Annotated in this window: 48 protein-coding genes (1 of these 48 running past the window's edge); 26 read left to right on the top strand and 22 right to left on the bottom strand. The window is 71.3% G+C overall.

The features are described 5' to 3' along the window. From ACFYXC_RS08415 to glgB, 3 genes are all read left to right on the top strand, one after another. Nucleotides 1-303 (top strand): alpha-glucosidase C-terminal domain-containing protein (locus tag ACFYXC_RS08415; protein ID WP_389548500.1); only part of this gene is annotated, 303 nt, incomplete at its 5' end. Between the two features lie 94 nt (nt 304-397). Further along, nucleotides 398-1,849 (top strand): maltokinase, encoded by a 1,452-nt coding sequence (locus ACFYXC_RS08420; protein WP_388912846.1) that lies wholly within the window; start codon nt 398-400, stop codon nt 1,847-1,849. 75 nt (nt 1,850-1,924) lie between these two features. Next, a complete protein-coding gene (gene glgB / locus ACFYXC_RS08425) occupies nt 1,925-4,405 on the top strand; it encodes a 1,4-alpha-glucan branching enzyme (protein WP_389548503.1) in 2,481 nt (826 codons plus the stop codon). A 195-nt stretch (nt 4,406-4,600) separates the two neighbouring features. Here glgB and ACFYXC_RS08430 read toward each other — a convergent pair whose 3' ends face one another. The 5 genes from ACFYXC_RS08430 to ACFYXC_RS08450 all read right to left on the bottom strand — a co-directional run bounded on the left by ACFYXC_RS08430 (nt 4,601) and on the right by ACFYXC_RS08450 (nt 10,694). Beyond that, nucleotides 4,601-6,919 (bottom strand): HelD family protein, encoded by a 2,319-nt coding sequence (locus tag ACFYXC_RS08430; RefSeq protein ID WP_389548506.1) that lies wholly within the window; start codon nt 6,917-6,919, stop codon nt 4,601-4,603. 130 nt (nt 6,920-7,049) lie between these two features. Further along, nucleotides 7,050-7,382: a thioredoxin gene (trxA, locus tag ACFYXC_RS08435; protein ID WP_388912838.1), complete on the bottom strand. Its 333-nt coding sequence runs from the start codon at nt 7,380-7,382 to the stop codon at nt 7,050-7,052. Beyond that, entirely contained in the window at nt 7,379-7,879 is a 501-nt protein-coding gene (locus ACFYXC_RS08440) for a MerR family transcriptional regulator (RefSeq protein ID WP_389548510.1), read from the bottom strand. Before ACFYXC_RS08440 ends, trxA begins: the two co-directional genes overlap by 4 nt. Nucleotides 7,880-7,921: 42 nt before the next feature. Beyond that, nucleotides 7,922-8,830, bottom strand: a complete 909-nt coding sequence (locus ACFYXC_RS08445; RefSeq protein ID WP_389548513.1) for an NAD(P)-dependent oxidoreductase — start codon at nt 8,828-8,830, stop codon at nt 7,922-7,924. Nucleotides 8,831-9,278: 448 nt separating this feature from the next. After that, nucleotides 9,279-10,694 (bottom strand): cation:dicarboxylate symporter family transporter, encoded by a 1,416-nt coding sequence (locus ACFYXC_RS08450; RefSeq protein ID WP_389548516.1) that lies wholly within the window; start codon nt 10,692-10,694, stop codon nt 9,279-9,281. Nucleotides 10,695-10,838: 144 nt separating this feature from the next. On the opposite strand from ACFYXC_RS08450, the gene ACFYXC_RS08455 reads away from it, so the two are divergent. The 6 genes from ACFYXC_RS08455 to ACFYXC_RS08480 all read left to right on the top strand — a co-directional run bounded on the left by ACFYXC_RS08455 (nt 10,839) and on the right by ACFYXC_RS08480 (nt 17,762). Further along, a complete protein-coding gene (locus ACFYXC_RS08455) occupies nt 10,839-12,635 on the top strand; it encodes an ATP-binding protein (protein WP_389548518.1) in 1,797 nt (598 codons plus the stop codon). Beyond that, nucleotides 12,632-13,324 carry a response regulator gene (locus ACFYXC_RS08460; RefSeq protein WP_388912828.1) on the top strand — a complete coding sequence of 231 codons (693 nt, stop codon included), beginning with the start codon at nt 12,632-12,634 and terminating at the stop codon, nt 13,322-13,324. Before ACFYXC_RS08455 ends, ACFYXC_RS08460 begins: the two co-directional genes overlap by 4 nt. A gap of 195 nt (nt 13,325-13,519) precedes the next feature. After that, nucleotides 13,520-14,887 carry an extracellular solute-binding protein gene (locus ACFYXC_RS08465; protein ID WP_388912825.1) on the top strand — a complete coding sequence of 456 codons (1,368 nt, stop codon included), beginning with the start codon at nt 13,520-13,522 and terminating at the stop codon, nt 14,885-14,887. Beyond that, entirely contained in the window at nt 14,884-15,744 is an 861-nt protein-coding gene (locus tag ACFYXC_RS08470) for a carbohydrate ABC transporter permease (protein ID WP_389548523.1), read from the top strand. Before ACFYXC_RS08465 ends, ACFYXC_RS08470 begins: the two co-directional genes overlap by 4 nt. A gap of 1 nt (nt 15,745) precedes the next feature. Next, nucleotides 15,746-16,591, top strand: coding sequence for a carbohydrate ABC transporter permease (locus tag ACFYXC_RS08475; protein ID WP_389548526.1), 846 nt, complete (start codon nt 15,746-15,748; stop codon nt 16,589-16,591). 445 nt (nt 16,592-17,036) lie between these two features. Then, complete coding sequence (locus ACFYXC_RS08480; protein WP_389548529.1) at nt 17,037-17,762, top strand: helix-turn-helix domain-containing protein; 726 nt, start codon at nt 17,037-17,039, stop codon at nt 17,760-17,762. Between the two features lie 10 nt (nt 17,763-17,772). Here ACFYXC_RS08480 and ACFYXC_RS08485 read toward each other — a convergent pair whose 3' ends face one another. Then, a complete protein-coding gene (locus ACFYXC_RS08485) occupies nt 17,773-18,798 on the bottom strand; it encodes an ATP-dependent 6-phosphofructokinase (protein ID WP_388912814.1) in 1,026 nt (341 codons plus the stop codon). A 178-nt stretch (nt 18,799-18,976) separates the two neighbouring features. Between ACFYXC_RS08485 and pta the strand changes: the two genes are divergently transcribed. The 3 genes from pta (at nt 18,977) to pyk (ending at nt 23,935) form a co-directional block, all read left to right on the top strand. After that, entirely contained in the window at nt 18,977-21,118 is a 2,142-nt protein-coding gene (pta, locus tag ACFYXC_RS08490; RefSeq protein ID WP_389548532.1) for a phosphate acetyltransferase, read from the top strand. After that, nucleotides 21,115-22,338 carry an acetate kinase gene (locus tag ACFYXC_RS08495; protein WP_389548535.1) on the top strand — a complete coding sequence of 408 codons (1,224 nt, stop codon included), beginning with the start codon at nt 21,115-21,117 and terminating at the stop codon, nt 22,336-22,338. Before pta ends, ACFYXC_RS08495 begins: the two co-directional genes overlap by 4 nt. A 178-nt stretch (nt 22,339-22,516) precedes the next feature. Beyond that, a complete protein-coding gene (gene pyk / locus ACFYXC_RS08500; RefSeq protein WP_388912807.1) occupies nt 22,517-23,935 on the top strand; it encodes a pyruvate kinase in 1,419 nt (472 codons plus the stop codon). A gap of 87 nt (nt 23,936-24,022) precedes the next feature. Here the strand turns inward: pyk and ACFYXC_RS08505 are convergent, their stop codons facing one another. The 4 genes from ACFYXC_RS08505 to ACFYXC_RS08520 all read right to left on the bottom strand — a co-directional run bounded on the left by ACFYXC_RS08505 (nt 24,023) and on the right by ACFYXC_RS08520 (nt 28,275). Then, nucleotides 24,023-25,384 (bottom strand): hypothetical protein, encoded by a 1,362-nt coding sequence (locus ACFYXC_RS08505; RefSeq protein ID WP_389548538.1) that lies wholly within the window; start codon nt 25,382-25,384, stop codon nt 24,023-24,025. Continuing rightward, entirely contained in the window at nt 25,374-25,928 is a 555-nt protein-coding gene (locus ACFYXC_RS08510) for a DUF6114 domain-containing protein (protein ID WP_388912801.1), read from the bottom strand. Before ACFYXC_RS08510 ends, ACFYXC_RS08505 begins: the two co-directional genes overlap by 11 nt. A 106-nt stretch (nt 25,929-26,034) precedes the next feature. Then, entirely contained in the window at nt 26,035-26,667 is a 633-nt protein-coding gene (locus ACFYXC_RS08515; RefSeq protein ID WP_189773398.1) for a DUF6230 family protein, read from the bottom strand. Nucleotides 26,668-27,288: 621 nt separating this feature from the next. Further along, nucleotides 27,289-28,275, bottom strand: a complete 987-nt coding sequence (locus ACFYXC_RS08520; protein ID WP_389548543.1) for a tetratricopeptide repeat protein — start codon at nt 28,273-28,275, stop codon at nt 27,289-27,291. 164 nt (nt 28,276-28,439) lie between these two features. Between ACFYXC_RS08520 and ACFYXC_RS08525 the strand changes: the two genes are divergently transcribed. Next, nucleotides 28,440-29,066, top strand: coding sequence for a TetR/AcrR family transcriptional regulator (locus tag ACFYXC_RS08525; protein WP_388912794.1), 627 nt, complete (start codon nt 28,440-28,442; stop codon nt 29,064-29,066). 253 nt (nt 29,067-29,319) lie between these two features. On the opposite strand, the gene ACFYXC_RS08530 is transcribed toward ACFYXC_RS08525, so the two are convergent. The 4 genes from ACFYXC_RS08530 to ACFYXC_RS08545 form a co-directional block, all read right to left on the bottom strand. Further along, the gene (locus tag ACFYXC_RS08530) at nt 29,320-31,020 is read right to left on the bottom strand and encodes a methylmalonyl-CoA mutase (protein ID WP_388912791.1); all 1,701 of its coding nucleotides are present in this window, start codon (nt 31,018-31,020) and stop codon (nt 29,320-29,322) included. 106 nt (nt 31,021-31,126) lie between these two features. Beyond that, the gene (locus tag ACFYXC_RS08535) at nt 31,127-31,465 is read right to left on the bottom strand and encodes a DUF3817 domain-containing protein (RefSeq protein ID WP_389548547.1); all 339 of its coding nucleotides are present in this window, start codon (nt 31,463-31,465) and stop codon (nt 31,127-31,129) included. A 67-nt stretch (nt 31,466-31,532) separates the two neighbouring features. Beyond that, nucleotides 31,533-32,042, bottom strand: a complete 510-nt coding sequence (locus ACFYXC_RS08540; RefSeq protein ID WP_388912785.1) for a MarR family winged helix-turn-helix transcriptional regulator — start codon at nt 32,040-32,042, stop codon at nt 31,533-31,535. 83 nt (nt 32,043-32,125) lie between these two features. Next, complete coding sequence (locus ACFYXC_RS08545; RefSeq protein WP_388912782.1) at nt 32,126-33,412, bottom strand: MFS transporter; 1,287 nt, start codon at nt 33,410-33,412, stop codon at nt 32,126-32,128. A 75-nt stretch (nt 33,413-33,487) separates the two neighbouring features. Between ACFYXC_RS08545 and ACFYXC_RS08550 the strand changes: the two genes are divergently transcribed. Together ACFYXC_RS08550 and ACFYXC_RS08555 are read left to right on the top strand one after the other, a co-directional pair. After that, entirely contained in the window at nt 33,488-34,471 is a 984-nt protein-coding gene (locus ACFYXC_RS08550) for a DUF5937 family protein (RefSeq protein ID WP_388912780.1), read from the top strand. Between the two features lie 159 nt (nt 34,472-34,630). Further along, a complete protein-coding gene (locus tag ACFYXC_RS08555) occupies nt 34,631-35,647 on the top strand; it encodes a glycoside hydrolase family 6 protein (protein WP_389548552.1) in 1,017 nt (338 codons plus the stop codon). 40 nt (nt 35,648-35,687) lie between these two features. Here the strand turns inward: ACFYXC_RS08555 and ACFYXC_RS08560 are convergent, their stop codons facing one another. The 4 genes from ACFYXC_RS08560 to ACFYXC_RS08575 all read right to left on the bottom strand — a co-directional run bounded on the left by ACFYXC_RS08560 (nt 35,688) and on the right by ACFYXC_RS08575 (nt 40,352). Next, entirely contained in the window at nt 35,688-37,643 is a 1,956-nt protein-coding gene (locus ACFYXC_RS08560; protein ID WP_389548555.1) for a galactose oxidase-like domain-containing protein, read from the bottom strand. A 3-nt stretch (nt 37,644-37,646) separates the two neighbouring features. Continuing rightward, nucleotides 37,647-39,473 carry a glycosyltransferase family 2 protein gene (locus ACFYXC_RS08565; RefSeq protein WP_388912771.1) on the bottom strand — a complete coding sequence of 609 codons (1,827 nt, stop codon included), beginning with the start codon at nt 39,471-39,473 and terminating at the stop codon, nt 37,647-37,649. Between the two features lie 244 nt (nt 39,474-39,717). Beyond that, a complete protein-coding gene (locus tag ACFYXC_RS08570) occupies nt 39,718-40,011 on the bottom strand; it encodes an MTH1187 family thiamine-binding protein (RefSeq protein ID WP_388912768.1) in 294 nt (97 codons plus the stop codon). Continuing rightward, entirely contained in the window at nt 40,008-40,352 is a 345-nt protein-coding gene (locus ACFYXC_RS08575; RefSeq protein WP_388912765.1) for a DUF3817 domain-containing protein, read from the bottom strand. Before ACFYXC_RS08575 ends, ACFYXC_RS08570 begins: the two co-directional genes overlap by 4 nt. Nucleotides 40,353-40,573: 221 nt before the next feature. On the opposite strand from ACFYXC_RS08575, the gene ACFYXC_RS08580 reads away from it, so the two are divergent. The 4 genes from ACFYXC_RS08580 to ACFYXC_RS08595 all read left to right on the top strand — a co-directional run bounded on the left by ACFYXC_RS08580 (nt 40,574) and on the right by ACFYXC_RS08595 (nt 43,221). Continuing rightward, nucleotides 40,574-41,206: an AIM24 family protein gene (locus ACFYXC_RS08580; protein ID WP_389549959.1), complete on the top strand. Its 633-nt coding sequence runs from the start codon at nt 40,574-40,576 to the stop codon at nt 41,204-41,206. Nucleotide 41,207: 1 nt separating this feature from the next. Continuing rightward, a complete protein-coding gene (locus ACFYXC_RS08585; RefSeq protein WP_388912762.1) occupies nt 41,208-41,858 on the top strand; it encodes an AIM24 family protein in 651 nt (216 codons plus the stop codon). Next, nucleotides 41,855-42,652, top strand: coding sequence for an AIM24 family protein (locus tag ACFYXC_RS08590; protein ID WP_388912759.1), 798 nt, complete (start codon nt 41,855-41,857; stop codon nt 42,650-42,652). The genes ACFYXC_RS08585 and ACFYXC_RS08590 overlap by 4 nt, the downstream gene beginning before the upstream one ends. 92 nt (nt 42,653-42,744) lie before the next feature. Then, entirely contained in the window at nt 42,745-43,221 is a 477-nt protein-coding gene (locus ACFYXC_RS08595; RefSeq protein WP_389548562.1) for a MarR family winged helix-turn-helix transcriptional regulator, read from the top strand. 86 nt (nt 43,222-43,307) lie between these two features. Here the strand turns inward: ACFYXC_RS08595 and ACFYXC_RS08600 are convergent, their stop codons facing one another. Both ACFYXC_RS08600 and ACFYXC_RS08605 read right to left on the bottom strand, forming a co-directional pair. After that, nucleotides 43,308-44,747, bottom strand: a complete 1,440-nt coding sequence (locus tag ACFYXC_RS08600) for an ATP-binding protein (RefSeq protein ID WP_388912750.1) — start codon at nt 44,745-44,747, stop codon at nt 43,308-43,310. Further along, on the bottom strand, nt 44,744-45,412 hold the full coding sequence (locus tag ACFYXC_RS08605; RefSeq protein WP_388912747.1) for a response regulator transcription factor: 669 nt from the start codon (nt 45,410-45,412) through the stop codon (nt 44,744-44,746). Before ACFYXC_RS08605 ends, ACFYXC_RS08600 begins: the two co-directional genes overlap by 4 nt. A 124-nt stretch (nt 45,413-45,536) precedes the next feature. Between ACFYXC_RS08605 and ACFYXC_RS08610 the strand changes: the two genes are divergently transcribed. Further along, on the top strand, nt 45,537-46,205 hold the full coding sequence (locus ACFYXC_RS08610) for a PepSY domain-containing protein (protein ID WP_389548566.1): 669 nt from the start codon (nt 45,537-45,539) through the stop codon (nt 46,203-46,205). Between the two features lie 186 nt (nt 46,206-46,391). Here ACFYXC_RS08610 and meaB read toward each other — a convergent pair whose 3' ends face one another. Both meaB and ACFYXC_RS08620 read right to left on the bottom strand, forming a co-directional pair. After that, nucleotides 46,392-47,348 (bottom strand): methylmalonyl Co-A mutase-associated GTPase MeaB, encoded by a 957-nt coding sequence (meaB, locus tag ACFYXC_RS08615; protein ID WP_389548569.1) that lies wholly within the window; start codon nt 47,346-47,348, stop codon nt 46,392-46,394. 42 nt (nt 47,349-47,390) lie between these two features. Next, nucleotides 47,391-48,593, bottom strand: coding sequence for an acetyl-CoA C-acetyltransferase (locus ACFYXC_RS08620; protein ID WP_389548572.1), 1,203 nt, complete (start codon nt 48,591-48,593; stop codon nt 47,391-47,393). Between the two features lie 148 nt (nt 48,594-48,741). On the opposite strand from ACFYXC_RS08620, the gene mce reads away from it, so the two are divergent. The 6 genes from mce to ACFYXC_RS08650 all read left to right on the top strand — a co-directional run. After that, nucleotides 48,742-49,182 (top strand): methylmalonyl-CoA epimerase, encoded by a 441-nt coding sequence (gene mce, locus ACFYXC_RS08625; RefSeq protein ID WP_388912735.1) that lies wholly within the window; start codon nt 48,742-48,744, stop codon nt 49,180-49,182. Nucleotides 49,183-49,412: 230 nt separating this feature from the next. Then, nucleotides 49,413-53,261: a polarized growth protein Scy gene (gene scy / locus ACFYXC_RS08630; protein ID WP_389548576.1), complete on the top strand. Its 3,849-nt coding sequence runs from the start codon at nt 49,413-49,415 to the stop codon at nt 53,259-53,261. A 233-nt stretch (nt 53,262-53,494) separates the two neighbouring features. Next, nucleotides 53,495-54,430, top strand: coding sequence for a cellulose-binding protein (locus ACFYXC_RS08635; protein ID WP_388912728.1), 936 nt, complete (start codon nt 53,495-53,497; stop codon nt 54,428-54,430). A gap of 169 nt (nt 54,431-54,599) precedes the next feature. After that, nucleotides 54,600-55,610 (top strand): ABC transporter ATP-binding protein, encoded by a 1,011-nt coding sequence (locus ACFYXC_RS08640; RefSeq protein ID WP_389548580.1) that lies wholly within the window; start codon nt 54,600-54,602, stop codon nt 55,608-55,610. Between the two features lie 4 nt (nt 55,611-55,614). Beyond that, the gene (locus tag ACFYXC_RS08645; RefSeq protein ID WP_389548583.1) at nt 55,615-56,385 is read left to right on the top strand and encodes an ABC transporter permease; all 771 of its coding nucleotides are present in this window, start codon (nt 55,615-55,617) and stop codon (nt 56,383-56,385) included. A 111-nt stretch (nt 56,386-56,496) separates the two neighbouring features. Then, nucleotides 56,497-57,671, top strand: partial view of an ABC transporter ATP-binding protein gene (locus tag ACFYXC_RS08650; RefSeq protein WP_389548585.1) — the 5' portion only. It continues 28 nt past the right edge of the window; the window shows 1,175 of its 1,203 coding nt (coding positions 1-1,175); it begins with the start codon at nt 56,497-56,499; its stop codon lies off the right edge, out of view.

A 57,671-nucleotide genomic window follows, 5' to 3' on the forward strand; every position in this document is an offset into this window, starting at 1 on the left:
CGCATGATCGAGATCCGCAAACAGAACCCCGCCTTCGGCCTCGGCTCCTACACCGAGCTGCCGTCCTCCAACCCCGCCGTCCTCGCCTTCCTGCGCGAATACAAGGACGACCTGGTGCTGTGCGTGCACAACTTCTCCCGCTTCGCCCAGCCCACCGAACTGGACCTGCAGACCTTCGAGGGACGCCACCCCGTCGAGCTCATCGGCGGCGTCCGCTTCCCCGCCATCGGCGAACTGCCCTACCTCCTCACCCTCGCCGGCCACGGCTTCTACTGGTTCCGACTCCGAAAGGACGCGGTGTAGAAACCCCTGACCAACGGGCGGCGGGGCGGTTTCCTCCGCCCCGCCCTGGGCACGCAGTAGTAACACCCCGACTCCGGGTAAAGGACGCGACGCCATGTCCGAAGCCGTCACCCATTCAGTGCCCTCCGCCTCGACGAGCCCCGGCCTCCTTGCGTCCCTCGACCCACTGCTCCGAGAGTGGCTTCCACGGCAGCGGTGGTTCGCGGGCAAGGGCCGCCCCGTCACCGGGTTCTCCCTGGTCTCGGCGACGGAAGTACTGCCGCTCGACTCCCAGCTGGGGCTGCTCCACCTGCTCGTCCGCGCGCACCAGCCGGTCGTCCCCACCCAGGGTGCCCCCACGCATCCGGGCGACTGCTACCAGCTGTTGCTGGGCGTGCGCGAAGCGCTGCCACCACGGCTGGCGCCCGCGCTGATCGGCCATCCCGCACGGGGACCGCTGGCCGGACGGACCGTGTACGAGGCCCTGCACGACCCGCGGCCCGCCGACGTGCTCCTGGAGGCCCTACGGGAACAGGCGCACATCGGTGAGCTGCGCTTCGAGCGGGACACCCGGCAGGAGATCCGGGGCGACCTGGTGCCCCGCCTGGTGACGGCCGAGCAGTCAAACTCTTCTCTCGTCTATGGAGATACGTTCATCCTGAAGCTCCTGCGCAGGATCGTGCCGGGAGTGAACCCTGATCTGGAACTGCCGCTGGCGCTGTCCCGCGAGGGCTGCCCGCGGGTTCCGGCGCCCGCCGGCTGGATGCTCTCGGACCAGGCCGACGGTGCCGGCGACCCGTACGTCCTGGGTGTCCTGCAGCCGTTCCTCCAGGGCGCCTCGGACGGCTGGGAGCTCGCCCTGCGCGAACTCGCCAAGGGCGAGGACTTCAGCGGGGACGCGCGGGCGCTCGGCCGGGCCACGGCCGAGGTGCACATGGCACTGGCCAGGGCGCTGCCCGTCGTGACCATGGGACGCGGGCAGATGGAACTGCTCACGGACGGGATGACCGAGCGGCTGACGGCCGCCGTCCAGGCGGTGCCCGCGCTGCGGCCGTACGCGACCGGTCTGCGGTCCGCGTTCGACGCGCTCGCCGACCTGGCGAGCGAGGGCCGGACGTGGACGGCCCAGCGGATACACGGGGACCTGCACCTCGGTCAGTGTCTGCGGTCGCCGACCGGCTCCTGGTCGATGATCGACTTCGAGGGTGAGCCCTCCAAGTCGCTCGCCGAGCGCCGTCTGCCCCAGCCGGTCGCGCGGGACGTGGCCGGCATGCTCCGCTCCTTCGACTACGCGGCGCACTCGCTCCCCCGGGACCCCGGCTCCGCCCCGGCCGAGGCGGCGGGCCCGTCCGCCGTGCCCGGCTGGGCCGACGCGTGCCGGGCCGCGTTCTGCTCCGGATACGCCGAGGCGGGCGGGGGCGATCCCCGCATGGATCCGGTGCTGCTGCGCGCGTACGAGACCGACAAGGCCATCTACGAAGTCGTGTACGAGGCGCGGCACCGGCCCGACTGGCTGCCCGTGCCGATGGCGGCCGTCCGCCGTCTGGCCCTCCCCGATCCGTCCTGACACCCGCCCCACCCACCTCGCCCCGTCTGCGCTCTTCCCATCCATCCCTCTCGTTCCGTCCAGGAGGCTCCGCCCGTGACGCCCCGCCCGAACCCGCCCGGCAAGAAGCCGAAGAGCTCGAAGGCCAAGGCAAAGGCCAAGGCCGCCGACAAGGCCGCCGACAAGGCGACGGCCGAGCCGGCGGCGGAGGACGTAAGGACCGGGAAGACGGACCCCGCGTCCGCTCCCGTGCCCGTACCGCCCACGGAACCCGCGCAGGACACGGCCCCGGCCGCCCCGGTGGCGGCGGAGCCTGCCGCCCTCACGGCACCGGAGCCGGCCGCCCCCGTAACGCCGGACCCGGTCGCGGAGCCCGTGCCGGAGGTCAGGTCGGTGGCCGTGCTGGACCGGGCCGACCGGGAGCGGCTGCTCGGGGGCGCCCACCACGATCCGCACTCCGTCCTCGGGGCCCACCCCGTGCCCGGTGGCGTGGTCTTCCGGGCGCTGCGGCCCTACGCGCTCTCCGTGAGCGTCGTCACGGAGGGACTGCGGGCCGAGCTGGACGACGAGGGGGACGGGTTCTTCTCCGCCGTGCTGCCGCTGCGGGAGGTGCCGGAGTACCGGCTGTCCGTGGAGTACGAAGGAGCCGTGCAGGAGATCGACGACGCGTACCGCTTCCTGCCCACGCTCGGCGACCTCGATCTGCACCTGTTCGGCGAGGGACGGCACGAGCAGCTGTGGACGGTCCTCGGCGCGGAGCCGATGGAGCACCAGGGCGTGCCCGGCACGCGCTTCTCGGTCTGGGCGCCGAACGCCCGCGGGGTCCGGGTCGCCGGCACCTTCAACTTCTGGGACGCGACCGCGTTCCCGATGCGCTCGCTGGGCTCCTCCGGGGTGTGGGAGCTGTTCGCGCCCGGCGTCGCCGAGGGCGAGCTCTACAAGTTCGAGATCACGAAGCCCGACGGGACGAAGACGCTGCGCGCCGACCCGATGGCACGGCGTACGGAGCTGCCGCCCGCCACGTCCTCCGTGATCCACTCCTCGCGTCACGAGTGGCAGGACCAGGAGTGGATGGCGCGCCGGGCCGAGCGGCCGGCGCACGAGGCCCCGTTCTCCGTGTACGAGCTCCATCTGGCGTCCTGGCGCCCGGGGCTGACGTACCGTCAGCTCGCTGAGCAGCTGCCCGTCTACATCTCCGACCTCGGCTTCACGCACGTCGAGCTGATGCCGGTCGCCGAGCACCCCTTCGGCGGTTCCTGGGGCTACCAGGTCACCGGCTTCTACGCGCCCACCGCCCGCCTGGGCACCCCCGACGACTTCAAGTACCTGGTCGACGCGCTGCACCGGGCCGGCATCGGCGTGATCATGGACTGGGTGCCCGCGCACTTCCCCCGGGACGAGTGGGCACTGGCCGAGTTCGACGGGCGTCCGCTGTACGAGCACGAGGACCCGCTGCGGGCGGCCCACCCCGACTGGGGCACCCTGGAGTTCGACTACGGGCGGCGCGAGGTGCGCAACTTCCTCGTCGCCAACGCCGTGTACTGGTGCGAGGAGTTCCACATCGACGGGCTGCGGGTCGACGCGGTCGCCTCGATGCTGTACCTCGACTACTCGCGCGAGGCCGGGCAGTGGACTCCCAACGTCCACGGCGGACGGGAGAACCTCGACGCGGTCGCCTTCCTCCAGGAGATGAACGCCACCGTCTACCGGCGTGAGCCGGGTGTCGTCACGATCGCCGAGGAGTCGACCGCGTGGGACGGGGTCACCCGGGCGACCCACCACATCGGTCCCGGCGGCTTCGGCGGTCTCGGCTTCGGCCTGAAGTGGAACATGGGCTGGATGCACGACACGCTGGACTACGTCTCGCACGAGCCCGTCCACCGCCGGTACCACCACCACGAGATGACGTTCTCGATGGTGTACGCGTACAGCGAGAACTACGTGCTGCCGATCTCGCACGACGAGGTCGTGCACGGCAAGCGGTCGCTGGTGTCGAAGATGCCGGGCGACTGGTGGCAGCAGCGGGCCACCCACCGCGCGTACCTGGGCTTCATGTGGGCCCATCCCGGCAAGCAGCTCATCTTCATGGGTCAGGAGTTCGCGCAGGGCGCCGAGTGGTCGGAGGCGCACGGGCCCGACTGGTGGCTCCTCGACCCGTCGTACGGGGCGGAGGCCGACCACCGGGGCGTACGCGATCTCGTGCGCGACCTCAACACCGTGTACCGGCAGGTGCCGGCGCTCTGGGAGCTCGACACCGATCCCGCCGGGTTCGGGTGGGTCGCCGGGGACGCCGCCGAGGACAACGTCCTCGCCTTCCTCCGGCATGCCGCCGACGGGTCGCCGCTGCTCGCCGTGTGCAACTTCGCGCCGGTGGTGCGGCACGAGTACCGGCTCGGGGTGCCGGACGACGTGAGCGCGTGGCACGAGGTGCTGAACACGGATGCCGGGCGGTACGGCGGGGGTGACGTGGCGAACGTCGATCCCGTCAAGCCGGACGATCTGGCCTGGCACGGGCGCCCGGCCAGCATCCGCCTGACGCTGCCACCCCTGTCCACGGTGTGGCTCCGCCCGGCGTAGGGTTCTTCGCCCCCGCCGCCCCTTCCCGTCCCTGGGGGCTGCGCCCCCAGACCCCCGCAATCGCGCTGCGCGCTCGTCCTCAAACGCCGGACGGGCTGACTCAGTCAGCCCGTCCGGCGTTTGAGGACCGGGGGTTCGGGGGCTGGCCCCCGAGCAGTGACGGGAATGGGTAGGGGCGGCGGGGGCGAGAAACGTCTAGGCGGTCGCCGGCAGGGCCGCTTCCAGGGGCGCCGGGAGCGGGTCGGCGTGGACGATGCCCAGCGCCTGCGTGGCCCGCGTCAGGGCCACATACAGATCGGCCGTGCCGAACCGCCCCGGCTCCACCACCAGCACCGCATCGAACTCCAACCCCTTCGCCTGACGCGCGTCGAGCAGCACGACCGCCCGCGTCAGATCCGGCTCCTCCCCCGCCACCACACCGTCCAGCCGCGCGGCCAGCGCACCGTGCAGCGCCCGCGGCGCGATCACCGCGAGCCTCCCCTCGACGGGGGCGAGTTCGGCGACGGCCTTCTCCACGGCACCGGGCAGATCGGAGCTCCGGCGCACCCAGGGACGTACCCCCGTGGACCGCACCGAACTCGGCGGCTCGAAGGACGCGTGCTCGGCCCGCGGAACGGCCGCCGCCACGTCCATGATCTCGGACGGCGTGCGGTAGTTGACCGCGAGGCGGGTGTGCTCCCACCGGTCCTGCACATAGGGGTGGAGGATGTCGGACCAGGAACCGACACCCCCCGCCTCGGACGTCTGGGCGGGGTCGCCCACGAGCGTCATCGACCGCGTGGGACTGCGCCGCATCAGCAGCCGCCACGCCATCGGCGACAACTCCTGCGCCTCGTCGACGATGATGTGCCCGAACGCCCAGGTGCGGTCCGCGGCGGCCCGCTCGGCGGCGCTGCGGTGGTCGTCCTCCTCGTGGCGCTCGGCCATCCGCTCGGCGTCGATGATGTCGTGCGCCGACAGCACCTCCGCGTCCTCCACGTCCATGTCCTCGAACTCGTACGTCCTGGACGCGTAGGAGACGTCGAGGACGCCCTGCGCGTAGGCGACCTGCCGGTCCCGCTCCTGCTCGGCGGCGGCCCTCGTCGTCCGGTCGTCCTCGCCGAGGAGTTCCGCGGCCTCGTCGAGGAGCGGGACGTCGGCGGTCGTCCAGGCCCGGGTCACCGGCCGGCGGACCGCGTCCGCGTCCTCCCGCGAGAGGTAGGCGTCGGGCTCGGCGAGGAAGTCCGCGACGAGGCGCCGGGGGGTGACGCGCGGCCACAGCCGGTCGATTGCGGCCCAGACCTCGGGGTTCTCGGCGAGGTCGTCGCGGATCTGCGTGATGTCGCTCGGGTCGAGCAGGTTCGTGCCGTCGAAGGGGTCCGTGCCGATCCGCTCGGCGAGCATGTCGGTGAGAGTGTTGAAGATGTGGCCCTCGAAGTGCTCGCGGGCCACGTTGTGCGGCAGCTTCACCTCGCGGGCGCGGTCGCGGGCCACGCGCACGAGACCGGTGTCGAGCATCAGGACGTCCCGGTCGTGCTCGATCGCGATCACCGGGTCGGGCAGGGCCTGGCGGTCGCGTACCACGGCGGCGAGGACGTCTGCCATGTCGGCGCGGCCCTTCACGGCGGCGGCCTCGGGAGTGTCGGAGGCGGTGGCCCGTACGCCCGGGTACAGCTCGCCGACGGTCGCGAGCAGGACGCCCGTCTCGCCGAGCGCGGGCAGGACCTCGCCGATGTAGCCGAGGAAGGCGGGATTCGGGCCGACGATCAGGACGGCGCGCTTGGCGAGCAACTCGCGGTGCTCGTAGAGGAGGTAGGCCGCCCGGTGCAGCGCCACCGCCGTCTTGCCGGTGCCGGGGCCGCCCTCCACCACCAGGACCCCGCGGTGCGGGGCGCGGATGATCCGGTCCTGTTCGGCCTGGATGGTCTGCACGATGTCGCTCATGCGGCCGGTGCGCGCGGAGTTGAGGGCGGAGAGCAGCACGGCGTCCCCGGTGGGGTCCTCGTGTCCCGTGCGCCGCTGATCCCCCAGGTCGAGGATCTCGTCGTGCAGGGCGGTCACCGTACGGCCCTCGGTGGTGATGTGCCGCCGGCGGCGCAGGCCCATGGGTGTGTGGCCGGTGGCGAGGTAGAAGGGCCGGGCGACCGGGGCCCGCCAGTCGATGAGGATCGGGGTGTGTTCGGTGTCGTCGGCACGGATGCCGATGCGGCCGATGTGGTGGGTACGGCCCGAGGGGTCCTCCCCCGGTCCGGCGGCGAGGTCGATCCGGCCGAAGCAGAGCGAACCGTCCACCGCGTTCAGCGCGGCGAGCAGGCCGGAGCGTTCGGCGACGAGGACGTCCCGTTCGAGGCGGGCCTGCATGGGCGTGTTGCCCTGCGCGAGGGCGTCCGCGACAGCGCTCTCGGTGCCGCCGCGGAGCGCGTCGACGCGGGCGTACAGGCCGTCGATGAATTCCTGCTCACGGCACAGTTCATTGTCCGGAAATTCATTGGTCGAGTTTGTGTCTGTGTCGGTGTTCGAGGCCCTGTTTGACAATTCCGCTCCCAGCCGGATATACTGTGCGCAGTGAACTTTTCCGCGACTCTCTTATGCAAGTCGCGAACCATTCAATATACGCAAGAAAATCCCCCGCAGGCAATTCGCCTGCGGGGGATTTTCTCGTATGTCAGAGGACGTCCGCCAGCTCCTCCAGCAGTCGCCGTTTGGGGCGGGCGCCCACCATCGACTTCACCGGCTGCCCGTCGCGGAACACCATGAGCGTGGGCATCGACAGCACCCCGTACGCGTTCGTGGTCTCCGGGTTCGTGTCCACGTCCAGCTGCACCACCTTGAGCCGGTCGCCCTCCTCGGACGCGATGGCACTCAGCACCGGCGCGATCTGCCGGCACGGCGGGCACCAGTCCGCCGTGAACTCCACCAGCACGGGAAGCTCCGCGCCGATCACCTCCGACGCGAAATCCGCGTCCGTCACCTCGGCCACACCTGCCGCCCTGATCACCGCGTCCGCCTTTCTGTCTTCTCCGTCTGCGCCCGTGCCTGTGTTTGTGCCTGTGCCTGGAATTCGGGGATCGTCCCCGAAGGAGTGAGCTCGCACACCGGGTCCGGGCCGCCCGGGATCGACGCCTCGGCCGCCAGTTCGCCCATCGCCCGCTCGGCCCGCGCCAGCTGCCCGCCGACCTGCTCGCGTACGGACCGCAACTCCGCGATCAGCGCGTCCAGTTCGCCGAGCTTGCGGCGGTACACGGCGAGCGAGGCCGGACAGGCGTCGCCCTCCGGGTGCCCGGCCCGCAGACACTCCACGAAGGGCCGCGTCTCCTCCAGGTCGAACCCGAAGTCCTGCAGCGTCCTGATCTGCCGCAGCAGCCTCAGGTCGCCCTCGTCGTACGTCCGGTACCCGTTGCTTCCGCGCCGCGCGGGCAGCAGGCCCCGCGACTCGTAGTACCTGAGCGTCCGCGTGGTGGTCCCGGCCCGCGTCGCCAGCTCGCCGATTCGCATGCCGTGACGGTAATCCTTGACGCCGGCGTCAGGGCAAGGGCGTCACCGCCGGGGCGGGCGTACGGACTCGATGGTGCGCGTCCAGCTCTCCTTGGCGTGGCCGCGGGCGACGGCCTCGTCGTACCCCTCCTTGACCGGGCGGAGGGTACGTACGTCGAGGCCGCGGTGCTCGGCCCACTCCAGGACGTGGCCGACACCGGCCGCCATCATGCCGAGGTTGGCCTCGTCGCCCGGGTGGCTGCCCGCGTCGACGTCCCGGGCGGCCCCGGCGGCGAGGGGCGGCAGGATGGCCGTGATGGTGTCAAGGTACGGGACGAGGTCGGTCGCCCGCACTCCGTCGGCGCCGGCCAGCGCGAACGCGTGCAGCAGGCCGTGGATCGAGGAGTAGAAGTAGTCGAGCAGGGCCAGGTCGTGGACGGCGGCCAGCCCGTGGTCCTCGCCGAGGTGGGCCACCTTGCCGCCCAGCGCCTTCAGGGTCGTCTCGTACGCGTCGTACGCGGTGCGGGGGCCGCTGAGCAGGAGCAGCGCTTCGGGCTGCCCGACCATCGGGACCGGCACCATGACCGAGCCGCCGAGGTAGTCGACGGCGTGCTCGGCCGCCCAGGCGGCGGTGGCGCGGGAGCGGTCGGGGGTGTCCGAGGTGAGGTTGACCAGGAGCCGGCCGGGGAGTTCGGCGGCCACGGCGTCCAGGACCGAGCGGGCCGCGGCGTGGTCGAGCACGCAGACGACGACCAGCTCGGCCGGGCGGACGGCTTCGGCGGCGGTGTCCGTCCGGACGGCGCCGCGTGCCTCCAGGTCGTCGCCCTTGCCCTTGGTGCGGTTCCAGACGGTGGTGGGGTGGCCTGCCGCCAGGAACGCGGCGGCGAGGGCGTGGCCCATGGCTCCCAGGCCCAGGACCGCGACGGGGGTTTTCGTTGCCGGGGTGCTGTTCTGATCATGGTCGGGTGTCATGGCGACCATGCTCTTGTGGGGCCGCAACCCCTACAAGTACGCACTTTTTTCTCAGACACTGACCAATAGGTAAGCGACGGCCTGGGCCGCGTGTGCGCTGCGGGCCGCGGGGGTTCCCCGCGCCCCTGGAGGGCGGGGGGGTACGGGGACATGTCCTGTGCCGGCCGGCCTGGGCTGAGCGCGCCGTTCCCCGCGCCCCTAGGAAGTGGGGGGTGCGGGGAGATGTCCCGTGCCGGCCGACTGTGGCTGAGCGCGCAGTTCCCCGCGCCCCTAAGGGCGCGGGGGCGCGGGGATGCGGGGCGTAGCCCCGTTTTTTAGGGGCGCGGGGAACTGCGCGAGCGGCCGCCGCGGAGCCGCAGCCGGGTGGGTGCTCCGGGGCCCCGGGGACCGGGCGGCTGAGCGACGGGGGAAGTGCTCAGCCGCCCGGGGTCGGGAGGACGCGGCTCGGTTATGCCTTCGCCAGCGTCTTGTCGCCGGGCTGGCCGGGCACCCCCGCCGAGCCCGGACCCGCGTCGTCGTCGGGGTCGGCGTCGACCCGACCCCCGTGCCCGTCGTCCAGCAGCGTCGCCTCGTCGAACGGCACGTTCCCCGCGAGCACCTCGTCGACCCGGGCCCGGTCGATCTCCTTGGTCCACGTACCGATCAGCACCGTCGCCACGGCGTTGCCCGCGAAGTTCGTGAGGGCGCGCGCCTCGCTCATGAAGCGGTCGATGCCGACGATCAGGCCGATGCCGTCCACCAGCGCCGGCTTGTGGGACTGCAGACCACCCGCGAGGGTGGCCAGACCGGCGCCGGTGACCCCCGCCGCGCCCTTGGAGGCGACCAGCAGGAAGAGGAGCAGCGGGATCTGCTCGCCGACCGACATCGGCGTACCCATGGCGTCGGCGATGAACAGCGAGGCCATGGTCATGTAGATCATGGTGCCGTCGAGGTTGAAGGAGTAGCCGGTCGGGACGGTGATGCCGACCACCGGCTTGCTGACGCCCAGGTGCTCCATCTTCGCGATGAGCCGCGGCAGCGCGGACTCGGAGGAGGACGTGGACAGGATCAGCAGGAACTCCCGGCCCAGGTACTTGAACAGCGCGAGGATGTTCAGGCCGGCGATGAGCCGCAGCATCGCGCCGAGCACGATGAAGACGAAGAGGAAGCAGGTGACGTAGAAGCCGAGCATCAGGACGGCGAGGCTCTTGAGGGCGTCCACGCCCGCGGAACCGGTCACCGCCGCGATGGCGCCGAACGCACCGATGGGCGCCGCCCACATCACCATGGCGAGGATGCGGAAGACGAGCCGCTGGATGTGCTCGATGCCGCGCAGGATCGGCGCACCGGACGACCCCATGGCCTGCAGCGCGAACCCGGCGAGCAGCGCGATGAGGAGGGTCTGCAGGACCTCACCGCCGGTGAAGGCGGAGACGATCGTCGTGGGGATGATCCCGAGCAGGAACTCCTCGGTGTTCTTCGCCTCGGTGACCTGCCCCTGGCCCGCTTCCTTGACCGCGTCGGTCACCGCGAGACCCGTACCGGGCTCCAGGATGTTGCCGACGACCAGGCCGATGGCCAGCGCGACGAACGACATGACCACGAAGTAGCCGAGCGCGATGCCGCCCACCGCGCCGACCTTGGCGGCCTTGCGCACCGAGCCGATGCCCAGGACGATCGTGCAGAAGATGATCGGCGAGATCATCATCTTGATCAGGTTCACGAAGCCGGTACCGATCGGCTTCAGCTCGACGGCGAAGTCGGGGGCGATCAGACCCACGGCGATACCGGCGGCCACGGCGATGATCACCGCGATGTAGAGATAGTGCGTGCGGTCCCGCTTGGCGGCGGGAGCGGCAGGTGCCGTATCGGGTGTGCTGGTCACGGCTGCCCTCCTTGACGACGTCGTCGGCATCATCCGGCGTGCGGCTCACGTCCGGGGGTTGTCGGTGACTATCTCCCAGCGTGTGAGGGCGGTCACCCTTCCGTTCATTACGTTCACGCATTTCCGGCCAGGCAGACTGTTTCCATGCGCCTCCCCCGTGCCCCACGACCTCGCAGCCTGGCCGGCCAGCTCTTCGCCATGCAGGCCGTGCTCGTCGCGGTCGTGGTGGCGGGCTGCGCGCTCTTCACGTACGTCAGCGACCGCAGCCAGGCCGAGGACGCGGCGGGCCGGCAGGCCATGGGGGTGGCCCGCTCGGTCGCGAACTCGCCCTCCGTACGGGAGGCCATCCGCACCGCGGACCCGACCCGGACGCTCCAGCCGTACGCGGTGGCGGTGCAGCGTGACGCGCAGGTCGACTTCGTCACGATCATGAACCCGGGGGGCATCCGCTGGACGCACCCGAACGAGGAGCTGATCGGCAAGCATTTCCTGGGGCACACCGAGCGGGCGCTGCTGGGCGAGTCCTTCACCGAGACGTACACCGGGACGCTGGGCGAGTCCGTGCGTGCGGTGACGCCGATCCGCGACGGCGGCCGGATCGTCGGCCTGGTCAGCGCGGGCATCAAGGTCGACGAGATAAGCGCGCGGGTCGAGGAGCAGGTCAGGGCCCTGTTCGGGGTGGCCGCCGCGGCGCTGGCGCTGGGCGCCGTCGGTACGTACGTCATCAACGCCCGGCTGCGCCGCTCCACCCACGGGATGAACGCGGCCGAGCTCAGCCGGATGCACGACTACCACGAGGCCACGCTGCACGCGGTGCGCGAGGGGCTGCTGATGCTGGACGGGCAGTACCGGGTGGCGCTGATCAACGACGGCGGGCGCGAGCTGCTCGGGGTGGTCGGCGCCGTGGTGGGCCGCTCGGTCGCGGAGCTCGACCTGCCGGCTCCGCTGACGGGGGCGCTGCTGTCGGGGGAGCCGCGGGTGGACGAGGTGTACCTCACCGAGTCGCGGGTGCTCGTCGTGAACACCTCGCCGGTGTCGGGCGGCGAGCGCCGGGGCACGGTGGTGACCCTGCGCGATGTCACCGAACTGCAGTCCCTGATGGGCGAGCTGGACTCGGAGCGCGGTTTCACCACGGCGCTGCGCTCGCAGGCCCACGAGGCGGCGAACCGGCTGCACACGGTCGTCTCGCTGATCGAGCTGGGCCGGGCGCAGGAGGCCGTCGACTTCGCCACGGCCGAGCTGGAGCTGGCGCAGGCGCTGACCGACCAGGTCGTCGCGGCGGTCAGTGAGCCCGTCCTGGCGGCCCTGCTGCTGGGCAAGACCGCCCAGGCGAACGAGCGCGGTGTGGAGCTGGTGGTCTCCGAGGACAGCAGCATCGACGACGGCGTGCTGCCCGAGTCCCTCACCGCCCGCGATCTGGTGACGGTCCTGGGCAACCTGATCGACAACGCGGTCGACGCGGCGCAGGGCTCGGTGGGGGCCCGGGTCACCGTCACCGCGCTCGCGGACGCGGAGGGCCTCGTCCTTCGGGTCACCGACACGGGGGCGGGGGTGGACCCGGCCCACGCGGAGGAGGTCTTCCAGCGCGGCTGGTCCACGAAGCCGGCCGGGCCGGGCGGGCGCGGTCTGGGTCTGGCCCTCGTACGGCAGGCGGTGGCACGTCACGCCGGCACCCTCACGGTGACGACGCCCCCCGACGCCGGCGCGTCCTTCGAGGCCCGCCTCCCCCTCCCGCCCACCGCGACCGAACCGCCCACGGCGACCGGACGGGCGGGGACGACCTCACAGGCCGGGGCAACCGGACAGGCGGGGACGGCCGCACCGACCGGGGCCCGCTCCGAGCCCCTCCTGGCCGTCCCCACCCCCACCCCCACCCCCGATCCCGGGACCGGGCCCACGCGGGAGTCCGGCCGTCCCACCCCGCACGGAGGCACCGTATGAGCACGTCCTCTCCGCGTCAGGACATCCGGGTGCTGGTCGTCGAGGACGATCCCGTCGCGGCGGACGCGCACGTCCTGTACGTGGGACGCGTGCCCGGGTTCACCGCGGTCGGCAAGGCGCACACCGGCGCGGAGGCCAGACGGGCGCTGGACCGCGCGCCCGTGGACCTGCTGCTCCTCGACCTCCACCTGCCGGACGTCCACGGCCTGCAGCTCGCCCGCTCGCTGCGGGCCGCCGGCTACCAGGCGGACGTCATCGCGGTGACGTCCGCACGCGACCTGACCGTCGTCCGGGAGGGCGTGTCGCTCGGGGTCGTGCAGTACGTGCTCAAGCCGTTCACCTTCGCCACCCTCCGGGACCGGCTCGTGCGCTACGCCGAGTTCCACGCGGCGGCCGGCGAGGCCAGCGGCCAGGACGAGGTCGACCGCGCCCTGGCCACGCTCCGGGCGCCCGGCCCGGCCGCCCTGCCGAAGGGGCTGAGCGCGCCGACCCTGGCAAAGGTCACCCGGGCCCTGCGCGACTGCGAGGAGGGGCTGACCGCGACGGGCGTGGCCGCGGCCGTCGGCATCTCGCGGATCACGGCCCGGCGGTACCTGGAGCATCTGGTGGACGCGGGACGGGCGGGCCGCAGCCCGCAGTACGGACAGGTGGGAAGGCCGGAGCTGCAGTACCGGTGGGTGAAGGGGTGACATACCGGCAGACGTGGTGTGCCGGGGTGTCCGGAAAATCCGGCGTGCCGGGGCACACGGGTCACCACGGGTGACGACTCGGCACGGATCCGTGAGGCAGCCCGTGCAAGGTCATTGACCTGGCCGGACCACTGCTCTTACGTTCGGGCAACCGAACACGGCCACAACGACGTCGGCCAGCAGGAGGTCGTACCCGTGCGTCCCACCGCCGCCCCCCTTCTTCTCGCGACCCTGCTCACCGCCACCGCGCTCAGCGCCTGCGGCAGTGACTCCGGCAGTGATCCGGACACCGTGGAGATCTCCTACAAGCAGTCGACGGACAACTCCATCCGTGTCATGGACACCTATCTCGCCGACATCAAGAAGCAGTTCGAGAAGGCCCACCCGGACAAGAAGGTCGAACTCGTTCCGATCAAGGCCCCGGACTCGGAGTACTACACGAAGCTCCAGCAGATGCTCCGCTCCCCCAAGACGGCGCCCGACCTGGTCTACGAGGACACGTTCCTCATCAACTCCGACATCACGAGCGGCTACCTCAAGCCCCTGGACCCGTACCTCGACAAGTGGGAGGACTGGGGCCAGTTCATCGACACGGCGAAGTCGGCGGCCAGGGCGCAGGACGGGAAGACGTACGGCGTCCCGGACGGCACGGACACCCGTGGCCTCTGGTTCGACAGGGGCATCTTCAAGAGGGCCGGGCTGCCGGCGAACTGGCAGCCGAAGACCTGGGACGACATCCTCGACGCGGCCCGCACCATCAAGGAGAAGGTCCCCGGCGTCACCCCCATGAACGTGTACACGGGCAAGCCCGCGGGCGAGGCCGCCACCATGCAGGGCTTCGAGATGCTCCTGTACGGGACGGCCACCGGGGCGACGGAGAGCCCGCTGTACGACACCGCCTCCGAGAAGTGGATCACGGGGAGCCAGGGCTTCGAGGACTCGCTGCGGTTCGTCGAGACGGTCTTCAAGGAGAAGCTCGGCCCGGACGTCTCGGACGCCCTCGACCCCAACTTCGCGACCAGGGTCCGCGGCGAACTCCTCCCCGAGGGCAAGCTCGGCATCAACCTCGACGGCTCCTGGCTCCCGCAGGACTGGCAGAAGGGCAGCGGCCACGAGTGGCCCGAGTGGTCCGAGAAGCTGGGCCTCGCCTACATGCCGACGCAGAACGGCCAGTCACCCGGGAAGGTGAGCATGTCGGGCGGCTGGACCTGGGCGATCCCGAGCAAGGCGGGCAACCCCGACCTGGCCTTCGAGTTCGTGAAGACGATGCAGACGAAAGCCAACGCGCAGAAGTGGTACATCGCCAACTCCGGCATCGCGGTGCGCACGGACGTGGCCGAGGACCCCGCGTACGTGGAGGCGCAGCCCGGCATCAAGTTCTTCACGGACCTGGTGGCGACCACGCACTACCGTCCCGCGTACCCGGCGTACCCGAAGGTGTCCACCGCCATCCAGGAGGCCATGGAGGGCGTGACGACGGGTGACAGCTCGGTCGAGGAGGCGGCGAGGAACTACGACGAGGAGCTGAAGACGGCCACGGACAACCAGGTCATCAAGAAGTGAGGCTCCGCACCCTCACCCGGACCCTGCCCGTCTCCCCCGCGCTCGTCCTCCTCGTCCTGTTCCTGGCCGGTCCGATCGCGTACTGCGCCTACATCGCCTTCACCGATCTGCAGCTCACCGGCCAGGCCGAGTCGTCCTTCACCGGCTTCGACAACTTCCGCACCGCGTTCCAGGACGAGGCGTTCCTCAACGCCGTGTGGCTGACGCTCGTCTTCACGGTCCTCAGCTCGCTCATCGGGCAGAACACGCTGGGCCTGGCCCTGGCCGCGCTGATGCAGCGGGCGTCGAAGCCGGTCCGTACGCTCACCGGCGGGATCGTCGTCACGGCGTGGGTGCTCCCGGAGGTGGTGGCCGGCTTCCTCCTCTACGCCTTCTTCCGCCGCGAGGGCACCCTGAACGCGGTCCTCGACTGGCTGCATCTGCCGTCCCAGAACTGGCTGTTCACGCTGCCGATCCTGGCCGTGTCGTTCGCGAACGTGTGGCGCGGGACCGCCTTCTCGATGCTGGTCTACTCGGCCGCGCTGAACGAGATCCCGAAGGAGATCACCGAGGCCGCGGAGGTCGACGGCGCGGGCGGCTGGCGCCGCATGTGGCACATCACGCTCCCGATGATCCGCCGTTCCATCGGGACGAACCTGATGCTCAACACCCTGCAGACCCTCTCGGTCTTCGGGCTGATCTGGGTCATGACGAGGGGCGGCCCGGGAAACCGCAGCCAGACCCTCCCCCTCTTCATGTACGAACAGGCGTTCCAGAAAAGCATGATCGGCTACGGGACCGCCGTCGCCCTCCTGCTGCTGGTGGTCGGCTCCCTCTTCTCGCTGGTCTACATGCGCCTGCTGCGGACGGAGGTCTGAGATGGCCGCGCGTACGACGCTCACCACCCGCCGCGCCCACCGCCGGCACGCCGCCGACGCGGGCCTGCTGTTCGTCGCGGCCGCGTTCGTGCTGCCGCTGGCCTGGGTGATCCTGTCCTCCCTGGACCCGCACGCCGGTCTGAAGGTGAAGGTGCCCGACGGTGTCACGCTCGACAACTTCGACGCGGTCCTGAAGCCGGACATCACCTTCACGCCCCTGCTCAACAGCCTGATCCTGTGCGGCGGCGCGACCCTGCTGACGGTGGTCTGCGCGGCCCTGGCCGCGTATCCGCTCTCCCGTTTCCGGTCCCGGCTGAACCGCCCCTTCCTCCTCACGATCCTCTTCGCGACGAGCCTGCCGATCACGGCGATCATGGTTCCCGTGTACGCGCTGTTCGTGCAGGTGGACCTGATCGACACGATGCACGGCACGATCCTCTTCTTCGCGGCCTCCCAACTGCCGTTCGCCATCTGGCTGATGAAGAACTTCATGGACGGTGTGCCGAAGGAGCTGGAGGAGGCGGCCTGGACGGACGGCGCCTCGTCGTTCCAGTCGCTGCTGCGCATCGTGCTGCCGTTGATGGGGCCCGGCGTCGCGGTGGTGACCGTCTTCTCGTTCGTGATGATGTGGGGGAACTTCTTCGTCCCGTTCATGCTGCTGCTCTCCCCGGACCAGATGCCGGCGTCGGTGAGCATCAACGACTTCTTCGGAAACCGCGGGACGGTGGTCTACGGACAGCTGGCCGCGTTCTCGATCATCTACTCGACGCCGGTGATCCTGCTGTACGTCCTGGTGTCCCGGCGGCTGGGCGGTGGGTTCGCGCTGGGCGGGGCGGTCAAGGGGTGAGGGGCCGGGCGCGGCGGTCAGGGGGTGGGGCGCCGGGCGCGGCGGAGCGCAAGAAACGCGCCGCCGGTTCTCCTCCTCCGTACGGCCGGCCGGCGTCCCGGCCATGGCGTACCCGCCTTCGAGGGCCGTCCGCACGCTCGACACCCGCGGCGCGCCGTCCTCGCCCGACGTCGCCGGACGCGCGGGGTCCGGCACCCACGGACGCCCGCGAATTGCCTGTCGACCCTGCTCACGAGGCATGCCCCACCCGGGCCGGTCGTAGGGTCCGGCCGCGCGGGCCGTCCGTCCGCCGCCCCCCGCCGCCGTCCGTGCGGACCGCGTCGGCCCGCAGGACGGCCGCCGGGCACCCGTGCAGCCTCGGACACCCGTCCGAAACCGTAGCTTCCCACAATCCGTGTTCCTGGCCGAACAGACCGTAGTCATCGCAGCCCCGGGCCCATACGGTGTGCGCGTGCACCGACAGTCGGCCCCACAGCCCACCCCGCCCTTCGACGCCTCCACCGCACGCAGGCTGCGTGCCGCCCTCGGCATGGGGCCCGAGCATGTCGCCCACGGGATGCGTACCTCGTTCGGACTGCCCCATGTGACGCCCGACCTGGTCGTCGCCTGGGAACGGGGCCTCGCCACGCCGGGCACCGGCGAACTGACAGCGCTGGCGGGCGTGTTGTGGTGCTCGCCAGGTGAACTCATCGGCGCTCCGCGGACGTTGCGCGAGCACCGCGTCGCCCGCGGTCTGGCGGCCGAGGACGTCGCGCGTGCCGTGGGGCTCGAACTCCTCGCGTACGTACGGATGGAGGAGGCGGACGAGTGGCGCGGCAGCGAGCGCCAGTCGTCGGCGCTCGCCGAGGTGCTCGACCTCGCACTGGCGGACCTCGTCGCGGTCACCGGGCGCGAAGCCAAGCTGGCGGAGATGCTGCGGGGCGCGGTGACGACCCGCTGGCAGGCGTACGTCCGCCCGGTCGGCAAGCTGCTGCCGATGGAGCGGCGGACCGTGGGGCACGCGCTGCGGGCACTGCACACCGAGTACCAGAGGCAGCTGGTGCCGACACCGGGCAGCTGGGGCGGCGGTGCGGGGGCCGCCGAGGCCGACGACGCGGACGGCGACTTCCTGGACCGGATCGTCGACCGCTTCTGGTCGGCGGTCCGCCGCGACGGCGCGGGCAGTGTCTGACAGCCGCGCCCTAGAAGACGGACTCCGCCTCGTCGATCCGGTCCTTCGGGACCGTCTTCAGTTCGGTGACCGCCTCGGCCAGCGGCACCATCACGACGTCCGTGCCACGCAGTGCCGTCATCCGGCCGAACTCACCCCGGTGCGCCGCCTCCACCGCGTGCCAGCCGAAGCGCGTCGCGAGCACCCGGTCGTACGCGGTCGGCGTGCCGCCCCGCTGGATGTGGCCGAGGATGACCGGCTTGGCCTCCTTGCCGAGGCGCCGCTCCAGCTCGTACGCCAGCGCCGTCCCGATGCCCTGGAAGCGCTCGTGGCCGAACTGGTCGATGGCGCCGTGGCCGTAGTCCATGCTGCCCTCGACCGGGTGCGCGCCCTCGGCGACGCAGACGACCGCGAACTTCTTGCCGCGCGAGAAGCGCTCCTCGACCATCTTGACCAGGTCCGCCGGGTCGAAGGGCCGCTCGGGCAGGCAGATGCCGTGGGCGCCGGCGGCCATGCCGGACTCCAGGGCGATCCAGCCGGCGTGCCGGCCCATGACCTCGACGACCATCACCCGCTGGTGGGACTCGGCGGTCGTCTTGAGGCGGTCCATGGCCTCGGTGGCGACCCCCACGGCGGTGTCGAACCCGAAGGTGCGGTCCGTCGACGAGATGTCGTTGTCGATCGTCTTGGGGACCCCGACCACCGGCAGGCCCGCGTCCGACAGCATCCGCGCCGCCGTGAGCGTGCCTTCGCCGCCGATCGGGATCAGCACGTCGATACCGAATTCACGTGCCATGTCCTGAGCGTTCTCACAGGCTTCACGGAGGCGGTCGCGCTGGAGGCGGGAGGAGCCGAGGATGGTGCCGCCGCGGGCCAGGATGCCGCTGACGGCGTCCAGGTCGAGTGAGCGGTAGCGGCCTTCGAGCAGGCCCGCGTAACCGTCCTCGAAGCCGATGACCTCGGCGTCGTAGTTGGTGACGGCGCGGTGCACGACCGACCGGATCACGGCGTTCAGTCCCGGACAGTCGCCGCCTGCGGTGAGAACTCCGATACGCATCGTGCTGTGTCTCCTGCTCGCTGTTGGACTGTGTCCCCTGTGGTACCTGAGAGCCAGTCCGATTGTTTCACGGGCGACAGGGGGCCGCTGTCCGCGCCCGACCTGGCGGGTCCCTTATCCATACGCACAGGTATTGTCAAGACCGACTTACCGACATCGGACGGAACGGAGAGCACGCGTGACGCGCAGCGTGTACGTGACCGGGATCGACCGGGGCGACGGCCGCCAGGTCGTCGAGCTGGGAGTCATGGAGCTCCTGACGCGGCAGGTGGACCGGGTGGGGGTGTTCCGGCCGCTCGTCCACGACGGGCCCGACCGTCTCTTCGAGCTGTTGCGTGCCCGCTACCGCCTGGCGCAGGACCCGGCGACGGTCTACGGCATGGACTACCACGAGGCGTCCGCGCTCCAGGCCGAGCAGGGCACCGACGAGCTGGTCTCCCAGCTCGTCGACCGCTTCCTGCGGGTGGCCCGCGACTACGACGTGGTCCTCGTCCTGGGTACGGACTACGCGGACACCCAGTTCCCGGACGAGCTGGCGCTCAACGCCCGCCTGGCGAACGAGTTCGGCGCGTCCGTGATCCCGGTCGTGGGCGGCCGGGGGCAGACCGTCGAGTCGGTGCTGGCGGAGACCCGCAACGCGTTCCGCGCCTACGACGGACTGGGCTGCGACGTCCTCGCGATGGTGGTCAACCGGGTCGCGCCCGCCGACCGCGGCGACATCCACGAGCTGCTCCACGACCGCCTGCCCGTGCCGTGTCACGTGCTGCCGGACGAGCCCGCGCTCTCCGCGCCCACGGTCGCCCAGATCACCCACGCCCTCGGCGGCAAGGTGCTGCTCGGCGACGACGCGGGGCTCGCGCGCGACGCGATGGACTTCGTCTTCGGCGGCGCCATGCTGCCGAACTTCCTGGGCGCGCTGACCCCGGGCTGCATGGTCGTCACGCCCGGTGACCGCGCCGACCTCGTGGTGGGCGCCCTCGCCGCGCACAGCGCCGGGACCCCGCCGATCGCGGGCGTGCTGCTCACCCTGAACGAGCGTCCCAGCGACCTGGTCCTGACCCTGGCCGCCCGCCTCGCCCCCGGCACCCCGGTGGTCGCGGTGGAGACCGGCTCCTTCCTCACGGCGTCCGAACTCTTCGCCATGGAGGGCAAGCTGAACGCGGCCACACCCCGCAAGGCGGAGACCGCCCTCGGTCTCTTCGAGCGGTACGTGGACACCGGCGATCTGCTCAAGCGCGTCTCGGCGCCCAGCAGCGGCCGCGTCACCCCGATGATGTTCGAGCACACCCTCCTGGAGCGGGCCCGCTCCGACAAGCGGCGCATCGTGCTGCCGGAGGGCACCGAGTCGCGCATCCTGCACGCGGCCGAGGTGCTGCTGCGCCGCGGTGTCTGCGACCTCACCCTGCTGGGCCCCGTGGAGCAGATCCGCAAGAAGGCCGCCGACCTCGGCATCGACCTCGGCGCCGCGCAGCTGATCGACCCGCAGACCTCGGAACTGCGCGACCGGTTCGCCGAGAGGTACGCCCAGCTCCGCGCCCACAAGGGCGTGTCGGTGGAGCTGGCGTACGACGTCGTCTCGGACGTCAACTACTTCGGCACGCTAATGGTCCAGGAGGGCCTGGCGGACGGCATGGTGTCGGGTTCGGTGCACTCGACCGCGGCCACCATCCGGCCGGCCTTCGAGATCATCAAGACCAAGCCCGGGGGCGGCTCCCGGCCGGAGGCCGGCGGAGCGTCGATCGTCTCGTCGGTGTTCTTCATGTGCCTGGCCGACAAGGTCCTCGTGTACGGCGACTGCGCGGTCAACCCGGACCCGAACGCCGAGCAGCTGGCCGACATCGCCGTCCAGTCGGCGGCCACCGCCGCGCAGTTCGGGGTCGAGCCGCGGATCGCGATGCTCTCGTACTCGACGGGCACGTCCGGTTCGGGCGCGGACGTCGACAAGGTGCGCACGGCCACCGAGCTGGTCCGCTCGCGGCGCGGGGACCTGCGGATCGAGGGGCCCATCCAGTACGACGCGGCCGTCGAGCCGTCCGTCGCGGCGACCAAGCTGCCGGGGTCGGAGGTCGCCGGGCAGGCGTCCGTGCTGATCTTCCCGGACCTCAACACCGGCAACAACACCTACAAGGCCGTGCAGCGCTCGGCCGGCGCGATCGCGGTCGGACCGGTCCTGCAGGGCCTGCGCAAGCCGGTCAACGACCTGTCCCGCGGCGCGCTCGTCGGGGACATCGTGAACACGGTCGCCATCACCGCGATCCAGGCCCAGGCCACGGACCCCGCCTCGACCCCGACCCCGACCCCGAAGGCTCCCACCACGTGACTGCCACCCGCGTCCTCGTCCTCAACTCCGGCTCCTCGTCGGTGAAGTACCAGCTCCTCGACATGCGCGACGACAGCCGGCTGGCCGTGGGCCTCGTCGAGCGCATCGGCGAGGAGACCTCCCGGCTCAAGCACTCCCCGCTGGCCGCGGGCGGTGAGTCCCGTGAGACGACCGGGCCGATCGCCGACCACGAGGCCGCGCTGAAGGCCGTCGCACAGGAGCTGTCCAGGGACGGGCTCGGCCTGGACTCCGCCGAGCTGGCCGCGATCGGTCACCGCGTCGTGCACGGCGGGAAGCGGTTCACCGAGCCGACCGTCGTCGACGACGCGGTCCTCGCCGAGATCGAGCGCCTCATCCCGGTGGCGCCGCTGCACAACCCGGCCAACCTCACCGGTATCCGCACCGCCCAGGGGCTGCGCCCCGACCTTCCCCAGGTCGCCGTCTTCGACACCGCGTTCCACACGACGATGCCGGAGGCCGCGGCCCGCTACGCCATCGACGTGGAGACCGCCGACCGGCACCGCGTCCGCCGGTACGGCTTCCACGGCACCTCGCACGCGTACGTGTCCCGCGAGACCGCCCGGCTGCTCGGCCGGGCTCCCGAGGACGTGAACGTGATCGTGCTGCACCTGGGCAACGGCGCCTCGGCGTCGGCGGTCGAGGGGGGCCGGTGCGTGGACACCTCCATGGGGCTGACGCCCCTGGAGGGGCTCGTGATGGGGACGCGCTCCGGAGACGTGGATCCCGCGGTCATCTTCCATTTGGCGCGCGTTGGCGGGATGTCCACGGACGAGATCGACACTCTGCTCAACAAGAGGAGCGGTCTGATCGGTCTGTGCGGGGACAACGACATGCGGGAGATCCTCCGGCGCATCGACGAGGGCGGCGAGGATGCCGCGCGGGCGCGGCTCGCCTTCGACATCTACATCCACAGACTGAGGAAATACATCGGCGCGTACTACGCGGTGCTGGGCCGGGTCGACGCGGTCACCTTCACGGCCGGCGTCGGGGAGAACTCCGCCCCGGTGCGCGAGGCGGCGGTCGCGGGCCTGGAGACGCTGGGCCTGGCCGTCGACGGCGGCCTGAACGCCGTACGGTCCGACGGGCCGCGGCTGATCTCGCCCGAGGGCGCGAGGGTCGCGGTCGCCGTCGTGCCGACCGACGAGGAACTGGAGATCGCCCGCCAGACGTATGCGCTCGTGGGAGACGGGACCGGCTGAGAAGGCGCCGACGGGCCGCCGGGAATCAAGGGAAAAGCCGCCGGAAAGCGATAGAAGAGCAGCCAGGAGAACCGCGAGGAAAAGCCCGCCGGGCCCACGCCTGAGCGCGCACCCGCCCATTTGTACCTTCCGCTAGACGGAATATTCCGAAGCGAAACAAACCGATAGGATCGCCCCCATGCGCCGTTCCAAAATCGTCTGCACACTGGGCCCCGCCGTCGACTCCCACGAACAGCTCGTCTCGCTGATCGAGGCCGGCATGAACGTGGCTCGTTTCAACTTCAGCCACGGCTCCCACGCCGAGCACCAGGGCCGGTACGACCGGGTCCGCTCCGCCGCCCAGGAGACGGGCCGCGCCATCGGCGTCCTCGCCGACCTCCAGGGCCCGAAGATCCGGCTGGAGACCTTCGCCGAGGGCCCCGTGGAGCTGGAGCGGGGTGACGAGTTCACCATCACGACCGAGGACGTCCCGGGCGACAAGTCGATCTGCGGCACCACGTACAAGGGCCTGCCGGGCGACGTCTCCAAGGGCGACCAGGTCCTGATCAACGACGGCAACGTCGAGCTGCGGGTCGTCGAGGTCGAGGGCCCGAACGTCAAGACGATCGTCATCGAGGGCGGCGTCATCTCGGACCACAAGGGCATCAACCTGCCCGGTACGGCCGTGAACGTGCCGGCGCTGTCCGAGAAGGACGTCGACGACCTGCGCTTCGCCCTGCGGATGGGCTGCGACCTGGTCGCGCTCTCCTTCGTGCGCGACGCCCACGACGTGAACGACGTGCACAAGATCATGGACGAGGAGGGCCGCCGGGTCCCCGTCATCGCCAAGGTGGAGAAGCCGCAGGCGGTGGAGAACATGGAGGCCGTCGTCGCGGCCTTCGACGGTGTCATGGTGGCCCGTGGCGACCTGGCCGTCGAGTACCCCCTGGAGCGGGTCCCGATGGTGCAGAAGCGCCTGGTGGAGCTGTGCAGGCGCAACGCCAAGCCGGTGATCGTCGCGACCCAGATGATGGAGTCGATGATCACCAACTCCCGTCCCACGCGCGCCGAGGCGTCCGACGTGGCCAACGCGATCCTGGACGGGGCGGACGCGGTCATGCTGTCCGCCGAGTCGAGCGTCGGCGCGTACCCGATCGAGACCGTGAAGACGATGTCGAAGATCGTCGTCGCGGCCGAGGAGGAGCTGCTCTCCAAGGGTCTGCAGCCCCTCGTGCCGGGCAAGAAGCCCCGGACGCAGGGTGGTTCGGTGGCCCGTGCCGCGTGCGAGATCGCGGACTTCCTGGGCGGCAAGGGCCTGGTGGCCTTCACCAAGTCGGGTGACACCGCGCGCCGGCTGTCCCGCTACCGCGCCTCCCAGCCGATCCAGGCGTTCACCACGGACGAGGGCACCCGCAACCAGCTGTCGCTGAGCTGGGGCGTCGAGTCGCACGTCGTGCCGTTCGTGCACAGCACCGACGAGATGGTCGAGCTCGTCGACAACGAACTGCGCAAGCTCAACCGCTTCAGCGAGGGCGACATCGTCGTGATGACCGCCGGTTCGCCTCCCGGCGTCCCCGGCACCACCAACATGGTCCGCGTGCACCACCTGGGCGGCTGAACCGCTCCCGTACGCCACCGAGGGCGCCCCCTGTGATCCAGGAGGCGCCCTCGGTGCGTGTCGGAGTGCCGGACTCGTCCCGGGTCGTCACCCGAGCGGCGTGTTGTACTGGTGCATCCCGGGCACGGTCAGTGTTCCGCCGAACTGGGCGGCCTGCACGACCTTCACCTTCGTGAAGTAGATCAGCGGGATGTTCAGCGGCGGCGGGTGCTTCGGGTCGAACGTGATCGGGATCAGCCCGAGCAGGTTGCCGGAGATGCTCTCCGTGTACATGACCGTCTTGCCGTCGTCGATGGTGGACGTCGTGCCGCTGCCCGCCTGCACGTGGTAGCGCACCCCGGCGTCCTTGTCGTCGACCATCTGGTGCAGGTCGCCGATGTCGGTGCCGTTGGAGATCACGTACTTCAGGACCTCCTTGACCGAGCCGTTGGCCGTCTTCACCTTGACGATGCCCTGGTAGTCGGCGCCCTTGAGCGTCAGGGAGCTGGCCTCCAGCAGCCACGGGTCGTCGGCGAGGGCGGGGATGCCCGTCTCGACGCCGCCCTCCTCGTCGGTGGCGGCCGGACAGTCGTCCGGGTCCGTGGTGGCACTCGCGGACGGGCTGGGCGTCGGGGAGGCGGTGGCCTCGTCCTCGGCCTTCTCCGTGGCCTCGGCGGCCGGCTCGGTCGCCGCGTCGGACCCGTCCTCGGCCGAGTCCTCGCCGTCGCTGCCGTCCTCCGGCTTGCCGGCCGTGTCCTCGCCGGTGTCCTTCGAATCCTTCGGGTCCTTCGCCTCCTCGGAGGCGCTCTTCGTGGCGGACGGGCCGGCCGTGGCGGACGGCTCCGCGGTGGGGGTCGCGGACTCCTTCCCGCCGGGCGTGAGGATGTCCTCCAGCGCGTCGCCGATCTCGTCCAGGACGTTGCCGTCGCTCTGGGACGGGGTGGGCGCCGGCGTGGACGCACCGCCCCCGGACCCGGCGGGCGCGCTCGTGGAGGGGGCCGGCGCGGGGGCGGGCTCGTCCTCGGAACCTGAATCCGAGGAAGAGCCGTCACCCGTCGAGCCGTCGCCCGCGGAGCCGCCGCCGGACGGGTTCCCGTCCGGCGAGTCCTGGTCCCCGTCGCCGGAGGAGGGGGCGTCGGCCGAGGCGGAGGGCGTCGGGGTCGGCGACGCGGTGGCGTCCTCCTCGGACCCGTCGGCGTCCGTCTTGCTGTCGTCCAGCGCCTCGACGCAGTCCTTGTACTCGTCGATCGTGAGGTTCTTCGCCGACGGCTTGTCGTCCGCCTGGGCGAGCGTCGGCGTGAACCCCATGCCCATGAGGATCGCTGTCGGCATCGACGCGATGGCTATCGCCTTGCCCGCGGGCACGTGCAGCCTGGTGAACAGCGGTTTCCTGGGGGCTGCGTGCCGCGGCCCGGTTCTCGCACGGGACTCGCCCGCGGAGTCCGCGTAGTGGACCTCGTCAGCCGGCACTGTGCCTCCCGTTCGCCCCGTTGGTCGGGCTCGTTCCTGACAGATCGTTCGGCTCGACCGCTCCACCGGCCGGCGCGGCCGGCAGAGCGCCGCTTCCCTTGTCCGTACGGTCCGTCTCGGCCCGGTGCGCGGCCGGCTCCTCGCCCGGCACCCAGGCGACCGCCATCCCGCCGCCGACGAGGGCCAGCAGGAATCCGATCAGGAAACCGCCGAGGTTCGACACGGGGATGGAGACCAGCCCGAGCAGGATCGCCGCCACCCCGGCGAAGACCCGCACGTGCTTCTGGTACCAGAGGCTGATTCCGAGAACGCCGAGGAGCACCCCGATGATGAGCGAACCGGCACCCGCGGTCGTCGCCATGGCCAGCGTGAGATGCCCGATCTGAAGGTTCGCGTACGGGAAGTACGCGATCGGGAATCCCGCGAGCAGGATGAACAGGCCGGCCCAGAACGGACGGCCACCCCGCCAGGCACGGAACCGCAGCCGCCAGTAGGTGATTTGACCGCGCGCGGCAGGAGTCCCTGCAGGAGTCTCGGCGCTCATGGAAAACAGCTCCCTGGAACGGCGTTGCTGTGAGAGGTTCACGTACTACGAAGTAGGGGGACGGGCGGGTGAGGCGGCACAGGCCCCTCACCCGCCCGGAGAGTGCTTAGTAGCACTCCTTGACACCCTTGGACAGCGACATCTTGAGGCCGCTGAGCTTGAAGGTGCCGGCGGTGGTCGCCCACGCCGTCTGCTTCACGTCGGTCAGCACGGCCTTCTCGGCCTGCTGCGCGAAGCCGTAGGGGTTCGCCTGGTCACCCTTGGCGATTCCCGGACCCTTGCTGGCGTCCTTGGCCGCAACACCGATGTCGATGTTGGTGAAGGTCGCGTTCGCCGAGAGGTCCTCGACGTCGATGTAGAGGTTCTCGGCCTCTACCGGCTTGCTGCCGCCGCCGGCCTTCAGGGTCAGGCTGACGGACCCCAAGAACGGGACGTCCGGGGTGACCACGGACTGGCACATGTTCGTGATCGAGGCGGACTTGAACGCCGACACCGCGACCGGGTGCGCCGTCTTGTCGCCCTTGAGCGTGTACCCCTGGTCGATGGCTCCGTACTGCGAGAAGCCGGTGCCGACCAACTGGTCCGCCGTCACCTTGAACGACTGACCCGACACGCTGAACGACGCGGCGAGAGCGCCTTGCGCAAGGGCGATGCCTATGCACGCCGTGGCGGCCACGCTGGGCACCATGACGACGGCGAACCGCTTCCATCTGGTCCCGCCACGCACCTGGGACTCCATATTTCCTCCTTCTCGGACGTACATCTCCGGCCCTGGCTGCCTCCAGACGGCGGCTCAGCCGGGCAGGGATGGGAGAAGTGCTACGTCCTCGGGAAGGAGAGCGCCCGAACCCGCGGCGCGCAACGCACCCGAATCACCGGCGATCACCCCCGAGCGACAACCACTGGTCGCGCCTGAACACTTCACGCACAACCTGCCGGACAGGCTCCGCCGAGAACGGCGAAGACCCCCCTGTCCAAGGGCCGGCGCCACTGCCGCCGCCCCTACTCGGTGGGGACCCAAGGAAACCCGCTGACCCGAGTGGCTGTCGGGGGGAGGGAAATGGACCGAGCGTCGCCGATCGTGGTGCATTCTCGCCGCCCGCACAAGGGGGTTCGTTACTGGCTAGTAACGGCCGGATAACCGAACAACGACCCGTCGGTATCGGGCGACAACTGAGGGTGGCGTCAACAGAGGGGGCAAAGTGGTCGAAGATTGGATGGAATCCGACAGAACCCGGCCGTCGACTTACTCGCAGTAACAGCGGCCGCGCTTACCAAGTTTTGGTAAAGCGCGGCCGCAGGTGGCTCTGTCGGCAAATCTTTCACCCGGGTATCACAGGCCCAGGCGTTTAGCGACTGGTCAGAACAGCGCCCGGGCCAGCGCCCTGCGCGCGGCGGTCACCCGCGGGTCCTCGCCGCCGACCACCTCGAACAGCTCCAGCAGCCGTACGCGCGCCGCTTCCCGGTCGTCGCCGGCCGTCCGCGCCACGGTGTCGACGAGCCGCCCCAGGGCGTCCTCGACATGACCGCCCACCAGGTCCAGGTCGGCGGCGGCGATCTGCGCGGGCACGTCGGCGGGCCGGTCCGCGGCGTCCTTGCGCACCTGCTGCGGGTCGACGCCCTGCACCCGCTGGAGCAGCTCGGCCTGGGCGAGGCCCAACTTGGCCTCCGTGTTGCCCGGGTCGTCGCTCAGCACGTTCCGGTACGCCTGTACGGCGCCGCTCAGGTCGCCGGCGTCCAGTGCCCGCACGGCCGCCTCGAGCAGTGCGTCATACGGTCCCGCCGGGGCCTCGGGAGCCGCCGCGGCCTCGCCACCCGGGCCGGTGCCGTCCTGGTCGACGGTCAGGCCCGTGAGCCCGAACCGCTCCTCGGCGACCTGCACCAACTGGTCCAGGGTGCCCCGGATCTGGGCCTCGGGAGCGGCGCCCTGGAAGAGCGGCAGGGCCTGCCCGGCCACCACCGCGAAGACGGCCGGGATCCCCTGGATCCCGAACTGCTGCATCAGCATCTGATTCGCGTCGACGTCGATCTTGGCGAGGACGAACCGGCCGTTGTACTCGGTGGCGAGCCGCTCCAGGAGCGGGCTGAGCTGCTTGCAGGGCTCGCACCACTCGGCCCAGAAGTCGATGACGACCGGCACCTCGGTGGAGCGCTGGAGGACGTCCCGCTCAAAACCCGCCTCGTCGACATCGATGACGAGACTCGACGCGGACACCGCGGGAACGGCCCCGCCGCCCTGCCGTGCCGCTTCGGCGCGCGCCTGCTCCGCCTTCGCCTTGGCCTCCTGGGCCGCTTTCACCGCGGCGAGGTCGACGACTCCGCTCATGGACATGTTCCGTGGCTGCATGCGCCTATCCTCCCCCCTCCGCGCGCCTACGTGAAAAGCGTCCCGCTTTCGCTACGGGTCGTAGCGTAACTGGGTCCGGGCGGCCCGCGGAAGACCGTTCCGGTGATCTCCCTCACGCGTCCGTCCGATCCCCCTTCGCGGAACGTCCGGATATGGTCGCCGACATGCAGAGTCGCACCTCCGCCCCTCGTACGGGGCGTCCGCGCAGCGTCGAGGCCGACGCCGCGATCCTGGCGGCGACGCGTGCGGCTCTCGTCGAACTGGGCTGGTCCAAACTGACCCTGGGGAACGTGGCGACCCGGGCGGGTGTCGCGAAGACGACGCTCTACCGGCGCTGGGCGGGCAAGAACGAACTCGTGGTCGACGCGGTGGCGGCCCTCTTCGACGAACTGGAACTGCCCGACCGGGGCACGCTCGCGGCGGACATCGAAGGGGTGGTGCTCCAGTTCGCGGCCATCCTGGCCCGGCCCGAGGCGAGGAGCGGGCTGATGGCGGTGCTCGCCGAGTCGACGTGCGACGACGCGCTGCGCGAACGCATCCGGACGTCGGTCGTCGACCGTCAGAAGCGGCTGGTGCTGGAGGGGCGGGCCCGCGCGCAGGTGCGGGGCGAGCTGCCGCCGGAGCCGGACGCGTCGGCGGCCGCGCGGTCCGCGGACCTCATCTTCGACATCGTGGCCGGGGCGGTGGTGCACCGCACGCTGATCAGCGCGGAGCCGGTGGATCAGCCGTGGGCCCACGACTTCACCAGAATCCTCCTCCTGGGCCTGACGGGCACGACCCCCCAGCCATGAAGGGCCCTCGCCCCCACCGCCCCTTCCCGACCCGACCCTGGGGGCTGCGCCCCCAGACCCCCCAGTCGCGCTGCGCGCTCCCGCGCAGTTCCCCGCGCCCCGAGGTACCTAGGGGCGCGGGGCACTGCGCAACGGGGGTTCGGGGCCGACCCCCCCCCGGGCCCGGGGCGCGCCCCCCCCTTGTCCCCCGCCCCCCCCCCCCCGCGGGGGGGGGGGAAACGCCGCAACGGGGGTTCGGGGCAGCGCCCCCGAGTCAGAACCCCGGTGGCTCCGTGTACACCCCCCACTCCTCCCGGAGGACCCCGCAGATCTCCCCCAGCGTCGCCTCCACCCGCACCGCGTCCAGCATCGGCCCGATCATGTTCGACCCGTCCCGCGCGGCAGCCAGCATCGCGTCCAGCGAGGACCGCACGGCGGCCTCGTCCCGCGCGCCCCGCCGGACCCCCAGCTCCCGCACCTGCTCCCGCTCCACCTCATGGCTGACCCGCAGGATCTCCAGGTCCCCGGTGACGGACCCGTGGTGGACGTTCACCCCCACCACCCGCTTGTCGCCCTTCTCGAGCGCCCGCTGGTACTGGAACGCGGACTCCGCGATCTCCCCGGTGAACCACCCGTCCTCGATCCCCCGCAGGATCCCGGAGGTGATCGGCCCGATGGGGTGCTGTCCGTCGGGCCGCGCCCGCGCCCCCCGCTCCCTGATCTGCTCGAAGATCCGCTCGGCGTCCGCCTCGATGCGGTCCGTCAACTGCTCGACGTACCAGGAACCGCCCAGCGGGTCCGCCACGTTGGCGACGCCGGTCTCCTCCATCAGCACCTGCTGGGTGCGCAGGGCGATCTCCGCCGCCTGCTCGGACGGCAGGGCGAGCGTCTCGTCCAGCGCGTTCGTGTGCAGCGAGTTGGTGCCGCCCAGCACCGCGGCCAGTGCCTCGACCGCCGTACGGACGACGTTGTTGTACGGCTGCTGGGCCGTCAGCGAGACGCCGGCCGTCTGCGTGTGGAAGCGCAGCCACTGCGCCTTCTCCGACCGCGCCCCGTACACGTCCCGCATCCACCGCGCCCAGATCCGCCGCGCCGCCCGGAACTTGGCGATCTCCTCGAAGAAGTCGAGGTGCGCGTCGAAGAAGAAGGACAGGCCCGGGGCGAACACGTCCACGTCCATCCCGCGGCTGAGCCCCAGCTCCACGTACCCGAAGCCGTCCGCCAGCGTGTACGCCAGCTCCTGCGCGGCCGTCGAGCCGGCCTCGCGGATGTGGTACCCGGAGACCGACAACGGCTTGTACGCGGGGATCTTCGCCGCGCAGTGCTCCATCAGGTCCCCGATGAGCCGCAGATGGGGCTCGGGCTGGAAGAGCCACTCCTTCTGCGCGATGTACTCCTTGAAGATGTCGGTCTGGAGCGTGCCGTTGAGCACCGCCGGGTCCACGCCCTGCCGCTCGGCGGCCACCAGGTACATGCAGAAGACCGGGACCGCGGGCCCGCTGATCGTCATGGACGTCGTCACGTCACCGAGCGGGATGTCCTTGAAGAGGACCTCCATGTCGGCCGCGGAGTCGATCGCGACGCCACAGTGGCCGACCTCGCCGAGCGCGCGCGGGTCGTCGGAGTCGCGCCCCATGAGGGTGGGCATGTCGAAGGCCACGGAGAGCCCGCCCCCGCCGTTGGCGAGGATCATCTTGTAGCGCTCGTTGGTCTGCTCGGCGTTCCCGAACCCGGCGAACTGCCGGATGGTCCACGTCCGCCCCCGGTAGCCCGTCGCGTGGAGACCCCGTGTGTAGGGGTACTCCCCGGGCCAGCCGATCCGCTCGAACCCGTCGTACGTGTCCCCGGGCCGGGGTCCGTAGACAGGTTCCACGGAGTCCCCGGAGAGCGTGGTGAAGTCGGCCTCACGCTTGCGCGAGGCGTCGTAACGGGCCTGCCAGCGTCGGCGGCCCTCTTCGATGGCGTCAGCGTCCATGCTTCGAATTTACTAGGACGTCCTAGTAAATGTCGATGGCAGACCGCCACGGATACGCCCGTGGCGGTGGTGACGGCCGTACAGCGGGACTCCGGGGGGCGACCGGTCAGGCTTTGGCGACCGCGCCCGGCTCGTCGGCGACCTTCGGCTCCAGCTCCCGGCTGACCCGGCGCTCCACGAAGAAGGCGGCGGTGGGGACGGTGCCCGCGAGCAGCACCCACAGGAGTTTCGGGACCGGCCACTTCGCCTTGGAGCCCAGGTCGAAGGCGAAGACCAGGTAGACGACGTACAGCCAGCCGTGGGCGACGCTGACGACACGGGTGAAGTCCGCGGCGCCGTCCAGGTCGAGCACGTACTTGCCGATCATCCCGAGGACCAGCAGGACCAGCAGGACACCGGTGACGTAGGCCATGACGCGGTAGCGGGTCAGCACGCTCTTTTTCATGGCTACGAGCGTAACCACCGGTTTGGCACGATCTTCGGGCGCCCCCGGCACCCCCGCGCTGCGGGCGCTACTCCTCGTCGAAGTCGTGCGCGGCCACTCTGAGCGGCCGCAGCATCGCGAAGATCTCCTCGCACTCCTCGGCGTCGTACACCCCGAGGCCGAAGTCCATCGCCATCAGCTCGCGGGTCGCCGCGTCACAGACCTCGCGGCCCTTTTCGGTGATCGAGGCGAGGGTGCCGCGTCCGTCGTTGGGGTTGGGCCGCTTGTCGACGAGCCCCGACCGCACGAGCCGGTCCACGGTGTTCGTCACGGACGTCGGGTGCACCATCAGCCGCTCGCCGATCTTGGACATCGGCAGCTCGCCCGCCTTGGAGAAGGTGAGCAGCACCAGCGCCTCGTACCGGGCGAACGTCAGCCCGTACGGCTTGACGACCGCGTCGACCTCGGCGAGGAGGATCTGGTGCGCGCGCATGATCGAGGTGATGGCGCCCATGGAGGGCACGGATCCCCAGCGCTGCTTCCAGAGCTCGTCCGCGCGGGCGATGGGATCGAAGGCAAGGCTGAGCGGCTTCGGCACGGCAAAGACCCTACCGGCCGGTCATATCGTGGTCAGCCCCGTCTCGCGTTTCGGTACGCATGCCCCAGGGCGTCTCTTCTGGATCACCCCGCGTCCCGCTGCCGGGACAGTGCCCCGGTCCCGCCCCCGGCCTTCGCGGTGCGCCGCACCTCCGCCGCCAGGAGGAGGCAGCACAGCGTCCCGAGCACACCGACCCCGCCCACCACCGTGCTGACCGGCCAGAACTCGGCGGCGGCCCCGGCCAGGGCCATGCCCACCCCCTGAATGGTCATCAGCCCCGCGGTGTGGACGGTCATGGCCCGCCCCCGCAGTTCCTCGGGCACGGCGTCCACGAACCAGCGGTCGAGTCCCAGGGTGTACGCGCCCGCCGACCCGGCGAGCACCAGCGCGAGCAGGATCCAGCCGAGGCCCGGGTGGAACGGGTAGGCGAGCAGCGGCAGCAGGCCGCAGCCGGCGAGGGGCAGCACGATCCGGGAGCGGGCCCCGGGAGACAGGGCGGCGCCCGCGTACAGCTCCCCCGCGATCGTCCCGACCGGCATCGCGCACATCAGCAGCCCGACCCAGGCCGTGCCGACGCCGGTCTGGTCCGCGTACGCGGCGGCGAGCGCCTCCGGCGCGACGACGAACATCGGCGGCACCCACAGGAGCAGGAGCAGTGCCCGGATCCGCCGGTCGCCGAGGACCTGCCGGGTGCCGGCGAGCGAGTACCGCATCAGGGATCCGCCGCCGGCCTTCGCGGGCCTGCGCCGCGTGCCGAACCGCAGGAGCAGCGCCGAGGCGAGGAAGGTGGCGAGGGTGATGACCAGCGCTCCGCGCGACGGTACGAAGGTCAGCAGGACGCCGCCCACGCCGAAGCCCACGAGCACGGCGCTCTGCGACACGATCCGCAGGAGGGAGCGGCCGAGCACGAACAGGTCGCCGTCGCCGAGGATGGCGGTCAGCGTCGCCATCCGGGTGCCGCTGAACACCGGTGAGACGGCCGCGATGACGCACCGCAGCCCCAGCAGCGCGGCGACGGGGGTGGCCGGCAGGGCCATCAGCGCCGCGCATCCGGCGCACACGAGGTCGCACACGACGAGCACCCGCCGTGCCGGGAAGCGGTCGGCCACTCCGGAGAGCAGCGTCCCGCCCACCAGGTACGGCAGGAAGCCCAGCGCGAAGACCAGCGCGCTGAGCAGGGGCGATCCCGTCAGCTCGTACACGAGCACGGTCAGGGCGATCTCGCTGACGACGACGCCGAGCAGGGACAGGGCGTGCGCGGCGAAGACGGCCCGGAACTCCTTGACGGCGAAGGCGGCGCGGTAGCCGCCCCGCCCCGCGTCGGCGGTGGACTCCGGCGCCGTCGTCACGGACGGTGTTTCTTCTGGCATGGGCAGCAGCGTCACGCGTGCGCGGCGGACGGCATAGTGTTTCGGCGCAGGCCGAATCTTCCGTCGGGAGGCGTAATGCCGTTCCACCTCCTCTTCCGGGAGGACGACCTTCTCAACTGCCGTTTCGCGGTGTCGCCCCTGTGGGAGACGCACGAGGCGGTCCGCACCCTGAGGCGCCCGGAGCGGCAGGGATACCACTCCGCGTGGCTGCGCCGCATCCGCGCCGAGGCGGCGGCGCTCGACCTGGAGCCCCTGTGGCTGCTGATGCCGCAGCGCGGGAACAGCCCGGACTGCCTGATGCCGCCCCCGATCGGTCCCGCGGCCACGTTCGAGGAGGAGATCGCCGCCGTGCGCGGCACCGGTCCCGAGGTCGCCCGCGCCGAGCTCGCGGTCTCCCTCGCGGACACCCCCGGCGCCGCCGAGTCCCCGCTCGGCCGGGCGATGCTCGCCGATCCGGCACGCGCCGTGCGGGACCTCGCGGACACGATGGAGGCGGCCTGGCACGCGCTCGTGGAGCCCGCCTGGCCGCGGCTGCGCGCCCTGCTGGAGGCCGACGTGTCCTTCCATTCGCGGCGCCTCGCCGAAGTGGGCCTCGCCGGGCTGCTGCCCGAGCTGGACCGGCGGGTCGCCTGGGACGCGGGCAGGCTCACGGTCGACGCGCGGAGCGAGCACGTACGCGAACTCGGCGGCCGGGGCCTGGTGCTGATGCCCAGCGTCTTCAGCTGGCCGGACGTGGTGAGCGGCTTCGACGCGCCCTGGCAGCCGACGCTCGTCTACCCCGCGCGCGGCATCGGCGGACTGTGGGCCGAGCCGTCCGACCGGACGCCCGAGGCGCTGGTACGGCTCCTCGGCCGGGGCCGCGCCGCCGTGCTGGCCGCCCTGGAGGAACCGTCCGCGACCACGGCCCTCGCCCACCGGCTCGGTCTCGCGCCCTCGTCCGTCTCGGCGCACCTGTCGACCCTGCGCGACGCGGGCCTGCTCGTCTCGCACCGCTACGGACACCAGGTGCTGTACGAGCGGACACCGCTCGGCATCGCGCTGGCCGCGGGTGAGACCTGACGCCCCGACAGGGGGGCGGGGAGCCCGGCCGGGCGGTGGTCCGGCCGGAGAGGGGCGGCTCGCGGTGTCGTACCCATGACCGATAGGTGCGTTATGTCACGATGGCCGACATCCGTCACCGACGGTGACCCTCGCGTCACCTCCGCCCAAGGGGGCAGGATGTTCCGGCCGACCCGTACCCTCGCGGCGCTCTCGGCGCTCGCCGCGCTCGGACTCGCGACGGGCTGCTCGTCCCCGCCCGGGGCCGACACGACCGCCGTCGCCCGGGAGACCCGCGCGCAGGCGAGCCCCGCCGCCGGTTCCCCGTTCTGGGTCGACCCGTCGAGCCCCGCCGCCCGGCAGGTCAGGGCATGGGAGCGGCAGGGCCGCGGGCACGACGCCCGGCTGCTCAGGCGCATCGCGGACCGGCCCGCGGCGCTGTGGCCGGCCGGCGACCGGCCGGAGCCGAGCATCCGGGAGGCGACCGGGGCGGCGGCCCGGGCGGGGCGGACGGCGGTGTTCGTCGCGTACGACATCCCGCACCGCGACTGCGGTCAGCACTCGGCGGGCGGGGCCCCCGACGCGAACGCCTACCGCGACTGGATCGAGCGGTTCGCGCGGGCGCTCGGCGACAGCGACGCGCTGGTGGTGCTGGAGCCCGACGCGGTCGCCCACATCGTCGACGGCTGCACACCGGTCGAGTACCACGCGGAGCGCGAGCAGTTGCTCGCCGAGGCGATCGTGCGGCTGAAGCGGCAGCCGCGCACGAAGGTGTACCTGGACGCGGGCAACCCGGCCTGGATCGAGGACCCGCGAAAGCTCGTCGAGCCCCTGGGGCGGGCCGGTGTCGCGAACGCCGACGGCTTCGCGCTGAACGTCTCCAACTTCCAGACGGACGCGGCCATCAAGGAGTACGGCCGCCGCCTCTCCGCGGCCCTCGGCGGCAAGCACTTCGTCATGGACACCAGCCGCAACGGCAACGGCCCGCTGGGCGGCGACCCCTCCGACGCCTGGTGCAACCCGCCGGGCCGGGCCCTCGGCGCCCCGCCCACCACGGACACCGGGGACCCTCTCGTGGACGCGTACCTGTGGATCAAGCGGCCCGGAGAGTCGGACGGACAGTGCCGCGGCGGCCCCGCCGCCGGGCAGTGGTGGGCGGACTACGCCCTGGGCCTGGCCCGCAACTCCGGGGCCTGACGGGCCCCGTGGACGTGCCGGGCCCGCCGGCCGCGGCACGTCACCTGACCTGGATCCACTTCGCCTCGGAGGGCGTCCCGTCGCCGTCCGTCACGAACAGCATGTACCAGCCGGGCGGTACCAGCGTCCGGTCCTTCGGCACGGTCACGGTCACCGAGTCCGCGGTCCGGGTGAGCTCCAGCGCGACGGAGCGCTGCTCGACGTCCGTGGTGTGCGTGACCGCGCTGGGCCGCATCAGCCGGGCGTTCACGATCCGTGCCGGGTGCCGGGTCGCGAAGGTGGCGCGGCCGTCGCCGGTGACCTCCTGCGGTCCGTCGCCCAGCACGGGGCGGTTCCCGGCGTTCTTGTGCAGGGCCGGCGGGGTGTAGATCTCCATGCGCTGCTCGAAGTGGCCGAGCTTGGTGTTCTGCTGGTCGTCGAAGAGCGGGTCGGAGCCGAAGGTGGCGATCCGGCCGTCGGGCAGCAGGAGCGCCTCGGAGTGGTAGTTGCGGCCGACCTTCGGCGCGGCGGCCGTGCGGAACGAGTTGGATTTCGGGTCGTAGAACTGCGCCTTGTGGATGTTGCTGGCGCCGCGCCCGCGGTAGTCCTTCGCGCCGTTCGACGTGAACACCGAGTCGTCCGGCATGATCACGCTGTTCAGATAGCGGGTGCCCTGCGGCAGGTCGGGGCCGTCCTCGAAGACGGGGTTGTCCTTCTTGAGGTCGACGACGGCCGTGCGCGAGGTCGACTTCTTCGACTCGCCGACGCCTCCGCCGCCGAGGATCATCACCTTCTGGTCCTGGGCGGGCGGCAGCAGGAGCGAGGCCGAGGTCTCCGTCACGTCCTGGTCGCTCAGACCGGGCACCTTCCGGAACGTGTTGGCCTTCAGGTCCCACAGCCCCGCCTCGCGGCCGAGCCCGGCGGGACCGTAACCGGCGTTGGAGGCCGGGTAGAAGAGCTTGCCGCCCTTGGTGAGGAAGAGGGCCGGGTAGGTGGGGAAGTAGCGCTTGGGACCCGGGGTCCACTTCCTGGTCCGCGGGTCGTAGATCTCGTTGTCGCCCGGGTCGATCACCCCGACGTCGTCGAGTCCGGAGACCGCGAGCACCTTCCCGTCCTGGAGCCCGACGAGCGTCGGGTACCAGCGGGCCTTGTCCATCGGCTCGACGGGCACGTACTTCTCCGCCGTCGGATCGAACTCGTAGGCGGCCCTGATCCCCTGGAAGTCCTGCTTCTCCATGGTGATCTTCTCGGAGAGACCGTACGTGTTCTTCGCGTCCTTGCCCTTGAGGCCGAGGATCTCGTACTGGGCGCGCTTGTCCGTGACCGGGGCCGGACCGTCCTCGGTGGCCTCGACGAAGACCCGGGCCTCGCTCGCCTTGACCTTCGTCTTCCAGGGCTGCATCACACCGGCCCTGTTGTAGGTGATCACCTGGCTGCGCTTCGCCTTGGGGACGGTGACGTCGAAGCGGCTGACGTACTCGACGCCTGTGGGCGAGCGGAAGCGGGTGCCCTTCTTCAGGACGACCGGCTTGTCCGGGTTCTCGTTCTTCACCCGCATGCCGCCGCCGGCCCGTTCGACCTCGCCGTCGAGCAGTTCGTAGCGGGCCGTCCCGCCGGCCACCAGCAGTCGTCCGCTGGGGAGTTGGGCGTGCCCGGCGCAGAAGAAGTCCTCGGGCGTCGGGATCCTCTTGAAGGCGCCGGTCCTCGGGTCCCACAGGACGGTGTCGAAGGAGCCCTTGTCGAACTTCTTCTGCTCGTTGCCGGAGCCCGCCACGATCAGGACCTTGCCGGTGTGCAGGAGCGCGGCGTGGATGGCGTTGGTGCGGAACTCCTCCGGGATGTCCAGCTGTTTCCAGGAGCCGTACTTCGCCTGGTAGCCGGGCTGGGCGATCTTGTACTCGTGGTACTGCTCCGAGGCGAAGCCGATGGCGGCCGGGGCGTTGAGTCCGGCGAGCAGCGCGACACCGCCGACACCGAGCAGCCGCTTCTGGGTCTTCTTCGAGAGCCGGTTGGCCATGGCCTAGTTACCTCCTGTCGTACTGCTGGAGACGGTCCCGGCGGGGAGCGAGCCACTGGACACCGGGCCGCCGGCGCGGCCCGCGAGCGCCGGGGCGGGCTCGGCGGTCTCGGTGATCCGGACGGTGGGCACGACGCGCCGGTCCGCCCCGCGCGCCCGTTTCCGGGTGGCGGCCCACACGCCCACCGGGGCGAGGGAGATGGCGAGCGCGAGGAGCGCCCAGGTGCGCATCGCCGCGTGGGTGTGGTCGAGCACGAACGACGCGACCAGTGACGTCGACAGGACGGCCGCCCAGAAGAGGTGGATACGGAAGGTCAGCAGCCGGTCGGGGCTGGTGTCGCCGCCCTTGGGGGTGACGACGAAGCGGCTGGGACGGCGGACCAGGGCCGCGCCGAGGGACCTGAGGTAGATCGGCGCGGAGAGGGCCGACATCGCCATGCCGGCGAGGCCGCCGGAACCCTCCGGCTCGTGCGGGGAGACGTTGTGCCGCCGGTTCCACAGATACAGACCGACCTGGAGTGCGGCGGCGTCGCTGTAGAGCATCAGCCACATCGAGGCGGAGACCTGGGTGCCGGACGCGCCGAAGCACAGGAACAGCACGCAGCTCAGGATGCCCAGCAGCCAGTTGACGGCCGTCATGGGGTAGTAGACGAGCATCAGGGTGTACGAGAAGAGCCGTCCGGGCGGCATCGAGAAGGGTGCCTTCCAGTACTGCTTGAACAGCGTCTCGTACGTACCGCGCGACCAGCGCATCTGCTGGGTGAAGAAGTCGGTCCAGGAGGCGGGGCCCTCACCGACGGCGAGCACGTCCGGGGTGTAGACGGAACTCCAGTGGCGGCCGGTCCTCGGGTTGCGGTGCCGGTGCAGCTCGAAGCCGGTGGCCATGTCCTCGGTGATGGAGTCGTAGAGGCCGCCGATCTGCTTGACGGCCTCGATCCGTACGACGTTGTTGGTGCCGACGAACATGGGCGCGCGGTAGCGGTTGCCGGCGCGCTGGATCAGGGCGTGGAAGAGGAACTGCTGGGACTCGGCCGCCTTGGTGACGGGGGTGGTGTAGTTGCCGTACACCTGCGGGCCGACGACGAAGGCGACGTCCGGGTCGCGGAAGTAGCCCATCATCCGTTCCAGGAACTCCGGGAGCGGCACGTGGTCCGTGTCGACGGAGGCGAAGTAGTCGTACGCGCCGCCGTGCATCGCGATCCACGCGTTGTAGTTGCCGTGCTTCGTACGGGCCTTGTGGACGCCCTCGGCCCTGTTCCACTCCGGGACGCCGTGCCGGGTGAAGTGACGTACGCCCAGTTCCTCGCAGAGGGCTTTCGCCTGCGCGTCGTCGCCCTCGTCGAGGAGCCATACGTCGACGACGCTGCCCGGGCCGTCGTGGGTGACGCGGACGGCCCCTTCGAGGGTGGCGCGGACCATCGACAGGGGTTCCTTGCCGGGGACGTACGTGGTGAGGAAGGCGACGCGGGTCCCGTTCTCGGGGGTGACGGGGACCGGGTCCCGGGCGACCATCGTCGCGTGGGCGATGGAGACCACGTTGACGACCATGAACAGTTCGATCAGGCCGATCGCCACGAGCATCGTGATGTCGAGCCCGACGAGCCAGCGGGCGCCGCCCTCGCGCTCCACCCAGTGGCTGGGCCACACGAGGTAGACCAGGAGCAGCCCCGTGAGCAGCGGGGCGAGCGTCATGAGCAGGACGGCTCTTATTCGGTGGGGCTCGCTCGACAGGAGCTTGGTGTACTGCACCCGGTACGCCGATCCGGACGGCTCCGTGAGCGGTCCGGCCAGCCGGCTGTGGGTGTCGTAGTCGTAGCCCTCCGGCCGCACAGTGCCCTCCAGTGATCGAACAAAGCCGATACCCACACAAAAGTGCGTTTTGGACGGCGTGTCGAACGGAGGGGGTCCAGTTGGGGGTTGAGGGCACCTTCGGGTGCGGGTCAGGTGTGGCCGGTAGCGCGTTTTCCCCGCACCCCTGAAAGCAGGGCGCCGATCTTTCAGGGGCGCGGGGAACTGCGCGACCGGCCCCCACCGGGCCGCACGATGAACACAGGCGGTGGCGCCGAACCGACCGTCAGGGCGACAGGTGGCGCTCCACCGTCGCAACCTTGGACGTGAGCCCGTCGGTGACACCCGGCCGGATGTCGGCCTTCAGGACGAGCGACACCCGAGGCGCCCGCGCCTCCACCGCGGCCACGGCCCGCCGGACGACGTCCATGACCTCGTCCCACTCCCCCTCGACCGACGTGAACATCGCGTCGGTCCGGTTCGGCAGCCCCGACTCACGAACCACCCGCACCGCGTCGGCCACGTACTCCCCCACGTCCTCACCGACCCCCAGCGGCGTCACGGAGAAGGCGACGATCACGCGCCCACGATCCCCTCGTTGCGCGCGCGGGACGCGATGACCGCGTCCTCGGCCTCCCGCTTCAGCTTGCGCTCGGCGAAGAACCCGCCCGTCGGCAGCACGGAGAGGACGAAGTACAGGGCCGCGGTCTTCAGCCCCCACTTGGCCCGGTTCCAGGCGTCGGCCCAGAAGATCACGTACAGCACGAAGAGGATGCCGTGGACCATGCCCATCACCGGCACCGCGTTGAAGTCCGTGGTCCGCTTCAGCACCGAGCAGACGAGCAGCAGCAGGAACGAGACGGCTTCCGGGGCGGAGACCAGACGGAGGCGGCGGAGGGCGGAGGCGGTCTTGATGTCCACGGGTCACCTTCGGAGAGGAGGAACGGCAGGGGTAACAGCGCCCGGCGCCCGCCTTGTGAACGCACGCACAAGCATTCCCATTGAAGCATCCGGGCATCCCGGGATGCGTCGAGGGTGCGCTCGGGGTGTGCTCGGGGTGTGCTCGGGGTGTGCTCGGGGTCGGATCATCCTGAAGGATCTGGCCGACGGCCACACCGCCCGGCTACCGTCACCACGTGGCGATGTTCCGACTCCAAGGCAGCAAGGTGCTGGCCGTCGACATGACCGGGGACGCCGTGAAGGCGAAGAACGGCTCCATGGTCGCGTACGACGGGCAGATGGCCTTCAAGAAGCTCAGCGGCGGCGGCGAGGGTATCCGCGGCATGGTGACGCGCCGGATCACCGGCGAGCAGATGACCCTCATGGAGGTGAAGGGCCAGGGCACGTGCTGGTTCGCCGACCGGGCCAGCGAGATCAACCTCGTGAGCCTCCAGGGCGACAAACTCTTCGTCGAGTCGAGCAACCTGCTCGCGACCGACGCGGGTCTGCGTACGGGCACGTCCTTCACGGGGCTCAGGGGCGCCTCACAGGGCAACGGGCTGTTCACGACGACCGTCGAGGGGCACGGCCAGGCGGCGATCATGTCGGACGGCCCGGCGGTGGTCCTGCGGGTCAGCTCGCAATACCCGCTCACCGTCGACCCGGGCGCGTACATCGCCCACCAGGGCGATCTGCGGCAGTCCTTCCAGTCCGGCGTGACGTTCCGCACGTTCATGGGCGAGGGCGGCGGCGAAGCCTTCCAGATCCGCTTCGAGGGTGACGGAGTCGTCTACGTGCAGCCCAGTGAGCGCAACTCGATCGCGGGAGACGTGTGACATGCCCTTCCGCGAGATCAACTCCAAGATGATCGAGGCCACGGTGGCGCCGGGCCAGCGGCTGTTCAGCCAGCGCGGCGCGATGCTCGCCTACCGGGGCGAGGTGTCCTTCACCCCCAACCTGCAGGGCGGCCAGGGCGGGGTCATGTCGATGATCGGCCGCCGGGCCGCCGGCGAGTCGGCGCCCCTGATGACCGTGGAGGGCTCCGGCACGGTCCTGTTCGGGCACGGCGGCCACCACATCCAGGTGATCAGCCTCACGGGCGACACCCTGTACGTGGAGGCGGACCGGCTGCTGGCCTTCGACGGCACGCTGCAGCAGGGCACGATGTTCATGGGTTCGCAGGGCGGGGTCATGGGCATGGTCCGCGGCCAGGTGACGGGACAGGGACTCTTCACCACGACCCTCAAGGGCCAGGGCGCGGTCGCCGTCATGGCGCACGGCGGGGTCGTCGAGGTCCCGATCAGCCCGCAGCGCCCGGTGCACGTCGACCCCCAGGCGTACGTCGCCCACCACGGGGACGTACGCAACAAGCTGTCCAGCGCGCTCGGGCTGCGCGACCTGGTGGGCCGCGGCTCGGGCGAAGCCTTCCAGCTGGAGCTCAGCGGCAGCGGCTCGGTGTACGTGCAGGCGTCGGAGGAGAAGCTGTGACCACCCACCCGGGCACCGGCCCCGTGATCCACGACCCGGCGACCCTGCCGGTCGACGACAACGTGAACGCGTACACCTTCTGCGTGGAGCTCAAGGGGAGCGAGTGGTTCCTGCAGAAGGGCAAGATGATCGCCTACTACGGCTCGATGGAGTTCAACGGCATCGGACACGGCCGTCTCGACCGCCTCGTGCGGACGTCGTTCCATTCGCCGTTGCACGCGAGCGACTGGGTGGTGGCCTCCGGCTCGGGCAAGATGCTCCTCGCCGACCGGGCCTTCGACGTGAATTCCTTCGACCTCCAGGAGGGCAACCTGACCATTCGCTCGGGCAACCTCCTCGCTTTTCAGCCAAGTCTCGCCCTCAAGCAGTCGATCGTGCCGGGCTTCCTGACCCTCATCGGGACGGGCAAGTTCGTGGCCGCCTCGAACGGCCCCGTGGTGTTCATGGAACCCCCGATCCGGGTCGACCCGCAGGCCCTGGTCGGCTGGGCCGACTGCCCCTCCCCGTGCCACCACTACGACCACGCGTACATGACGGGTCTGCTGGGCGGTCTACGTGCGATGACGGGCCTCGGCGGGGCCTCCGGCGAGGAGCACCAGTTCGAGTTCGTGGGGGCAGGCACGGTGCTGCTCCAGTCCAGCGAGGCACTGATGGCCGAGCAGGCGGCGGGGGCGGTCCCGAACGAGCCCGGCGTACCCGGCGGCGGTGGGGCGCCCGGTCACCAGGGACAGCCGGGCGGCGCACCGCGTCTTCCCGGACAGCTGGGGGACCTCCAGCGTCGCTTCGGGCTGTGAGCGGTAGTCTGCGGAGTGTGACGTCGAACGTGTGCGCGCCGTCACGCCACCCTCACTAGTTCGCCTTTCAACATTTTAGGTAGACTTCATTCATGGAGACCGAGACGGCCACCCGCTGGCTGACCGATGCGGAGCAGTGCGCCTGGCGCACCCACCTGGAGGTCAACAGGCTGTTGACGTATCAACTCGAGAGGGACCTCCAGCCGTTCGGGCTGACGATGAACGACTACGAGATCCTGGTGAACCTCTCCGAGTCGGAGGGCGTACGCATGCGGATGAGCGACCTCGCGTCCGCCACCCTCCAGTCCAAGAGCCGGCTCTCGCACCAGATCACCCGCATGGAGAACGCGGACCTGGTCAGGCGCGAGAACTGCGAGTCCGACCGCCGCGGACTGTTCGCCGTGCTCACGGACCACGGCATGGAGACCATGCAGAAGGTCGCGCCCCACCATGTGGGCTCCGTACGGCGGCACTTCATGGACCTCCTCGCGCCGGAGGCCCTGGAGGAACTCCACAAATCCCTGGCCCCGATCGCAGAACACCTACGCGGCCAACGAGGCCGCCCCTGACACAAGGGCGCGCCCCGCAGGGGCGCGGGGAACTGCGCGCCAAGCCCTCACGGCCCGCAGAGAACCACTCCCGAACCAGCCCGTCGTCACCCCGCAAGAAGCGGAGCGCAAAGGCGGAGCTCGAACAGGGCTCCGCCCGCCCCCGCCTCCCGGACGGTGAGCGACCCCCCGTGCCGCACGGCCACGTCCCGGGCGATGGCCAGGCCCAGACCGGCTCCGCCGTCGTCACGGGCACGGGCCTCGTCGAGCCGTACGAACCGCTCGAAGATCCGCTCGCGTTCCGCCGCGGGCACGCCGGCGCCGTCGTCGGCCACCTCCAGGAGCGCCCACTCCCCCGCACGGCGGACCGTCACGGCCACCGACGACCGCGTGTGCCGCTGCGCGTTGTCCAGCAGATTGCCGAGCACCCGCGCCAGCTGCCCGCGCGAGCCGCTCACCTCGACGGAGTCCGCGGTCACGGACACCGGGACCCGGTCCCCGGTCCGCTGCCCGACCTCCGCACGGACGAGCTCCGCCAGGTCGAATCGCGCGTCCGCCGGCCGTTCCCCCGCGTCCAGCCGGGCGAGCAGCAGCAGATCGGCGGCCAGCCGCTGCAACCGCACGGTGTCCTCGACGGCCCCCGCGACGTCCAGCAACTCCGGGTGCGCGGCGCCCACTTCGAGCTGGGTGCGCAGGGAGGCGATGGGGCTGCGCAGTTCGTGTGAGGCGTCCGCGACGAACCGCCGCTGGCGCTCCACGGACTGTTCCAGGGCGGCGAGCGTCTCGTTGGTGGTCCGGGCCAGCCGCGCCACCTCGTCGTGCGTGTCCGGCACGGGGACGCGCCGGGTGAGGTCCTCGGAGGCGGTGATCGCCGCCATCTCGCCGCGGATGTCCTCCACGGGGCGCAGCGCCCGGCGCGTGACGAGCCAGGTGACCAGGGCCACCAGGGCCAGCAGCAGCGGGAACCCGATGAGCATCACGGTCAGCGCGGTGCTCACGGCCTCCTGTTCGGCGCTCAGCGGCGCACCGGCGTGGACGGTGAACGTGCCCCTGTCGTCCGTCTCCACGGGCACGGTGGCGAAGCGGTAGTCCGCCGTGTCGCCGTCGATGGTGGCGGAGCCGTTGCCGAAGGAGGCGTCGCCGATGTCGCCGGCCTCGGACGGCTCGTCGCCGGCGTCGTCGTCACGGTCGCCGCCGCTGTCGCTGTCGCCGGTGACGGCCCCCGGGGCCTGCGGCTTCACCCGGTCGAGGCCCGTGCCGTCGATGCGCTCCAGGTCCTCGGTGACGGCGACGAGTCTCCCGGCGCCGTCCACGACCTGGACGGGCTGGTCGTCGTCGTCCAGCGACAGGTCGCCGTAGGCCCTCCCGGCCACCAGGTCGGTGGCGACCGTCCGGGCGGTCCGCTCGGCCTCCGTACCCGCCTGTTCGCTCAGGTTGCTCCACAGCGACAGCAGGACCGCGGCGCCCGCCGCGGCCAGCGCGACGGCCACCACGACGCTCGCGGCGAGCGTGGCCCTGGCCCGTACGGACCCGAGGACGCGTCTCATCTCGCCTCCAGGCGGTAGCCGGCGCCGCGTACGGTCCGGATCAGCGTGGCCCCCAGCTTGCGGCGCAGCGTGCTGATGTAGACCTCGACGATGTTCGGGTCCCCGTCGTAGGCGAAGTCCCAGACGTGCTCCAGGATCTCCGCCTTGGAGACCACCTCACCGGCCCGCACGACGAGCTGTTCGAGGACCGAGAACTCCTTGGCGGTGAGGGTGACCTCGTCCTCACCGAGGTGCACGCGCCGGGCGGCGGTGTCGACCTTGAGGTCCCCCAGCACGTGCACCGGCGACCCGCCTCCGCCCGAGGAGCCGCGCCTGCGCAGCAGGGCCTTCACCCGGGCGACCAGGACGACGTACGAGAACGGCTTGGTGAGGTAGTCGTCGGCGCCGGTGTCCAGCCCCTCCGCCTCGTCGTACTCGCCGTCCTTGGCGGTGAGCATCAGGATCGGCACGTCGTGCCCGGCGGACCGCAGGGCGCCGCACACCCGGTAGCCGTTCATCCCGGGCAGCATGATGTCGAGGATGACGAGGTCGTACGAACCCTCGCCGGCCCTGTGCAGCCCCTCCAGCCCGTCGTGGACCACGTCCACGGCGTACCCCTCGGCCGTCAGGCCCCGGGCGAGCGACAGGGCCAGCCGCTTCTCGTCCTCCACGATCAACAGTCGCATGCGGTCAAGAGTGGCAAACCGAAGCTGAAGAAGGCTTCAGGGTGCTTCAGCTTCCGTTCAGCGTCGGTCGGCCAGATTGGGACACGTCGAAAGGCACAGAGCAGCCGATCCTGGAGGAATCCCCATGAAGCGCAACATCGTCATCGCCACCGTCGCGGCCGCCGCCCTCGTCGGAGGCGGCACGGCGACGGCCCTCGCCGTCACGGGCGACGAGGACGCGCCGGCGAAGCAGCGGCAGTCCGGTCAGCGGATCGCGGACGACGACCGCGACGACCGCGACGACCGCAATGACCGTGCCGACGGCGACGACCGTGATGACCGCGACGACGACACGGAGGACGCCGCCGAGGCGAAGGCGGCGAAGGTCACCGCCGCCGACGCGATCACGGCCGCACTGAAGAGCCTCCCCGGTACGGCGGTCTCGGCCGAACTGGACGACGAGGGCAGCAGCCTGGTGTGGGACGTGGACGTGCTGTCCTCGGCCGGCGAGTGGCACAGCGTGCGGATCGACCCGGGCACGGGCAAGGTGCTCGGCTCGCAGGCCGACACCGATGCGGACGACGCCGACGACGCCACCGAGGCCCGGGCCGCGCTGAAGGGCACGTCCGTCAGCGCGGTGGAGGCCGCGGAGGCCGGGGCGGCGAAGGGGACCGTCACGTCGGTCGACCTGGACGACGACCGGCGGGGCGGCTCGTGGGACGTCGACACGACGGGTGCGAACGGTGCGGAGAAGGAGTGGAAGGTCGACGCGGAGTCCGGCGCCGTGACGGCGGACCGCGACTCGGACAACTAACACGTCTTTCGCCCCCGCCGCCCCTACCCTCCCCCATCGTCCCTGGGGGCTTGCGCCCCCAGACCCCCTGTCGCGCTGCGCGCTCCCGCGCAGTTCCCCGCGCCCCCCGGGACCAGGGGGCGCGGGGGACTGCGCACCGGGGGTTCGGGGGCGGAGCCCCCGAGGCGGGGGCGAGACCGGTCCGGATCAGTGCTCCGCGAGGGCTTCCACCAGTGAGTCCGCCGCCCGGTACGGGTCCAGGTCGCCGGAGACGATCCGGGCGGCGAGCGCGCTCAGGCGACGATCCCCGTGCAGGTCACCGATCCGCTCCCGCAACGCGGTGACGGCGATCGTCTCGACCTCCCGCGCGGCCCGGGCGAGCCGCCGCGAGGCCAGCACCCCCCGCTCCTCCATCCAGGCGCGGTGCTTCTCCAGCGCCTCGACGACCTCGTCGATGCCCTCCCCGCGTGCGGCGACCGTCTTCACGATGGGCGGCCGCCAGTCCCCCGGCCCGCGGGACTCGCCGAGCCCCAGCATGTGGTTGAGCTCGCGGGCCGTCGCGTCGGCCCCGTCCCGGTCGGCCTTGTTGACGACATAAACGTCCCCGATCTCCAGGATCCCGGCCTTGGCCGCCTGGATCCCGTCGCCCATGCCGGGCGCGAGCAGCACCACGGACGTGTCCGCCTGCGAGGCGATCTCGACCTCGGACTGGCCGACGCCCACGGTCTCGACGAGCACCACGTCGCAGCCGGCCGCGTCCAGCACCCGGATGGCCTGGGGCGCGGCCCAGGCGAGCCCGCCGAGGTGCCCCCTGGTGGCCATCGACCGGATGTAGACGCCCGGGTCGGACGCATGGTCGGACATCCGGACGCGGTCGCCGAGCAGCGCCCCGCCGGAGAACGGCGACGACGGGTCGACGGCGAGGACGCCGACCCGCCTGCCCTGCCGCCGGTAGGCGCTGACGAGCGCCGAGGTGGACGTCGACTTCCCGACGCCCGGCGACCCCGTGAGCCCCACGACGTACGCGCCGCCCGCGAGCGGGGCCAGGGCGGCCATGACCTCGCGGAGCTGCGGGGACGCCCCCTCCACCAGGGAGATCAGCCGGGCCACGGCCCGCGGCCGGCCTTCCCTGGCCTGGGCCACCAGCGAGGGGACGTCCTGCATCACAGCTCCGTTCGGTAGATCAGCCGGGCCTGGTACGCGTTGTCAGGCCCTGGGCACGCGCACGATCAGCGCGTCACCCTGCCCGCCGCCACCGCACAGCGCGGCCGCGCCGACGCCGCCGCCGCGCCGCTGCAGTTCGAGGGCGAGGTGCAGGACGAGCCGGGCGCCGGACATGCCGATCGGGTGGCCGAGGGCGATGGCGCCGCCGTTGACGTTCACCTTTTCCGTGGACACCCCGAGGTCCTTCATCGACTGGACCGCGACGGCGGCGAAGGCTTCGTTGATCTCGATCAGGTCAAGATCCTCGACGCCGATGCCCTCCTTCTTGAGCGCGTGCCGGATGGCGTTCGACGGCTGCGACTGCAAAGAGTTGTCGGGTCCCGCGACGTTTCCGTGGGCGCCGATCTCCGCGATCCAGTCGAGACCGAGCTCCTCGGCCTTCGCCTTGCTCATGACGACCACGGCGGCCGCCCCGTCGGAGATCTGCGAGGCCGATCCCGCCGTGATCGTGCCGTCCTTGGCGAACGCGGGCCGCAGCCTGCCGAGCGACTCGGTGGTGGTCTCCCCGCGGATGCCCTCGTCCTGGCTGACGACGACGGGCTCGCCCTTGCGCTGCGGGACCTCGACCGGGGTGATCTCCGCGTCGTACGTGCCGTCCTTCTGCGCGGCGGCGGCCCGCTGGTGGGACAGGGCGGAGAACTCGTCCTGCTCGGGGCGCAGGATGCCGAGCCGGGTGTTGTGCTTCTCGGTCGACTCGCCCATGGCGATGTGCTCGAACGCGTCGGTCAGGCCGTCGTACGCCATCGCGTCGAGCATCTCGATCGCCCCGTACTTGTAGCCCTCACGGGACTTCGGCAGCAGGTGGGGCGCGTTGGTCATGGACTCCTGTCCGCCCGCGACGATCACGTCGAACTCGCCGGCGCGGATCAGCTGGTCGGCGAGCGCGATGGCGTCGAGGCCGGAGAGGCACACCTTGTTGACGGTGAGCGCCGGGACGCTCATCGGGATGCCCGCCCTGACGGCCGCCTGGCGTGCCGGGATCTGCCCTGCCCCGGCCTGGAGCACCTGGCCCATGATCACGTACTGCACCTGGCCGCCTTCGATCCCCGCACGGTCGAGGGCGGCCTTGATCGCGAATCCACCGAGCTCGGCTCCCGAGAAGGTCTTCAGGGAGCCGAGGAGCCGCCCCATCGGGGTGCGTGCACCCGCAACGATGACGGAGGTGGTGTTGTTCGTTCCAGACATGAGGAGCGATCCCCTTCCAGCTTGCACAGCTGAGGAGTGAACGAGGGTTTACTAGCAAGGTACTGAGCGGTAGGCCAGCCGTCATCCGGCCCGTCGTGTGATCGCGCGCACGTTGCGTAACCGCCGCGGGAGCGCTGCACTATGCAGCATGCTGACGCGAATCGACCACATCGGGATCGCCTGTTTCGACCTCGACGCGACCGTCGAGTTCTACCGGGCCACGTACGGCTTCGAGGTGTTCCACTCCGAGGTCAACGAGGAGCAGGGCGTGCGCGAGGCCATGCTCAAGATCAATGAGACGTCCGACGGCGGCGCCTCCTACCTCCAGCTCCTCGAGCCCACCCGCGAGGACTCCGCGGTGGGAAAGTGGCTGGCCAAGAACGGTGAGGGCGTACATCACATCGCCTTCGGCACGGCCGACGTCGACGCCGAGGCGGACGGCATCCGGGAGAAGGGCGTACGAGTGCTGTACGAGGAGCCGCGCAGGGGTTCGATGGGCTCCAGGATCACCTTTCTGCACCCGAAGGATTGCCATGGCGTCCTGACAGAACTGGTCACTTCGGCGCCAGTTGAGTCACCTGAGCACTGACCTCCGTATATCTGGGCCGGTAGGGTTGGGCACGGCCGTCGCCTCTTCGGGGCGGTCCGGGTCCTCATCGTCAGGATCCGAGGGCCGGGGTCCAGGTTTCGGGGGACGAGCGTCGGGGGAGCACCCGTGCTCCGCCGTTGATCTGACACCATTCCCCGGGGGCCCCGTCCGGCGGATGGACGGTGCTCGTTTGGAGAGACTTGCGACCAGGGGACGGATGGGACCGCGCAGTGCGGGGCTACGAACGCCAGGAGCGAGAGCCGGCGGCTGACGTCGACCACCTCTCTCGGTTCGAGGCCGAGATGGAACGGCTGAAGACCGAGCGGGAGAAGGCCGTCCAGCACGCCGAGGACCTCGGCTATCAGGTCGAGGTGCTGCGCGCCAAGCTGCACGAGGCGCGGCGCGCTCTGGCGACCCGGCCTGCCTACGACAGCGCCGACATCGGCTACCAGGCCGAGCAGATGCTCCGTAACGCGCAGATCCAGGCCGATCAGCTGCGCCAGGACGCCGAGCGGGAGCTGAGCCAGGCCCGCGCGCAGACGCAGCGGATCCTTCAGGAGCACGCCGAGCAGGCCGCCCGCCTCCAGGCGGAGCTGCACCAGGAGGCGGTCACCCGCCGTCAGCAGCTCGACCAGGAGCTGGCCGAGCGCCGGCAGAGCGTCGAGTCGCACGTCAACGAGAACGTGGCGTGGGCCGAGCAGCTGCGGGCCCGCAGCGAGCAGCAGGCCCGCCGGCTCGTCGACGAGTCGCGCACCGAGGCCGAGCAGGCCCTGGCCGCCGCCCGCGCGGAGGCCGAGCGGGTCGCCGCCGAGGCCCGCCAGCGGCTGCAGAGCGACGCCGAGCAGGCCCGCGCCGAGGCCGAGGCGCTGCTGCGCCGGGCCCGCACCGATGCCGAGCGGCTGCTGAACGCGGCGTCGACGCAGGCCCAGGAGGCCACCGACCACGCGGAGCAGTTGCGCAGCTCCACCGCGTCCGACTCGGACAACGCCCGCCGGCTGGCCGGCGAGCTCAGCCGTGCCGCCGAGCAGCGCATGCACGAGGCCGAGGCGGCCCTGCGTGAGGCGCGGGCCGAGGCGGAGAAGGTCCTCGCCGAGGCGAAGGAGGCCGCGTCGAAGACGCTCGCCGGCGCGGAGTCGGCGAACGAACAGCGCACCCGTACGGCCAAGGAGCAGGTCGCCCGGCTGGTCAGCGAGGCCACCAAGGAGGCCGAGTCCACCAAGTCCGAGGCCGAGCAGCTCGTCGCGGACGCCAGGGCCAAGGCCGAGAAGATCATCGCGGAGGCCGAGGAGAACGCCCGCAGCCTCACCGCCGAGGAGACCGCGTCCCAGCTCGCCAAGGCGGCCCGGACGGCCGAGGAGGTCCTGAACAAGGCGTCCGAGGACGCCAAGTCGACCACCAGGGCCGCGGCCGAGGAGGCCGAGCGGATCCGCGCCGAGGCCGAGGCCGAGGCGGACCGGCTGCGCGCCGAGGCGCACGACATCGCCGAGCAGCTCAAGGGCACGGCGAAGGACGACACCAAGGAGTACCGCGCCAAGACGGTCGAGCTGCAGGAGGAGGCGCGCCGGCTGCGCGGCGACGCCGAGCAGCTGCGGGCGGACGCCAACGCCGAGGGCGAGAAGATCCGCGCCGAGGCCCGGCGGGAGGCCGTCCAGCAGATCGAGGAGGCGGCCAGGACCGCCGAGGAACTGCTCTCCAAGGCGAAGGCCGACGCGGACGAGCTGCGGTCCAACGCGACGACGGAGAGCCAGCGGGTCCGCACCGAGGCCATCGAGCGGGCCACGACCCTGCGCCGGCAGGCCGAGGAGACCCTGGAGCGCACCCGCGCCGAGGCGGAGCGCCACCGCACGGAAGCCGTCGAGCAGTCCGAGGAGATCAAGGCGGAGGCCGAGCGGGCCGCCCGCGAGCTGCACGAGGACACCGAGCGGGCCATAGCGGCCCGGCAGGCCGAGGCCGCCGAGGGGCTGACCCGGCTGCACACGGAGGCCGAGGAGCGTCTCGCCTCCGCCGAGCTGGCGCTGACCGAGGCCCGCGCGGAGGCCGAGCGGATCCGCCGCGAGGCCGCGGAGGAGATCGACCGGCTGCGCACGGAGGCCGCCGAGCGGATCCGTACGCTGCAGGCGCAGGCCGAGACGGAGGCCGAGCGGCTGCGTGACGAGGCCGCCGCGGACGCGTCCGCCTCGCGCGCCGAGGGCGAGTCCATCGCCGTACGGCTGCGTTCGGAGGCCGCGGCCGAGGCCGAGCGGCTCAAGTCGGAGGCGCAGGACACCGCCGACCGCGTACGGGCGGAGGCGCAGGCCGCGGCCGAGCGGCTCGCCACGGAGGCCGCCGAGGCGCTCTCCGCGGCCCAGGACGAGGCGGCCAGGCGCCGTCGCGAGGCCGAGGAACTGCTCGGCGCCGCGCGCCAGGAGGCCGACCAGGAGCGGGAGCGGGCGCGCGAGCAGAGCGAGGAACTGCTGGCCTCGGCGCGCAACCGCGTGGAGGAGGCCCAGGCCGAGGCCGTACGGCTGGTCGAGGAGGCGGACCGCCGGGCGACCGAGATGGTGTCGGCCGCCGAGCAGACCGCACAGCAGGTACGCGACGCGGTGGCCGGGCTGCACGAGCAGGCCCAGGAGGAGATCACGGGCCTGCGCAGCGCCGCCGAGCACGTGGCGGAGCGCATGCGCACCGAGGCGCAGCAGGAGGCCGACCGGGTCCGTGCCGACGCGCACGCGGAGCGGGAGCGGGCCACCGAGGACGGCAACCGCATCCGGCGTGAGGCGCGCGAGGAGTCGGAGGCCGCCAAGTCGCTCGCGGAGCGCACGGTCTCGGAGGCGATCGCCGAGTCCGAGCGGCTGCGTTCGGACGCCTCGGAGTATCTGCAGCGGGCGCGTACGGAGGCTTCGGACGCCATCGCGTCGGCCGAGCAGGACGCCTCGCGTTCCCGGGCCGAGGCCCGGGAGGACGCCAACCGTATCCGGTCGGACGCGGCGGCGCAGGCGGACACCCTCATCACCGAGACGACGGCCGAGGTGGAGCGGCTCACCGCCGAGACGAACCAGGAGGCGGAGCGCGTCCGCGCCGAGTCCGTGGCGAAGGCGGAGAAGCTGATCTCGGACGCGACGAGCGACGCGGAGCGGCTGCGCGCCGAGGCGGCCGACACGGTCGGCTCCGCCCAGCAGCACGCCGAGCGGATCAGGTCGGAGGCGCAGCGCGTCAAGGCCGAGGCCGCCGCGGAGGCCGACCGCCTCATGTCGAACGCCCGCGACGAGGCCGACGACACCCTGGACAAGGCGCGCAGGGAAGCCAACAAGCGGCGTTCCGAGGCGGCCGAGCAGGTCGACAAGCTGATCACGGAGACGACCGCCGAAGCCGACAAACTCCTCACGGAATCTCAGCAGAGCGCACACAAGACCACCGCCGACGCCGAGGCACAGGCCGACACGATGGTGGGCGCGGCACGGCATGAGGCGGAGCGGCTGCTCTCCGAGGCGACGGTCGAGGGCAACACGCTGGTGGAGCGGGCCAGGACCGACGCCGACGAACTGCTGGTCGGCGCGCGCCGGGACGCGACGGCCATAAGGGAGCGGGCCGAGGAGCTGCGCGACCGGATCACCGGCGAGATCGAGGAACTGCACGAGCGGGCCCGCCGGGAGTCCGCCGAGACGATGAAGGCCGCCGGCGACCGGTGCGACGCGCTGATCAGGGCCGCCGAGGACCAGCTGAAGGAGGCCGAGGCGAAGGCCAAGGACCTGGTGTCGGAGGCGAACTCCGAGGCCGGCAAGGTCCGTATCGCCGCGGTGAAGAAGGCGGAGGGGCTCCTCAAGGAGGCCGAGCAGAAGAAGGCCGCGCTCATCGCGGAGGCCGAGGGCATCAGGTCGGAGGCGGTGCGCGAGGCGCGGGCCGCGGTCGAGGAGGGCAAGCGGGAGCTGGAGGTGCTGGTCCGTCGCCGCGAGGACATCAATGCCGAGATCTCCCGTGTCCAGGACGTCCTGGAGGCGTTGGAGTCCTTTGAGGCCCCGTCGAGCGGCAAGGACGGCGGCGTCAAGGCGGGCGCCGCGGCCGGTTCGACTCGTTCGGGTGGCAAACCGTCAGAGAGCTAGCCACACGGGCAGCTTCTGTGCTCGTAGGTTCGCACCCGTGCGCGTCGGCGCTCCCAGGTGCTCGTCGGAGCTCGCCAGAAGGTTCGAGCGAGGTCTCCAGCAAGCACTTCCGGCCGGTAGCCACCAAAAAGGGTGTCATTCTCCATATCAATCGGGCTACTGCTCGATGACACACCGTCTTGGCCCCTAGGATTCCACCTATCACCTCACCGGTCTCATTCGACAGGAACCCCATGAGCGACACTTCCCCCTACGGCTTCGAGCTTGTGCGGCGTGGGTACGACCGCGCTCAGGTGGACGAACGCATTTCGAAGCTCGTCTCCGACCGTGACAGCGCTCTGGCCCGTATCACTGCTCTCGAGAAGCGCATCGAGGAACTCCATCTCGAAACGCAGAACGCCCAGGCACAGGTAAGCGACGCCGAGCCGTCGTACGCCGGCCTCGGCGCCCGCGTGGAGAAGATCCTCCGCCTCGCCGAGGAGGAGGCCAAGGACCTGCGCGAGGAGGCCCGCCGCGCGGCGGAGCAGCACCGTGAGCTCGCCGAGTCGGCGGCCCAGCAGGTGCGCAACGACGCAGAATCGTTCGCTGCGGACCGCAAGTCCAAGGCGGAGGACGAAGGCGTCCGGATCGTCGAGAAGGCCAAGTCCGACGCCTCCCAGCTGCGCCAGGAGGCGCAGAAGGACGCGCAGTCGAAGCGTGAGGAGGCGGACGCCCTCTTCGAGGAGACCCGCGCGAAGGCCGCGCAGGCCGCCGCCGACTTCGAGACGAACCTCGCCAAGCGGCGTGAGCAGTCCGAGCGCGACCTGGCCTCGCGGCAGGCCAAGGCCGAGAAGCGGCTCGCGGAGATCGAGCACCGTGCGGAGCAGCTGCGGCTGGAGGCCGAGAAGCTGCGTACGGACGCCGAGCGTCGTGCGCGTCAGACCGTCGAGACGGCTCAGCGCCAGGCCGAGGACATCGTGGCCGACGCGAACGCCAAGGCCGACCGGATCCGGTCCGAGTCCGAGCGTGAGCTGGCGGCTCTGACGAACCGTCGCGACTCGATCAACGCGCAGCTGACGAACGTGCGCGAGATGCTGGCGACGCTCACGGGGGCGGCTGTGGCTGCCGCCGGCTCTCCGGCTGAGGACGAGCCGATCTCCCGTGGGGTGCCGGCGCAGCAGACCCGGTAGTACCGGGCCTGCCTCAACGGGGGATGGGGACGGTTGTCGGGGATCTGCGGGCCGGCCGTGGCTGGTCGCGCAGTTCCCCGCGCCCCTGACGGGGCGCCCCACAGCACCGGGCCCGAGCCCTCTGCCACTCCGGTGGCAGAGGGCTTTGGCGCGTTTTAGCGTGGTGCGCATGATCGAGGTCGACGGGCTCAGCAAGCGGTACGGGGAGAAGATGGCCGTGAACCATCTGAGCTTCGCCGTGCGGCCCGGGATCGTCACCGGGTTCCTGGGTCCCAACGGGGCCGGGAAGTCCACGACCATGCGGATGATGCTCGGGCTCGACCGGCCCACCGCGGGGGACGTCCGGATCGACGGACAGCACTACGACCGGCTCAAGGACCCGCTGAAGTACATCGGCGCCCTCCTCGACGCCAAGGCCACGCACGGCGGCCGCAGCGCCTTCAACCACCTGCTGTGCCTCGCGCAGAGCAACGGCATCCCGCGCGGGCGCGTGCACGAGGTCCTCGACACCGTGGGCCTCACCGCGGTGGCGAGGAAGAAGGCCAAGGGCTTCTCGCTCGGCATGGGGCAGCGGCTCGGCATCGCCGGCGCGCTGCTCGGCGACCCGCGGATCCTGATGTTCGACGAGCCGGTCAACGGGCTCGACCCCGAGGGCATCCACTGGATCCGCAACCTGATGAAATCCCTCGCCGCCCAGGGCCGTACGGTCTTCGTCTCCTCGCACCTGATGAGCGAGATGGCACTGACGGCCGACCACCTCGTCGTGATCGGCCAGGGCCGGCTGCTCGCCGACACCTCCATGGCCGCCTTCATCCGGGAGAACTCCCGCTCGTACGTACGGATCCGGTCGCCGCAGCGGGAGACGTTGCTCGACGTGCTGCGCGGCGCCGGGATCACGGCCGTCGAGGCGGGCGGCGGGACGCTGGAGGTGGACGGCGTGCGGGCGGAGGACCTCGGCGAACTCGCCGCACAGCACCGCGTCGTGCTCCACGAACTGAGCCCCCAGCAGGCGTCGTTGGAGGAAGCGTTCATGCAGCTCACCGCCGAGTCGGTGGAGTACCACGCGCACACCGGCGCGGCTCTCGGCGCCGCGCCGCCTCCCCCGTACGGAGGGCGGCCGGGAGCGCGGCCGCAGCCGCGGCCCGGACCTCGGTGGGGCGACGACTGGAAGAAGGGCTGAATCCATGGCCGCGACCCAGGTCCTGCGGTCCGAGTGGACCAAGATCCGGTCGGTGGCGTCCACGGTGTGGACGCTGGGTCTCGCCGCCGTGGTGACCGTCGCACTCGGCGTGCTGATCTCGCTGCTGTCCAGGAACGAGTTCGACGGCATGAGCGCCGAGGACCGCCTCTCCTTCGACCCCACCTTCATCAGCTTCGCGGGGACGAGCCTCGGCCAGCTGGCGATGATCGTGTTCGGCGTGCTGGTGGTGTCGAACGAGTACAGCACCGGCATGATCCGCACCTCGCTCTCCGCCGTTCCGCAGCGTGGCACGTTCCTCTTCAGCAAGCTGGCGGTGGCGACGGGCCTCGCCTTCCTGGTGGCCCTCGTCACCTGTTTCGCCGCCTTCTTCCTCGGCCAGGCGATGCTCGGCCCGCACCGGACGTCGATCGGTGACCCGGGGGTCCTGCGCGCGGTCGTGGGCGCCGGCCTCTACATGACCCTCATCGCCGTCTTCTCGATGGGCGTCGCCACCATGCTGCGCAGCCCGATGCTCTCCCTCGGCATCCTGATGCCGTTCTTCTTCCTGATCTCCGCCGTCCTCGGCAACGTCCCGGCCACCGAGAAGGTCGGCCGGTTCCTGCCCGACCAGGCCGGCAGCAGGATCATGCAGGTGGTCACCCCGGTCGACGACGACGTACCGTACGGGCCCTGGGGCGGCCTGGCGATCATGGTGCTGTGGGTGGTCCTCGCGGTCGCCGGCGGCTACGCGCTGCTCAGGCGCCGGGACGCGTAGGCCCAGATTTTTACCTGGCTTTGAAGGGAACCGTCAGCGCCGGGCTATCCTCCTAACCCTTACGGGGGGCGTGTGCCCCGATGTCCTGAACCTTTTCGATGGGTGCGGAGAATGATCGAGGCAGTCGGCCTGACGAAGCGCTACGGCGACAAGACGGCCGTGTACAACCTTTCCTTCCAGGTCAGGCCGGGCTCCGTCACCGGCTTCCTCGGCCCCAACGGGTCGGGCAAGTCGACGACCATGCGGATGATCCTCGGACTCGACAACCCCAGCGCCGGGCAGGTGACGATCGGCGGCTACCCGTACCGCAGGCTGCCCAACGCCCCGCGGCAGGTCGGCGCGCTGCTCGACGCCAAGGCCGTGCACGGCGGCCGGCACGCCCGCAACCACCTGCTGTGCCTGGCGCAGCTGTCGGGCATCCCCGCCCGCCGGGTGGACGAGGTGCTGGGGGTCGTGGGGCTCCAGGACGTGGCGCGAAAGCGCTCCAAGGGCTTCTCGCTCGGCATGGGCCAGCGGCTCGGCATCGCGGCCGCGCTGCTCGGCGACCCGCAGGTGCTGCTCTTCGACGAGCCGGTCAACGGTCTCGACCCCGAGGGCATCCTCTGGGTGCGCAACCTGATGAAGTCCCTGGCCGCGGAGGGCCGGACCGTCTTCGTCTCCTCGCACCTGATGAGCGAGATGGCCCTGACCGCCGACCACCTCATCGTGATCGGCCGAGGTCAGCTGCTCGCCGACATGAGCGTGCGCGACTTCATCTCGCACAACTCCGCCGACTTCGCGCGGGTGCGCACCCCCGACACCGAGCCCGCCCAGCGCGAGAAGCTGACGGCCGCGCTCACCGAGGCGGGCGGGCAGGTCATGCCCGAGCAGGACGGCGGGCTGCGCGTCACCGGCCTGCCGCTGCCCCGCATCAGCGACCTCGCGCACGACGCGGACGTACGTCTGTGGGAGCTCTCCCCGCACCAGGCGTCGCTGGAGGAGGCGTACATGCGGATGACGCAGGGCTCCGTCGACTACCGCTCCACCATCGACCAGCGCGCGGGCCTGCAGCAGGAGCTGCCGCCGGGGGCGATGCCGCCGCAGCAGCTGCCGGTACCGGGCCAGGGCCAGCCGGGCTGGTACGCACCGCCGCCGCCCCAGCAGGGCGGGCAGCCGTTCGCGATGCCCCAGGGACAGCCGCCCGCGGGCCCCTACGGCGCTCCGGGCGCGCCGGGCGCCGCAGCAGGACCCAACCCGTACGCCCAGCCCGTACAGCCGGCCCCCGCACAGCCCGCCGCCGCCCCCGA

Origin of the sequence: Streptomyces sp. NPDC002701 (genome assembly GCF_042889045.1) — a bacterium.
GTDB lineage: Bacteria > Actinomycetota > Actinomycetes > Streptomycetales > Streptomycetaceae > Streptomyces.

Excerpts from the sequence above, each read along its gene's own strand:
- ACFYXC_RS08530 (WP_388912791.1), bottom strand. The coding sequence starts at position 31,020 with ATGGACGCTGACGCCATCGAAGAGGGCCGCCGACGCTGGCAGGCCCGT.
- ACFYXC_RS08460 (WP_388912828.1), top strand. The coding sequence starts at position 12,632 with ATGAGCACGTCCTCTCCGCGTCAGGACATCCGGGTGCTGGTCGTCGAG.
- ACFYXC_RS08440 (WP_389548510.1), bottom strand. The coding sequence starts at position 7,879 with ATGCGAATCGGCGAGCTGGCGACGCGGGCCGGGACCACCACGCGGACG.
- ACFYXC_RS08445 (WP_389548513.1), bottom strand. The coding sequence starts at position 8,830 with ATGACACCCGACCATGATCAGAACAGCACCCCGGCAACGAAAACCCCC.
- ACFYXC_RS08585 (WP_388912762.1), top strand. The coding sequence starts at position 41,208 with ATGCCCTTCCGCGAGATCAACTCCAAGATGATCGAGGCCACGGTGGCG.
- ACFYXC_RS08605 (WP_388912747.1), bottom strand. The coding sequence starts at position 45,412 with ATGCGACTGTTGATCGTGGAGGACGAGAAGCGGCTGGCCCTGTCGCTC.
- ACFYXC_RS08635 (WP_388912728.1), top strand. The coding sequence starts at position 53,495 with ATGAGCGACACTTCCCCCTACGGCTTCGAGCTTGTGCGGCGTGGGTAC.
- ACFYXC_RS08550 (WP_388912780.1), top strand. The coding sequence starts at position 33,488 with ATGCCGTTCCACCTCCTCTTCCGGGAGGACGACCTTCTCAACTGCCGT.
- mce (WP_388912735.1), top strand. The coding sequence starts at position 48,742 with ATGCTGACGCGAATCGACCACATCGGGATCGCCTGTTTCGACCTCGAC.
- ACFYXC_RS08475 (WP_389548526.1), top strand. The coding sequence starts at position 15,746 with ATGGCCGCGCGTACGACGCTCACCACCCGCCGCGCCCACCGCCGGCAC.
- ACFYXC_RS08580 (WP_389549959.1), top strand. The coding sequence starts at position 40,574 with ATGTTCCGACTCCAAGGCAGCAAGGTGCTGGCCGTCGACATGACCGGG.
- ACFYXC_RS08595 (WP_389548562.1), top strand. The coding sequence starts at position 42,745 with ATGGAGACCGAGACGGCCACCCGCTGGCTGACCGATGCGGAGCAGTGC.
- pyk (WP_388912807.1), top strand. The coding sequence starts at position 22,517 with ATGCGCCGTTCCAAAATCGTCTGCACACTGGGCCCCGCCGTCGACTCC.
- ACFYXC_RS08525 (WP_388912794.1), top strand. The coding sequence starts at position 28,440 with ATGCAGAGTCGCACCTCCGCCCCTCGTACGGGGCGTCCGCGCAGCGTC.
- ACFYXC_RS08485 (WP_388912814.1), bottom strand. The coding sequence starts at position 18,798 with ATGCGTATCGGAGTTCTCACCGCAGGCGGCGACTGTCCGGGACTGAAC.
- ACFYXC_RS08510 (WP_388912801.1), bottom strand. The coding sequence starts at position 25,928 with ATGAGCGCCGAGACTCCTGCAGGGACTCCTGCCGCGCGCGGTCAAATC.
- ACFYXC_RS08520 (WP_389548543.1), bottom strand. The coding sequence starts at position 28,275 with ATGCAGCCACGGAACATGTCCATGAGCGGAGTCGTCGACCTCGCCGCG.
- ACFYXC_RS08620 (WP_389548572.1), bottom strand. The coding sequence starts at position 48,593 with ATGTCTGGAACGAACAACACCACCTCCGTCATCGTTGCGGGTGCACGC.
- ACFYXC_RS08645 (WP_389548583.1), top strand. The coding sequence starts at position 55,615 with ATGGCCGCGACCCAGGTCCTGCGGTCCGAGTGGACCAAGATCCGGTCG.
- ACFYXC_RS08515 (WP_189773398.1), bottom strand. The coding sequence starts at position 26,667 with ATGGAGTCCCAGGTGCGTGGCGGGACCAGATGGAAGCGGTTCGCCGTC.
- ACFYXC_RS08455 (WP_389548518.1), top strand. The coding sequence starts at position 10,839 with ATGCGCCTCCCCCGTGCCCCACGACCTCGCAGCCTGGCCGGCCAGCTC.
- ACFYXC_RS08535 (WP_389548547.1), bottom strand. The coding sequence starts at position 31,465 with ATGAAAAAGAGCGTGCTGACCCGCTACCGCGTCATGGCCTACGTCACC.
- ACFYXC_RS08545 (WP_388912782.1), bottom strand. The coding sequence starts at position 33,412 with ATGCCAGAAGAAACACCGTCCGTGACGACGGCGCCGGAGTCCACCGCC.
- ACFYXC_RS08640 (WP_389548580.1), top strand. The coding sequence starts at position 54,600 with ATGATCGAGGTCGACGGGCTCAGCAAGCGGTACGGGGAGAAGATGGCC.
- ACFYXC_RS08560 (WP_389548555.1), bottom strand. The coding sequence starts at position 37,643 with ATGGCCAACCGGCTCTCGAAGAAGACCCAGAAGCGGCTGCTCGGTGTC.
- ACFYXC_RS08420 (WP_388912846.1), top strand. The coding sequence starts at position 398 with ATGTCCGAAGCCGTCACCCATTCAGTGCCCTCCGCCTCGACGAGCCCC.
- meaB (WP_389548569.1), bottom strand. The coding sequence starts at position 47,348 with ATGCAGGACGTCCCCTCGCTGGTGGCCCAGGCCAGGGAAGGCCGGCCG.
- ACFYXC_RS08600 (WP_388912750.1), bottom strand. The coding sequence starts at position 44,747 with ATGAGACGCGTCCTCGGGTCCGTACGGGCCAGGGCCACGCTCGCCGCG.
- ACFYXC_RS08610 (WP_389548566.1), top strand. The coding sequence starts at position 45,537 with ATGAAGCGCAACATCGTCATCGCCACCGTCGCGGCCGCCGCCCTCGTC.
- ACFYXC_RS08555 (WP_389548552.1), top strand. The coding sequence starts at position 34,631 with ATGTTCCGGCCGACCCGTACCCTCGCGGCGCTCTCGGCGCTCGCCGCG.